The 57,671-nt window shown below is 71.8% G+C and carries 43 protein-coding genes (1 of these 43 only partly in view); 28 read left to right on the top strand and 15 right to left on the bottom strand.

Annotation, left to right across the window (positions count from 1 at the left end; translation table 11 throughout):
• Window positions 1-878 carry the 5' portion of an RICIN domain-containing protein gene (locus ACGFRB_RS02255; protein ID WP_393237865.1) on the bottom strand. Its footprint begins 310 nt before the window's first position, so 878 of the gene's 1,188 nt are visible here — the first part of the coding sequence; its start codon is at window positions 876-878; its stop codon lies beyond the left edge, outside the window.
• Window positions 879-1,640: 762 nt separating this feature from the next.
• Between ACGFRB_RS02255 and ACGFRB_RS02250 the strand changes: the two genes are divergently transcribed.
• The 14 genes from ACGFRB_RS02250 (at window position 1,641) to ACGFRB_RS02185 (ending at window position 25,692) form a co-directional block, all read left to right on the top strand.
• Window positions 1,641-2,354 (top strand): DUF5701 family protein, encoded by a 714-nt coding sequence (locus ACGFRB_RS02250; protein ID WP_393238221.1) that lies wholly within the window; start codon window positions 1,641-1,643, stop codon window positions 2,352-2,354.
• Window positions 2,355-2,416: 62 nt separating this feature from the next.
• Entirely contained in the window at window positions 2,417-3,037 is a 621-nt protein-coding gene (locus ACGFRB_RS02245) for a hypothetical protein (protein ID WP_393237862.1), read from the top strand.
• A 218-nt stretch (window positions 3,038-3,255) separates the two neighbouring features.
• Window positions 3,256-3,456, top strand: a complete 201-nt coding sequence (locus ACGFRB_RS02240; protein WP_393237859.1) for a hypothetical protein — start codon at window positions 3,256-3,258, stop codon at window positions 3,454-3,456.
• Window positions 3,457-3,497: 41 nt separating this feature from the next.
• Window positions 3,498-4,493, top strand: a complete 996-nt coding sequence (locus tag ACGFRB_RS02235; RefSeq protein ID WP_393237856.1) for a hypothetical protein — start codon at window positions 3,498-3,500, stop codon at window positions 4,491-4,493.
• A gap of 220 nt (window positions 4,494-4,713) precedes the next feature.
• Window positions 4,714-7,011: an Ig-like domain repeat protein gene (locus ACGFRB_RS02230; RefSeq protein WP_393237853.1), complete on the top strand. Its 2,298-nt coding sequence runs from the start codon at window positions 4,714-4,716 to the stop codon at window positions 7,009-7,011.
• Between the two features lie 378 nt (window positions 7,012-7,389).
• Window positions 7,390-8,199: an aminoglycoside phosphotransferase gene (locus tag ACGFRB_RS02225; protein ID WP_363009898.1), complete on the top strand. Its 810-nt coding sequence runs from the start codon at window positions 7,390-7,392 to the stop codon at window positions 8,197-8,199.
• Between the two features lie 419 nt (window positions 8,200-8,618).
• Window positions 8,619-8,927 carry a hypothetical protein gene (locus tag ACGFRB_RS02220; protein WP_363009900.1) on the top strand — a complete coding sequence of 103 codons (309 nt, stop codon included), beginning with the start codon at window positions 8,619-8,621 and terminating at the stop codon, window positions 8,925-8,927.
• Window positions 8,928-9,292: 365 nt separating this feature from the next.
• Entirely contained in the window at window positions 9,293-11,794 is a 2,502-nt protein-coding gene (locus tag ACGFRB_RS02215) for an Ig-like domain repeat protein (protein WP_393237848.1), read from the top strand.
• A 229-nt stretch (window positions 11,795-12,023) separates the two neighbouring features.
• Complete coding sequence (locus ACGFRB_RS02210) at window positions 12,024-14,102, top strand: Ig-like domain repeat protein (RefSeq protein ID WP_393237845.1); 2,079 nt, start codon at window positions 12,024-12,026, stop codon at window positions 14,100-14,102.
• 217 nt (window positions 14,103-14,319) lie between these two features.
• Window positions 14,320-16,335 carry an Ig-like domain repeat protein gene (locus ACGFRB_RS02205; RefSeq protein ID WP_393237843.1) on the top strand — a complete coding sequence of 672 codons (2,016 nt, stop codon included), beginning with the start codon at window positions 14,320-14,322 and terminating at the stop codon, window positions 16,333-16,335.
• Window positions 16,336-16,543: 208 nt separating this feature from the next.
• Entirely contained in the window at window positions 16,544-18,592 is a 2,049-nt protein-coding gene (locus ACGFRB_RS02200; protein WP_393237840.1) for an Ig-like domain repeat protein, read from the top strand.
• Between the two features lie 213 nt (window positions 18,593-18,805).
• On the top strand, window positions 18,806-20,830 hold the full coding sequence (locus ACGFRB_RS02195; RefSeq protein ID WP_393237837.1) for an Ig-like domain repeat protein: 2,025 nt from the start codon (window positions 18,806-18,808) through the stop codon (window positions 20,828-20,830).
• Window positions 20,831-21,132: 302 nt separating this feature from the next.
• Entirely contained in the window at window positions 21,133-23,433 is a 2,301-nt protein-coding gene (locus ACGFRB_RS02190) for an Ig-like domain repeat protein (protein WP_393237834.1), read from the top strand.
• Window positions 23,434-23,655: 222 nt separating this feature from the next.
• A complete protein-coding gene (locus ACGFRB_RS02185; protein WP_393237831.1) occupies window positions 23,656-25,692 on the top strand; it encodes an Ig-like domain repeat protein in 2,037 nt (678 codons plus the stop codon).
• 82 nt (window positions 25,693-25,774) lie between these two features.
• Here ACGFRB_RS02185 and ACGFRB_RS02180 read toward each other — a convergent pair whose 3' ends face one another.
• The gene (locus tag ACGFRB_RS02180) at window positions 25,775-27,118 is read right to left on the bottom strand and encodes an MFS transporter (protein WP_393237828.1); all 1,344 of its coding nucleotides are present in this window, start codon (window positions 27,116-27,118) and stop codon (window positions 25,775-25,777) included.
• 558 nt (window positions 27,119-27,676) lie between these two features.
• On the opposite strand from ACGFRB_RS02180, the gene ACGFRB_RS02175 reads away from it, so the two are divergent.
• Entirely contained in the window at window positions 27,677-27,889 is a 213-nt protein-coding gene (locus ACGFRB_RS02175; RefSeq protein WP_363002554.1) for a cold-shock protein, read from the top strand.
• A 188-nt stretch (window positions 27,890-28,077) separates the two neighbouring features.
• Here the strand turns inward: ACGFRB_RS02175 and ACGFRB_RS02170 are convergent, their stop codons facing one another.
• Window positions 28,078-28,374, bottom strand: coding sequence for a hypothetical protein (locus ACGFRB_RS02170; RefSeq protein WP_363002552.1), 297 nt, complete (start codon window positions 28,372-28,374; stop codon window positions 28,078-28,080).
• Window positions 28,375-28,609: 235 nt separating this feature from the next.
• Here ACGFRB_RS02170 and ACGFRB_RS02165 point away from each other — a divergent pair, with 235 nt between their 5' ends.
• From ACGFRB_RS02165 to ACGFRB_RS02155, 3 genes are all read left to right on the top strand, one after another.
• The gene (locus tag ACGFRB_RS02165) at window positions 28,610-29,017 is read left to right on the top strand and encodes a hypothetical protein (RefSeq protein ID WP_393237824.1); all 408 of its coding nucleotides are present in this window, start codon (window positions 28,610-28,612) and stop codon (window positions 29,015-29,017) included.
• A gap of 97 nt (window positions 29,018-29,114) precedes the next feature.
• A complete protein-coding gene (locus ACGFRB_RS02160; protein WP_363002548.1) occupies window positions 29,115-29,336 on the top strand; it encodes a hypothetical protein in 222 nt (73 codons plus the stop codon).
• A gap of 104 nt (window positions 29,337-29,440) precedes the next feature.
• Window positions 29,441-30,133: a GNAT family N-acetyltransferase gene (locus ACGFRB_RS02155; protein WP_393237821.1), complete on the top strand. Its 693-nt coding sequence runs from the start codon at window positions 29,441-29,443 to the stop codon at window positions 30,131-30,133.
• A gap of 176 nt (window positions 30,134-30,309) precedes the next feature.
• On the opposite strand, the gene ACGFRB_RS02150 is transcribed toward ACGFRB_RS02155, so the two are convergent.
• The 3 genes from ACGFRB_RS02150 to ACGFRB_RS02140 all read right to left on the bottom strand — a co-directional run bounded on the left by ACGFRB_RS02150 (window position 30,310) and on the right by ACGFRB_RS02140 (window position 31,553).
• Window positions 30,310-30,780 carry a MarR family transcriptional regulator gene (locus ACGFRB_RS02150; protein WP_393237818.1) on the bottom strand — a complete coding sequence of 157 codons (471 nt, stop codon included), beginning with the start codon at window positions 30,778-30,780 and terminating at the stop codon, window positions 30,310-30,312.
• 138 nt (window positions 30,781-30,918) lie between these two features.
• The gene (locus ACGFRB_RS02145; protein ID WP_393237815.1) at window positions 30,919-31,299 is read right to left on the bottom strand and encodes a hypothetical protein; all 381 of its coding nucleotides are present in this window, start codon (window positions 31,297-31,299) and stop codon (window positions 30,919-30,921) included.
• Window positions 31,296-31,553 (bottom strand): hypothetical protein, encoded by a 258-nt coding sequence (locus ACGFRB_RS02140; protein ID WP_393237812.1) that lies wholly within the window; start codon window positions 31,551-31,553, stop codon window positions 31,296-31,298. Before ACGFRB_RS02140 ends, ACGFRB_RS02145 begins: the two co-directional genes overlap by 4 nt.
• A 611-nt stretch (window positions 31,554-32,164) precedes the next feature.
• On the opposite strand from ACGFRB_RS02140, the gene ACGFRB_RS02135 reads away from it, so the two are divergent.
• Window positions 32,165-33,490 carry a M28 family peptidase gene (locus ACGFRB_RS02135; RefSeq protein WP_393237809.1) on the top strand — a complete coding sequence of 442 codons (1,326 nt, stop codon included), beginning with the start codon at window positions 32,165-32,167 and terminating at the stop codon, window positions 33,488-33,490.
• Window positions 33,491-33,657: 167 nt separating this feature from the next.
• Here ACGFRB_RS02135 and ACGFRB_RS02130 read toward each other — a convergent pair whose 3' ends face one another.
• Together ACGFRB_RS02130 and ACGFRB_RS02125 are read right to left on the bottom strand one after the other, a co-directional pair.
• Window positions 33,658-34,959 (bottom strand): outer membrane lipoprotein carrier protein LolA, encoded by a 1,302-nt coding sequence (locus ACGFRB_RS02130; protein ID WP_393237806.1) that lies wholly within the window; start codon window positions 34,957-34,959, stop codon window positions 33,658-33,660.
• A 349-nt stretch (window positions 34,960-35,308) separates the two neighbouring features.
• The gene (locus ACGFRB_RS02125; protein ID WP_363002536.1) at window positions 35,309-36,319 is read right to left on the bottom strand and encodes a polyprenyl synthetase family protein; all 1,011 of its coding nucleotides are present in this window, start codon (window positions 36,317-36,319) and stop codon (window positions 35,309-35,311) included.
• A 699-nt stretch (window positions 36,320-37,018) separates the two neighbouring features.
• On the opposite strand from ACGFRB_RS02125, the gene ACGFRB_RS02120 reads away from it, so the two are divergent.
• Window positions 37,019-39,094, top strand: a complete 2,076-nt coding sequence (locus ACGFRB_RS02120) for a CocE/NonD family hydrolase (RefSeq protein WP_393237803.1) — start codon at window positions 37,019-37,021, stop codon at window positions 39,092-39,094.
• A gap of 168 nt (window positions 39,095-39,262) precedes the next feature.
• On the opposite strand, the gene ACGFRB_RS02115 is transcribed toward ACGFRB_RS02120, so the two are convergent.
• From ACGFRB_RS02115 to ACGFRB_RS02105, 3 genes are all read right to left on the bottom strand, one after another.
• Window positions 39,263-40,564 (bottom strand): LPXTG cell wall anchor domain-containing protein, encoded by a 1,302-nt coding sequence (locus ACGFRB_RS02115; protein WP_393237801.1) that lies wholly within the window; start codon window positions 40,562-40,564, stop codon window positions 39,263-39,265.
• 681 nt (window positions 40,565-41,245) lie between these two features.
• The gene (locus ACGFRB_RS02110; RefSeq protein WP_393237798.1) at window positions 41,246-42,556 is read right to left on the bottom strand and encodes an LPXTG cell wall anchor domain-containing protein; all 1,311 of its coding nucleotides are present in this window, start codon (window positions 42,554-42,556) and stop codon (window positions 41,246-41,248) included.
• A gap of 310 nt (window positions 42,557-42,866) precedes the next feature.
• Window positions 42,867-44,156 (bottom strand): LPXTG cell wall anchor domain-containing protein, encoded by a 1,290-nt coding sequence (locus ACGFRB_RS02105; protein ID WP_393237795.1) that lies wholly within the window; start codon window positions 44,154-44,156, stop codon window positions 42,867-42,869.
• 319 nt (window positions 44,157-44,475) lie between these two features.
• Here ACGFRB_RS02105 and fahA point away from each other — a divergent pair, with 319 nt between their 5' ends.
• The 4 genes from fahA (at window position 44,476) to ACGFRB_RS02085 (ending at window position 49,770) form a co-directional block, all read left to right on the top strand.
• The gene (gene fahA / locus ACGFRB_RS02100) at window positions 44,476-45,711 is read left to right on the top strand and encodes a fumarylacetoacetase (protein ID WP_393237792.1); all 1,236 of its coding nucleotides are present in this window, start codon (window positions 44,476-44,478) and stop codon (window positions 45,709-45,711) included.
• 301 nt (window positions 45,712-46,012) lie between these two features.
• On the top strand, window positions 46,013-46,738 hold the full coding sequence (locus tag ACGFRB_RS02095; RefSeq protein ID WP_393237789.1) for a hypothetical protein: 726 nt from the start codon (window positions 46,013-46,015) through the stop codon (window positions 46,736-46,738).
• A gap of 291 nt (window positions 46,739-47,029) precedes the next feature.
• The gene (locus tag ACGFRB_RS02090; protein ID WP_393237785.1) at window positions 47,030-48,475 is read left to right on the top strand and encodes an ArnT family glycosyltransferase; all 1,446 of its coding nucleotides are present in this window, start codon (window positions 47,030-47,032) and stop codon (window positions 48,473-48,475) included.
• A gap of 128 nt (window positions 48,476-48,603) precedes the next feature.
• Window positions 48,604-49,770: an MFS transporter gene (locus ACGFRB_RS02085; RefSeq protein ID WP_393238218.1), complete on the top strand. Its 1,167-nt coding sequence runs from the start codon at window positions 48,604-48,606 to the stop codon at window positions 49,768-49,770.
• Between the two features lie 72 nt (window positions 49,771-49,842).
• Here the strand turns inward: ACGFRB_RS02085 and ACGFRB_RS02080 are convergent, their stop codons facing one another.
• Window positions 49,843-50,913: a hypothetical protein gene (locus tag ACGFRB_RS02080; protein ID WP_393237782.1), complete on the bottom strand. Its 1,071-nt coding sequence runs from the start codon at window positions 50,911-50,913 to the stop codon at window positions 49,843-49,845.
• A gap of 116 nt (window positions 50,914-51,029) precedes the next feature.
• On the opposite strand from ACGFRB_RS02080, the gene ACGFRB_RS02075 reads away from it, so the two are divergent.
• Complete coding sequence (locus ACGFRB_RS02075) at window positions 51,030-51,518, top strand: isochorismatase family protein (RefSeq protein ID WP_393237779.1); 489 nt, start codon at window positions 51,030-51,032, stop codon at window positions 51,516-51,518.
• Window positions 51,519-51,552: 34 nt separating this feature from the next.
• Here ACGFRB_RS02075 and ACGFRB_RS02070 read toward each other — a convergent pair whose 3' ends face one another.
• From ACGFRB_RS02070 to ACGFRB_RS02060, 3 genes are all read right to left on the bottom strand, one after another.
• Window positions 51,553-52,851: an acyltransferase family protein gene (locus tag ACGFRB_RS02070; protein ID WP_393237776.1), complete on the bottom strand. Its 1,299-nt coding sequence runs from the start codon at window positions 52,849-52,851 to the stop codon at window positions 51,553-51,555.
• Between the two features lie 67 nt (window positions 52,852-52,918).
• Window positions 52,919-53,713, bottom strand: coding sequence for an SGNH/GDSL hydrolase family protein (locus tag ACGFRB_RS02065; protein WP_393237773.1), 795 nt, complete (start codon window positions 53,711-53,713; stop codon window positions 52,919-52,921).
• 53 nt (window positions 53,714-53,766) lie between these two features.
• Window positions 53,767-54,606, bottom strand: a complete 840-nt coding sequence (locus ACGFRB_RS02060; protein ID WP_393237770.1) for a polysaccharide deacetylase family protein — start codon at window positions 54,604-54,606, stop codon at window positions 53,767-53,769.
• 143 nt (window positions 54,607-54,749) lie between these two features.
• Here ACGFRB_RS02060 and ACGFRB_RS02055 point away from each other — a divergent pair, with 143 nt between their 5' ends.
• From ACGFRB_RS02055 to ACGFRB_RS02045, 3 genes are read left to right on the top strand one after another with little or no spacing between them, the layout of a single operon-like run.
• Window positions 54,750-55,463, top strand: a complete 714-nt coding sequence (locus ACGFRB_RS02055; RefSeq protein WP_393237767.1) for a response regulator — start codon at window positions 54,750-54,752, stop codon at window positions 55,461-55,463.
• Window positions 55,460-56,950: a sensor histidine kinase gene (locus tag ACGFRB_RS02050; protein WP_393237765.1), complete on the top strand. Its 1,491-nt coding sequence runs from the start codon at window positions 55,460-55,462 to the stop codon at window positions 56,948-56,950. The genes ACGFRB_RS02055 and ACGFRB_RS02050 overlap by 4 nt, the downstream gene beginning before the upstream one ends.
• On the top strand, window positions 56,947-57,525 hold the full coding sequence (locus ACGFRB_RS02045) for a hypothetical protein (RefSeq protein ID WP_393237762.1): 579 nt from the start codon (window positions 56,947-56,949) through the stop codon (window positions 57,523-57,525). The genes ACGFRB_RS02050 and ACGFRB_RS02045 overlap by 4 nt, the downstream gene beginning before the upstream one ends.
• Window positions 57,526-57,671 lie beyond the last annotated feature (146 nt).

The following is a 57,671-nucleotide window of genomic DNA, read 5'->3' as shown; positions in this document are numbered from 1 at the left end:
CTTCCCCAGTAGCCCTGAATGGCCACGGAGAGCGAAGCCGCCACGGGCGACGTGCTCAGGGGGCCGGTGCCGACCGTTCCGGTGACCGTGACCGAACCGCCGTTGCTGAAGGTGTAGCCCGTGCTCTGCGACCAGCCGTACGAGTAGGTCGACCCGGTGGAGCCCGCGAACGCCGGGGGGCCCACGACCTGAGCCGGGCCGGATCGCGCCGGGGCCGGGGTGCCCACGTCGAAGGTGGCGGTCGGAATGACGCTGGACTTGTTGTTGAACTGGTTCAGCGCGTACATCGTGGCCCAGGACTTCAGCTGGTCGGTCAGCTCGGGCGCGACCTCCCGGCCGTTGTTGAAGTCCGAATACCTGAAGATCGTGATGTGGTCGTTCCAGCCGCTCGAGCCCTGGCAGCCATACAGGCCGACCGTGGTGCCCGGTGACGTACTTCCACCCCAGGCGTTCATGCATTTGTCGTCATTGACGTGCCGAATACGGAACTGAGGGTAGACCTGCCACGTCGACTGCAGCGGCTGGGCGTACCATTCCTGAGAACTCTGCCCCGCACAGGTCGCCATGAGCGTGGCCTCGCTGGAACCAGAGACATCGAGGCACAGCCCGCTGGAGGCATGGCGAATGGTGAAAGTGCCATTTCCCTTGTCACTGGGAACGAACATCCAGTGGTTTGCGCGGCCAAGATCGTATGACAGCTGCACGGCGCTGCCGACTCCGCCGGTCGCCGCGACATCGGCCCAATCCCTGCCGTCACCCCTGACGAGCTCCAGGGCTCCGCAGTAAATCCCGTCGGTGTTGCAGACCGGCGCCGCGGACGCCGAACCGGTGGCCAGAGGCGAGACGACCAGCCCCAGGGCGGCGACGGCGATACCCATGGCGGCGGCACCCAGGCGCCGCATCTTCGAGACGGGAGCTACGCCACCCGGCTTGGGATTCTTTCTCCGGAACATCGCGACTATCGACCTTCTTCCTTGGTTGACTTCAGGGAACGCGGGAGAGAGCGGCAGACCTTGCTCCTCCCGCACTGCCCGACCAGAGAATTTTCTGGCGCGAACATGTCAAACATTGAACCTTTATCCCGCACGCGCACTCCGCATGGGCATCCCGAGGGGAGGCCGGGTGGAGGGAGTGTGAAGACGAGCTAAAAAGTATTCCCGGGGCGGGGACACGTACAGACCGGAACGAGACTTTCCAGTAACCACGTTCCGGTCAATCACGGGCTGATTCCGGAAACGTCCCCCACTCTTGGCCGTTGTGTGCTGCACACACCGCCTCCGCCGCCACCCCCGCCCGACCCGCTCGCCCCGCCCGGCCATGTCCGCCGACGCCTCACGGCCTCCCCGACCCGGCGTGCGCCGGGACGTGGAAGAAGGAGGTCAGTCCAGGGCCAGGAAGCTGCCGGCGCCTCGTCGCTCCCACCGTTTCGAGATACCCCGGGCCGAGAGCGGCCCCCGCCGTGCACCCGCTGGTTCACCCGAACGCGCGGACCCCCACGGACTCCCGGCAGCGAGGACGGCCCCGGCGGGAACCACCGGGCGGGCCGCTTCGTTGGCCGGGGGCCCGTCCACGCCGCAACCTCCGGGAGCAACGTGTCCGACGCCACCCCCGCCACCCACTCCGCCCCCGCTTCCCCCGCCCTGCCCGCCCTTCCGGCCCTTCCGGCCCTTCCGGCCCTTCCGGCCCTGCCCGCGCTGAGCGCGCAGGCCGAGCGCCTGATCGAGCTGGGGGTGCACGAGTCGGCGGGGCTGTCCGCCGCCGCACTCCGCGCCTTCGCCGCAGCCGCATCCACAGCCGCCGACGGCCTCGGCCTCGGCGACACCGATGACGCCCTGCTCGCCGTCCACCCCGACCGCGCCCCCGCCTCCCTCCTGGCGCCGCTGCTCCGCCGGGACGACAAGCCCGGGTTCGTCGTCACCGACATGGCCGATGTCGACCTCTTCTCCCCGCTCGACTCGATCGCCCTGCCCGACACCCCGCTCTACCTCCTCACCGGCCTCGACCGGGGCGACCACCTGGCCAACTGGAGCCCGGACGAGGCGCTGCCCGCACTCACCAAGGACGACCGCACCCCGCTGCTGCTCACCGAGGGCATCCACTGGCTCCTGCATCAGCCCGCCGCCCTGGAGCGCAACCACTGCTTCATGACCATCGGCTCCCGGCTCCGCAAACCCAACGGCGCCCTGGACGCCCGCACCCCGGCCCTCTGGATCAGTAACGGCACCGGCCGCGACGGCCGCGAACGCCGTAACACCCCGAAGGTCGGCTGGTGTTGGGCGGGCAACCGGCACACCTGGCTCGGCTTCGCCTCCGCGACGGGGCGCCGGTCCCTCGTGGAGCACCCCTCCGCGTGAGGACGTGAGCGGGCAGCCCCAGGGCCGGGCCCCTTGATCACCCCTGGAGCAGCCAAAGGGGAGTGGGCAATCAAGTGGGCCGCGTGCGGCGACAGTTGCGCCGCCGTCCGGTTTTCGCCGAAACGGAGCCGGGAATCTCGATTCCGTACGGACAAATCACCGTACGTCGGGAATTCAGGAAAGGCGAAACCGTGCGAATTTCACGGCATTTGGGCCGCTTGGCCCTGGCCGGAGCGATGGCGTTCGCGGCGTCCGCGACAACCGTTCCGGCGCAGGCCGCACAGCCTCTCGTCATCTGCACCAGCAGCACCAACTTCGGCATCCGTGTCGGGCCCACCGGCCGCGCCCTCGTGGTCGGCGGACTGCTCAACTGCACCGCGCCCAGCCGGCCCGGCCTCAATGCCGGCAGCGTCAACGGCGTGGGCACGGCGACCGTGAACACGGCCGGTGAGCTGGTGCTGAAGACGCGGGAGACCGTCACGTGGAACGACGGCCCGCCCACCTCGATGGCCGTGACGCGCACCATCACCGGGACGAGCTCCGTCGTGGAGATCGGCCGCGGCACCGCCACCAGCGGGATGTTCCTGCGGGCGGTCGAGGCCGACACGGCACGCGGCACCCGCACCAACACGTTCGACGGCCCCTTCGTGCAGCTGAACTTCACCAGCTTCACCCTGACCTGAACCGAACCTCGGCAGCGGCCAGGGGAGCGATCAGGGTGCGCCCCCTGATCGCTCCCCTGGCCGCGCCGGAGGACGAAGAAGGTTGATTTTCCCACTAAACCCGCGCAGTTGCCGCGCGGAGGGTACGGGACGATCCTGAAGGTAGCCAGTGCGGGCATTCAGGGGACTCAAGGATCTGGCTGCCTCGCACTCGCGCTCGTGTACGGAGGGTCATCATCATGACCGAGCAGCCGAGGCCCATCATTTTCCTGGACCAGCCAGGCCCCTCCAAGGAAAAGGCACCCGCCGAACTCCGCGAGTGGGAAGCAGCCGTCAGGCGTTACGCCAACGCGCGGATGGACGACGGCGAAGGCGGCACCTGCGCGTTCTCCACGTGCGGCGGCGAACCGTGCGACTCCAAGGTGGACTACGCCATGTGAAACACCGGAGTGAGAATCCGGTATGAACCCATGGAGGCCATGTGGCCGTGAGACATGTCGCCATCGTCTCCGAGCGGGACGACCTCCATGCGGCGGTCGTACGCGAGGGACTGCGTCGGTCCGGGGTCGGATGCGACCTGATCGAGGCCGACGGCATCTGCGGCCACGACGGCCTCACCTGGTCGGATGACACCTCCACGCTTCCCACGGCGGACGGCGGACGGATCGATGTCCGGGAGATCGGCGCCGTGTGGTGGCGGCGCCCTGTCATGCATCAGCTCGTGCCCCAAGGAACCGGGGAAGCCGAAGCGGATCTCGTCGACAACGACTGCCGGAACGCGCTCCTCGGTGTTCTGCTGAACGATTTCTCCGGCACCTGGATCAGCCACCCCCACGCCACCAGCACCGCCGAGAACAAACTGGTCCAACTCCGCGCGGCCAGGTCGGCGGGATTCCAGGTGCCCCTCACCCTGATCAGCCAAGACCCGGCCGAAATACGGAAATTCTGCGCCTCACTGAATGCGCGGGGCCGTGAGGTCATCGTCAAGACGGTTCGCGGATGCTCCACCCGGCCGCTCCTGACCCGCCGGGTCACGGACGCGCACCTCGCTGCCGACCAGTCCATGCGGATGACACCGGCCATCTACCAGGAATGCGTTCCCGGCACGCGCCACATCCGCGCGCTGTGTCTGGGCTCCGGCTCCGGCTCCGGGTCCGGGTCCGGGTCCGGGTCCGGGTTCGATGTTCACGCCGTCGAGATCGAGAGCGACGAACTGGACTGGCGGTGCAACCTGCGCGGGCTGGTCAGCGGCATCACCCGTCCCACCACGGTGGACGAGGCGACCGCCGCCCGGATGACCGACACGCTGGAGCGGCTTCACCTGGCCATGGGGGTCGTGGACCTCAAGCTCGACCCCAGTGGGTGTCCCGTCTGGCTGGAGGTGAACCCGCAGGGGCAGTTCCTCTTCATGGAGGCACTCAGCGGGAAGGACTTCACCGGCCCGTTCGTCGAATTCCTCAGCCGTCAGGTCCGCTGAAGCTCCCCTGCCCCTGACTCCTTACGGGCGTCCCCCCGGCTGTCGCCGACCGGGCCTGGCGCCGACCGGGCCTGGCGCCGACCGGGGGGTTTCGGGCAGTGGGCCGGGGTGTTGTCCGGCGACTTCCCCCGGCTGTCCGTAGACACGTGCCATGAGATCATCTCCGTTTTCACCGGCGGCACGCGCGGGCAGTCGTGCGCGCGCCGCTCTGACGGCAGTGGTGGCCACCCTTGCCGTCGCGGTCCTGTGTCTGACCGGGCTCGCCGCGCCACCCGCGTACGCGCAGCAGTCCCCGCCGACCGACATCGCCCTGGCCTGGGGCTTCAACGACTCCGGCCAGCTGGGGGACGGCAGCATCACCAACCGCCGCACGCCGGTCGGGGTGGACCTTCCCGCCGGCACCCAGCTCACCGCCATCGCCGCGGGCCAGTCACACAGCATCGCCCTGACGTCCGACGGCCGGGTGCTCACGTGGGGCGGGAACTTCGCCGGGCAGCTCGGCGACGGCACCACCACCCAGCACACCACACCGGTCGAAGCACTCCTCCCCGCCGGTACGCACGCCACCGCCGTCGACGCGGGCCGCGCCTACAGCATGGCGCTCACCTCCGACGGCCGCGTCTTCGCCTGGGGCCAGAACCTCTTCGGCCAGCTGGCGGACGGCACCACCACCGACCGTCACACGCCGGTCGAGATGACCCTGCCCACCGGTGCGCACATCGCCGCGATCGTCGCGGGCGACTACACCAGCGTGCTGCTGACCAGCGACGGCCGCGTCCTGTCGGCGGGATACAACATGACCGGCCAGCTCGGAAACGGCTCCGCCGTCAACCAGTCCACCAGCCTGGTCGAGGCGCTGCTTCCCCCTGACACCCAGGTCACCGGTGTCTTCGCCCAAGGTGAGTGCACCCTGGCTCTGACGTCCGACGGTCATCTCCTGGCCTGGGGGTACAACGCTTGGGGCCAGCTCGGCGACGGCACCACCACCAACCGCCGCACGCCGGTCGCGGTGCACCTGCCCGCCGGCACCACGGTCACCACCGTCGGCGCGGGCCACGCGCACAATCTGGCCCTGACGACCGACGGCGGCCTCTTCGCCTGGGGGAACAACTACTTCGGGCAGCTGGGCGACGGCACCACCACCGACCGTCACACGCCGGTCGAGATCCAGCTTCCCGCCGGCACCAAGGCCACCAAGCTCGCCGGCGGCAACGGCCACAGCATGGCGCTGACGTCCGACGGCCGCATCATCACCTGGGGCAGCAACACTTACGGCCAGCTGGGCGACGGCACCCTCACCAACCGCAGCACGCCGGGGGTCACAGTCCAGCTTCCCGCCGGCCAGCGCGCCACCGCCATCGCGGCCGGCGATTACTTCAGCCTGGCCCTGGCCGTACGGTCGACGAGCCACACCACCCTCACCGCCACCCCGACCACGGTCACCCAGGGCGACGAGGTCACCCTGACCGCGCACGTCACCTGTGACGCGGGGACGCCGACCGGGAACGTCGTCTTCTACGCCGGCAGCACGCCGATCGGCACCGGCACCCTGGACGCGAGCGGCAACGCGACGCTGACGACCACGACCCTGCCCGTGGGCCCGAACGAGATCACCGCGCACTACGAAGGCGACGCCGACTGCCCACCGTCGGAGTCCATCGGCGTCGTGGTGATCGTGGAAACGGTCCCGTCCCCGGTCCCGGGGATCAGCCTGACGAAGGAGGTGGCGTCGGCCGGGCCGTTCGAGGTCGGTGACACCGTCGACTACACGTACACCGTCACCAACACCGGCGACACCACGCTGCACCAGGTGACCGTCACCGACGACCGGGTCACGGGCGTCGCCTGCGCGGCGACCACTCTGTCGGCCGGGAACGGCACCACCTGCCAGGGCAGCCACACGATCACCGCCGCCGACATCACGCCGTGCGAGCCGGCGAACGGGGGCTGCGCGCTGACCAACCTCGCGCAGGCCACCGCGTTCGAGCCCGACGGTCACGAAGTCGCCAGCGAGCAGGCCACGGCGACCCTCACCGTCCAGCAGCAGGAGGTCTCCGGCCTGACGCTCGCCAAGCGGGCGGACGCGACCGGTCCGTTCCAGGTCGGCGACTCCGTCGACTACACGTACACGGTCACCAACTCCGGTGACTCCGCGCTGAGTTCGGTGGCGGTCACGGACGACCGGGTCGCGGACGTCGACTGCGGTACGACCACCCTCGCCGCCGGGGCGAGCACGACCTGCCACGGTACGTACACCGTCACCGAGGCCGACGCTTCGTGCGGGCCGCGCGGCAGCGGGGACGGCGGTTACGGCGACCACGGCACCACCTGCCCCGTCACCAACACCGCCCACGCCACCGCGACCGACGCCGAGGGCGCCACGGTCACCAGCAACACCGCCACCGCCACCATCCGGGTGAGCAGCGGGAACGGCGGGGGCCACGACGGTTACGGCTCCGGTAGCTACGGCAACGGCTCGGGCTACGGCCGGGGGAAGAAGGAGGCCAAGACCGCGTAACCCACCGTGTGCCCCGCTCCCGACACCTCGGGGCGGGGCACCCGTACGTCACGGGGGCCGAGTAGGAACGGACCAGGAAACCGGTGTTGTTGTCAGAAGTGGCGGACAACATGACCAGGACGGACAGTCGTGGCGCTTGAGCCACGGACGCGATCCGGCCACATGCCGGCAACGCCCGGCAGCCGCCAGGATGCGGCCGGTACCGTCCCTGCATGACGACGAGGTTCCCCGAACTCAGGCGCCCGTCTCCCGGGCCCGCGTCCAAGCCGCCGCCGGGCGGACCGTCCACCGGACCGCCGACCAGACCGGATAAAAACCCTCCATTCCCGCCGGCCAACCCCCAGCCGCCCAAGCCGGGGAGCTGACGCTTCCGTGTACGTGGACCGACTCCCGTTCGAGGAACTGCCCGCCGCAACGCGGGCAGTCCTCGCCGCCCGGGTCGGCGAGGACTGCCCGCGAGTCGAGGTGGAGAACGGCACCAGCTCGGCGCTCGCCTGCTGGGCCTGGCCGACGTCCGGCCCCGGGATGGTGTTCCTCAAGGGCCTGCCCCTGACACACGAGCGGATCGGAGAGCTGCGGACCGAGGTCGCGGTCGCCCCGTTCCTCCCGCCGACCGCGCCGAAGGTGCTGTGGCACGAGGAGGCCGGCGGCTGGCTCGTGGTGTGCTTCGAGGGCCTGGACGCATCGGCCTGGACCTGCTTCGGCGACGATGGCGAGCACCTGGACGCTGTCGCCGCCGTCTTGCGGGAACTGAGCCGGCGGGCCGCGCCGGAGGTGGTGCGACGGACGGCATGGGAGAAGTGGGGGGAGTACTGCGACCCGTCCGCCGAATCCCTCCTGACCGGTGATCGCCTCGCGCACTGCGACCCGGCGGCCTCCAACTTCATGACCGGACGCGACGGCCGGGTGTGGATGATCGACTGGGCGTGGGCGATGCGCGCGCCCGCCTGGTTGGATACGGCGCTGTGGGGCTTCCGGCTGGTCCTGGACGGTGGACAGACCCCTGAGCAGGCCGCGCGCTGGTGCGCGAAGGTGCCCGCGTTCACGGAGGCATCTCGGGAGGCGGTTGCCGTCCTCACCGAAGCCGAGGCCCGATGGTGGGAAGCGTGGCAGCAGTACGGGGCGGAAGACCTGGAGCGCACCGTCACCGCCGCACGGGCGTGGGCCTGGCACTGGGCATCCCCGTGAGCCCGTACGGAGTTCCACGTACGGGCTCGCGCCGCGCTCGACCACGGCGCCCTCGTACGGCGCGGCCATGTCACGGGCGTGGGGAGGAGGCGCAGTGGGGTTCCTCGCGAGCTCCTGGCAGCCCGCCGCGAGTACGAGAACCGGATCACCGCCCTCGCGGGCGACGCCGTAGCGAGCCCTCCACGCTCCAAGAGCATCCCGTGGCCGTCGTGGGTCACTCGCGCTGATGATCATGGGTTCGGTGCAGGTGGGAGCGGGTACCACCCGGATAAACGATGTGAAACATGCTGTAGAAGAAGATCACACGATAAGGTGTAAGTTTCCCCGAAAAATCTGATCAGTGGCCGTCGCGTCTTGAAGATGGTGTCTGCCATAGTCCGCGCACAGCGGACCGGTTTACAGATCAGGAGGGGTTTTTCATGGATGACAACGCGTTTGCTCCCTACGCCCAGGCCGCAGCCGTCGTGAAGAAGGACGGGACCGTGGTCCGCTCGAAGGGAGTCACGGGGGTGAAGAAGGTGGGCAACGGCGAATACCGGATCACCGTGGACGCGGACGTCCGCCTGGCGCGCGCCGTGCCGATCGCCACCCTCAACCGGTCGGCGAACTGGGGCGCCGAGATCTTCGTGTCCACCACGGACACGTCCGACACCGACCAGACCTTCCAGGTCCTGACCGGCCTCAATGGCAAGGCCGGCGACCAGCCGTTCCACGTGATCGTCCCCTGACGCAGATCGCGAGTGGCCGGAGCCGGGCGCGGTGCTCGCCCGGCTCCGGCTGTTCTCGTCACAACTCATGAGCTGAGCCGCAGATCAGCGGACGGATTCCAGTGCGCCCGGCGTCGTCGTGAGCCTGCTGCCCGCATTTCTGACAGCAACACCGGTTTCCTGGTCCGTTCCTACTCGGACCCCGTCACCGGCCTCCCCCTCTACACCGCCACCACCGCGACCGCACCCCCGCACCCGTCCGCGCACGGCCGACGGAGTGAAGCGCGGCCCGCCTAACCCGCCGACCGAGTGGAATCCTGCCCCGGCGCGGGGCGTGCGCGGCGGGGCGGGAAATGAGGGACGCCGTGACACTTCCCGTAGACGTGATGAGACCCCGCACCCGCGGCGAGGGTGGCGCGGGCGGCGAGGGCCGGGCGCGGACCCCGCTGCGTACCCTGATCGCCACCCTGGCCGCAGCCCTGACCGCCGCCCTCTGCCTGGCAGGGATCGCCGCACCGCCCGCGAGCGCGGCGGTCCCCTCACCGGTCCCGCCGACCGACATCGCCCTGTCCTGGGGGGACAACAACTACGGGCAGCTCGGCAACGGCACCACCGAACGGAGCTATCTGCCGGGCCCCGTGGACCTGCCCGCCGGCACCCGGCTCACCGACATCACCGCCGGCTACTTCCACGGCATGGGGGTGACCTCCAACGGCCGTCTCCTCACCTGGGGTTGGAACGTCCGGGGGCAGCTCGGGGTCGGCACCACCACCAACAGCAGCACCCCGGTCGAGGCGCACCTGCCCGCCGGCAGCAGGGTCACCGCCATCGCCGCCGGATTCGCGCACAGCCTGGCCCTGCTCGACGACGGCCGGCTCTTCGCCTGGGGGTTCAACTCCCAGGGAGAGATCGGGGACGGCACCACCACCCAGCGCAACTCGCCGGTCGAGGTGCACCTGCCCGCCGGCGTCGAGGTCACCGCCATCGCCGCCTCCGAGAACGGCTCGGACAGCATGGCGCTGGCCTCCGACGGCCGGGTCTTCGCCTGGGGCAGCAACAACTACGGGCAACTGGGCATCGGTACGGTCGACTTCACCCGCCACACCCTCCCGGAGCAGGTCCACATCCCCGCGGGCACCCGCGTCACCGCCATCTCCTACGGCGGCATCCACGGTCTGGCGCTAACCGATGACAACCGGCTGCTCGCCTGGGGCAGCAACGAGTACGGGCAGCTCGGCAACGGCACCACCGACAGCGACCCGACCCCGGCCTACGTGGACCTGCCGGCCGGCACCGACATCGCCGCCATCGCCGCCGGCGGCGAGCACAGCATGGCGCTGACCTCCGACGGCGGCGTCCTCGTCTGGGGCAACGGCGGCTTCGGCAACCTGGGCGTCGGCACCACCACCAACCGCCTCACCCCGGTCCCGATGCACCTTCCGCCCGGCACCAAGGCCACCGCCATCACCGCCTCCCGCTACCACAGCGTGGTGCTGATGTCCGACGGCAGCGTCTACTCCACGGGGTGGAACACGGCGGGGCAGTTGGGCATCGGCGCCACCCCCACCTTCACCCTCTCCCCGGTCCGGACGCATCTGCCCGCCCTCCGCCGGGCCACGGCGATCGCGGCCGGCGGCGAGTTCACCCTGGCCCTGGCCGAGGAGGTGGCGGCCGAGAGCCGGACCACCCTCACCGCCAACCCGACCACGTCGACCCCGGGGCGCCGGGTCGTCCTCAGCGCGCAGGTGACCTGCAACGCCGGCACGCCGACCGGGGATGTCGTCTTCTACGACGGCGACACCCCGATCGACACCGTCGCCGTCAACGACAGCGGCTACGCGTACACCTGGGTCTTCGACCTGGCCGTGGGCACGCACTCGATCACCGCCCACTACCTGGGCGACGGCACCTGTCCCGCCTCGGTCTCCGAGCCGGTCACGGTGACGATCGAGGAGGCGCCGATCCCGTCGATCGGGCTGAGCAAGCAGGTGGCGTCCACCGGTCCGTTCCATGTCGGGGACACCGTGAACTACACGTACACGGTCACCGACACCGGCAACACCGCGCTGCACGACGTGACCGTCACGGACAGCCTGATCCCGACCGTCACCTGTGACGCCACCAGTCTCCAGCCCGGTGAGAACACGACCTGCCGGGGCAGCTACACCGTGACCGAGGCGAGCATCGCGCCGTGCCCCGCGCCGGTGGCGGGCGGGTGCGAGGTGGTCAACCTGGCGCAGGCCCGGGCCCTGTCCCCGACCGGCCAGGAGACCTCCAGCCCGCACGCGATCGCCGCGATCGTCGTCCTGACCCAGCCGGAGGTGCCCGGGCTCTCGCTGTCGAAGCGGGCGGAGTCGACCGGTCCGTTCCAGGTCGGAGACACGGCGCACTACACGTACACCATCACCAACACGGGTGAGACCGCCCTGCACGGGCTGACGGTCACGGACAACCTGGTCCACTCCGTCACCTGCGACGAGACCTCCCTCGCGCGCGGGGAGAGCACCACCTGCCGGGGCAGTTACACGGTGACCGAGGCGGATGCCGTGTGCGGGCCGCGCGGGAGCAAGGGGAGCGGGCGCCGGGACCGGGGGGACGGGCGTGAGCACGGGCGCCGGGACGGGCACGGGGACGGCGGTTACGGCGGTGGCGGTGGCGGTGGCGGTGGCGGTGGCACGGTCTGCCTCGTCACGAACACCGCCCACGCGACGGCGACCGATCCGCTGGGCGAGCACGTCACCAGCAACACCGCCGGCGCCACGATCGGGGTGAGCTCGGGCGGGGACGACGGCCAGGACGGCTACGGCTCCGGCGGCTCCGGCTACGGCTCGGGTTCGGGCTACGGCTCGGGTTACGGCCGGGGGAAGAAGGCGGCGAAGAGCGCGTAACCCTTCGGGACCCCGCCCCTCCCCCTCGCGTGCCCCGCTTCCGATCCGTCGGGAGCGGGGCACGCGTCCGTCACCGGGTACGCCTCTACACCGCCACCGGGGCGACCGCATCCCCGAAGGCATCCGATGACGACCAACGGGGTGAAGTGCGGCCCACCTAACCCGCCGACCGAGTGGAATCCCGCCCCGGGGCGGGGCGCGAGCGCCCCTACGGGAAATGAGGGACGCCGTGACACTTCCCTCCTTCGCGACGAGATCCCGTACGGGTTCCGGGGAACGGGCGCGGACTCTGCCGCGTACCGCTCTGCGCACCCTGGCCGCATCCGTCTTCGCCGCCCTCTGTCTGACCGGACTCGCCGCCCCGCCCGCGAGCGCCCGGCAGGCCCCGCCGACCGACACCGCCCTGGCCTGGGGCAGCAACTACACCGGGGAGCTGGGCAACGGAACGGAGAGCGGCAACAACCCCAACCCCACGCCGGTCGACGTGGACCTCCCGGCGGGCGTCAAGCTGACGGACGTCTCCGGCGGCCACCAGTTCAGCCTCGGGCTGTCCTCCGACGGCCATGTCTACGCCTGGGGCTTCAACTCGTCCGGGCAGCTGGGCGACGGCACCACCACCACCCGCACCAGCCCGGTCGAGGTCCACCTGCCCGCCGGAACCAAGGCCACCGCCATCTCCGCCGGCACCAACCACAGCCTGGCGGTAGCCTCCAACGGCCATGTCTACGCCTGGGGGTGGAACGACTCCGGGCAACTGGGGATCGGCACCGCCGACAACGACCCCCACCCGACGCCGGCCGAGGTGCTCCTTCCGGCCGGTGTCCAGTCCACCGCCATCGCCGCGGGCCGGTACCACAGCCTGGCGGTGACCTCCGACGGCCGCGTCTTCGCCTGGGGCTACAACTACTGGGGGCAACTGGGCAACGGCACGACCGGCGTCGAGCCCAACCCCACCCCGGTCGAGACGGATCTGCCCGCCGGAATCGAGGCCACCGCCGTCGCCGCGGGCGACAGCCACAGTCTGGCGCTGACGTCGGGCGGCCGCGTCCTGGGCTGGGGCGCCGACTACAACGGCCAGCTGGGGGACGGCGCCATCAGGTTCTCCCCCACCCCCACGCCGGTCGAGACGGTCCTGCCCGCGGGCACCCGGGTCACCGCCATCGACGCGGCGACCAGCGGCAACCACAGTCTGGCGGTCACGTCCGACGGCCACGCCCTGGGCTGGGGCGCCGACTCGTCCGGACAGCTCGGCGTCGGCACCACCGCCGCCAGCCGCCCCACGCCGATCGAGCCGAACCTGCCCGCGGGCACCCGTGCCACCGGCATCGCCGCCGGCGCCCACCACAGCATGTGGCTGACGTCCACCGGCGCCGTCTACTCCTCGGGCGACAACTCCTCGGGACAGCTGGGCGACGGCACCACCACCAACCGCACCACCCCGGTCCCGGTGCACCTGCCCGCCGGCATCCGCGCCGGCGCCATCAGCGCGGGCGCCTGGCACAGCCTGGCCCTGGCGGCGGAGGCGAACAGCACGACCACGCTCACCGCTTCCCCCATGGTCTCCAGGCCCGGTGAGGAGGTCACGTTCACCGCGCACGTCACCTGCGACGCGGCGACCCCGACCGGGAACGTGGTCTTCTACGACGGCGCCGACCCGATCGGGACGGGGACGCTGGACGCGAGCGGCGACGCCACCCTGACCACCATCTCGCTGCCCTCGGGGACCCATACGATCACCGCGCACTACGAGGGCGACGGCACCTGCCCCGCCTCCGTCTCCGAGCCGGTCACCGTGACCGTCCTGACGCCGGAACCGGGCGCCTCCCTCGGCCTGACCAAGGAAGCGGTGTCGACCGGCCCGTTCGAGGCCGGGGACACGGTGGAGTACACGTACACCGTCACCAACACCGGTGACGCGCCGCTCAGTTCGGTGGCCGTCACCGACAACCTGGTGGCGGACGTCGACTGCGGCACCGCCACCCTCGCGCCCGGAGAGAGCACCACCTGCCGGGGCACGTACACCGTCACCGAGGCCGACACGGTGTGCGGCCCGCGCGACAGCGGAAGCAACGGGCGCGGCAACGGCGGGCGCGAGGACGGTGGTTACGGCGGCGGGCACGGCGGCACCTGCCCCGTCACCAACACCGCTCAGGCCGCCGCGACCGACACCCGGGGCGACACGATCACCAGCAACACCGCCACCGCCACCATCCAGGTGCGCGGCGAGAACGGCGGTGGCCACGACGGCTACGGCTCCGACAGCTCCGAGTACGGCAACGGCCGGAAGCAGGAAGCCAAGACCGCGTAACCAGCCCGGCCCTTCCCACCCCCGTGCCCCGCTCCGGACCCCTCGGAGCGGGGCACGCATCTGTCTACACCGCCCCTGGGGCAACCGCCCTGCCGCGGACGGCCGCGCGAGTGAAGCAAGCCCCCCATAACCTGCCGAATGGATGGAGATCAACCAAAAAGCGATGCACCGGCAAAAGTTCGGGAAAAAGGGCGCCGTGACACTTCCCTCATACGTGATGAAACCCCGAACGGGCAGCGGAGGCCGGACACGGACCCTGCTGCGTGCCCTGGTCGCCACCCTCGCCGGCGTCCTGTGCGTGGCCGGGTTCGCGGCACCGCACGCGAGCGCTCTCCAGGCCCCGCCGACCGATATCGCCCTGTCGTGGGGGCGGAACAACTACGGGCAGCTGGGGATCGGCACCGCAGCGGGCCCCTTCGACCACCGCACCACGCCGGTCAACGTGCACCTGCCCGCCGGCGTCGAACTCACCGCCGTCTCCGGAGGCGGCTACTACAGCCTGGGACTGGCGTCCGACGGCCGCGTCCTCGGATGGGGCACGAACGACTCCGGGCAGACAGGCGACGGCACCACCGTCGACCCGCGCACCACACCGGTCTTCACGCTCCTTCCCGACGGCGTCACGGCCACCGCGATCGCCGCCGGCTTCTCACACGCTCTGGCGCTGACGTCCGAGGGCCGGGTCCTGGCCTGGGGCTACAACGGCTCCGGGCAGCTCGGCGACGGCACCACCACCAGCAGCAGCACCCCGGTCGAAGTGCATCTGCCCACTGGTGTCACGGTCACCGCCATCGGCGCCGGTGCCACGGACAGCATGGCACTGACCTCGGACGGCCGCGTGTTCACCTGGGGCTCCAACAGCTACGGACAGCTGGGGATCGGCACCTCCACGGGCGCCGTCGACTACCGCAGCACGCCGGTCGAGGTACTGATTCCCGCCGGTACCGAGGTCACCGCGATCGCCGCCGGCGCCTCGTGGAATCTCGCGCTGACGTCCGAGGGCCGGGTCCTGGCCTGGGGCTTCAACTCCGTCGGGCAGCTGGGCGACGGCACTTTCACCAACCGCCACGCGCCGGTCGAGACGCTCCTGCCAGCCGGCACCGAGGTCACCCTCCTCGCCGCCGGCAGCCACCACACTCTGGCGCTGACGTCCGACGACCGCCTCCTGGCCTGGGGGTCCAACGGAAACGGACAGCTGGGCGACGGCACCACCACCAACCGCAACACCCCGGTCCCGGTGGACCTTCCGGCCGGTACCACGCTCACCGCCCTCGCCGGCGGCGGCGAGCACTCTCTGGCACTGACGTCCCAGGGCCGGATCCTGGCCTGGGGATCCAACAACTACGGGCAGCTCGGTGACGGCACCACCACCGACCGGCACACGCCCATCTCCACGCTCCTTCCGGCCGGTAACGGTGTCACCGCCATCGCCGCCGGCCTGGAGCACAGCCTCGCTCTGGTGGCGCGGGCGCAGAGCATGACCACGCTCACCGCCTTCCCGGGCGTGATCCAGCCCGGTCAGGACGTCACGTTGACCGCCGACATCATCTGCTCCGCCGGTACCCCCACCGGGGACGTGGTCTTCTACGACGGCACCGACCCGATCGGGACGGGGACGCTGGACGCGAGCGGCAGCGCCACCCTCACCGCCCTGTTCTCCTCCCCGGGGACCCATACGATCACCGCCCACTACGAGGGCGACGGCACCTGCCCCGCCTCCGTCTCCGAGCCGGTCACGGTGACCGTCCTGACACCGGAACCGGGCGCCTCCCTCGGCCTGACCAAGGAAGCGGTGTCGACCGGCCCGTTCGAGGCCGGGGACACGGTGGAGTACACGTACACCGTCACCAACACCGGTGAGGCGCCGCTCAGTTCGGTGGCCGTCACCGACAACCTGGTGGCGGACGTCGACTGCGGCACGACCACCCTCGCGCCCGGAGAGAGCACGACCTGCCGGGGTACGTACACCGTCACCGAGGCCGACACGGTGTGCGGCCCGCGCGACAGCGGAAGCAACGGGCGCGGGGACGGTGGTTACGGCGGGCACGGCACCACCTGCCCCGTCACCAACATCGCTCAGGCCGCCGCGACCGACACCCGGGGCGACACGATCACCAGCAACACCGCCACCGCCACCATCCAGGTGAGCAACGGCGACGGTGGCCACGACGGCTACGGCTCCGACAGCTCCGAGTACGGCAACGGCCGGAAGCAGGAAGCCAAGACCGCGTAACCAGCCCGGCCCTTCCCACCCCCGTGCCCCGCTCCGGACCCCTCGGAGCGGGGCACCCGTCTCTCTACACCGCCCCTCAAGCGACCGCATCCCCGAAGACACCCGAGCACCGCCACGGGAGTGAAGCCGGGCCCGCCTAACCCGCCGACCGGGTGGAATCCCGCCCCGACGCGGGGCGCGAGCACCCCTACGGGAAATGAGGGACGCCGTGACACTTCCCGCATACCTGATGAGACCCCGTACGGGCGGCAAGGGCGGCGCGAGCCGGGCGCGGACCCTGCTGCGCACCCTGGCCACGGCGCTCCTCACCGCCCTCTTCCTCGCCGGACTCGCCGGACTCGCCGGACTCGCCGCGCCGCCCGCGAGTGCGGCCTCCGCGACCGACCCCGCCCCCGTCGCCTGGGGTGACAACGACTTCGGGCGACTGGGCGACGGCACCACGACCAGCAGCAACATCCCGGTGCCGGTGGACCTGCCCGCAGGCGTCCAGCTCGTCGCCTTCTCCGGCGGCAACACCTTCACTCTCGGGCTGACGTCCGACAACCGCGTCCTTTCCTGGGGCGACAACGAGTACGGGCAGCTGGGCGACGGCACCACCACCAACCGCAGCGTCCCGGGCCCCGTCGACTTCCCCGCCGGTACGCGGATCAAGGCCATCGCGGCGGGCAACTTCCACAACCTGGCGCTGACGACCGACAACCACCTCTTCGCCTGGGGGTGGAACCGGGACGGTCAGGTCGGGGACGGCACCACCACCACCCAGCGCAACTCGCCGGTCCCGGTGGCCCTGCCCGCCGGCACCGAGATCGAGGCCATCGCGGCGCGCGGCAACCACAGTCTGGCCCTGACGACCGACGGCCGCGTCCTCGCCTGGGGGTTCAACGCGTCCGGTCAACTCGGCAACGGCACCGCCAACTCGGTCCCCAACCCCACGCCGGTCCAGACGCTCATTCCGGCCGGTACCGACATCGTCGCCATCGTCGCGGGCGGCTACTACAGCCTGGCTCTGACCTCCGACGGCCACGTCCTGGGCTGGGGGAGCAACGCCTGGGGTCAGGTCGGGGACGGCACCACCACCGACCGCCACACCCCGGTCCCGGTGGCCCTGCCCGCCGGCACCGCGATCGCCGCCCTCTCCGCGGGAATCGGACACAGCGTGGCGCTGACGACGGACGGTCACGTCCTCACCTGGGGAATCAATCTCTGGGGTCAGCTCGGTGACGGCACCACCGTCTTCAACCGCCCGACGCCGGGCGACACGGCCCTTCCGGCCGGCCTCCGGTTCACCGCCATCGCCGCGGGCGGCTATCACACCCTCGCGCTGACCTCCTCCGGTCGCGTCTACGCCTGGGGGCTCGACAGCAGCGGGCAGGTGGGCGACGGCAGCACCGAACTCACCCAGCGCAACACCCCGGTCCGGACGCTCCTCCCCGCCGGCACGCACGCCACCTTCATCGCCGCGGGCGGCTGGCACAGCCTGGCCCTGGTGACGGCGTCGCAGAGCACCACCACCCTGACGGCCTCCCCCACCACCGCCCTGTCCGGTGAGGACGTCACGCTCACCGCGCACGTCACCTGCGACACCGGCACCGCGACCGGGGACGTGGTCTTCTACGACGGCACCACTCCGATCGGTACGGCCCCGCTGAACGCGAACGGCGACGCCACCCTGACCACCACGTCGCTGCCCGCGGGGGACCGTACGATCACCGCCCGGTACGAGGGCGACGAGGACTGCCCCGCCTCCGTCTCCGAGCCGGTCACCGTGACGATCCAGGGGCCGCCGGTACCGGTCGGTGCGCTCCACCTGACCAAGCGCGCCGCGTCCGCCGGGCCGTTCGCAGTCGGGGACACCGTCGACTACACGTACACCGTCACCAACACCGGTGACTCCGCGCTCGGTTCGGTGGCCGTCACCGACAACCTGGTGGCGGACGTGGACTGCGACGCGACCAGTCTCGCCGCCGGAGCGAGCACCACCTGCCACGGTACGTACACCGTCACCGAGGCCGACGCCTCGTGCGGCTCGCGCGGCGGCGGGGACGGTGGTTACGGCGACCACGGCACCACCTGCCCCGTCACCAACACCGCGACCGCGACCGCGCTCGGCACCGAGGGCGAGACGATCACCAGCAACACCGCCACCGCCACCATTCGGGTGAGCGGCGAGAACGGCGACGGCGGCGATCACGACGGCTACGGCGACAGCTCCGGCTACAGCGCCGCACCCGGCTCCGGGAGGGCGAAGTCCGCCTAGGAAGGCCGTCGGTCAGGTCCTTCTCCTCATCGATCCGCGCCCCGCCCCGGGCCTGCCTCCGGGGCGGGGCGCGGTGGGTTACCGGCAGCGGCCACAGTGGAGGCGGCGGCCGAGCGGGTGGTTGCGGACGGCGGCCGGGTGAGACCGCAGAGTGGCGCGAGTAAGGCGCGTTCACAGGTGCGGGAGAAGGGAGGGGTGAAACTTCCCTCGTACGTGAAGCGATCCCGTCCGGGCAGGGGCCGCGCGCCGACCCCGCTGCGCACGCTGGTGGCGGCCTTGGTCACCGCCCTGTGCCTGACCGGACTCGCCGCCGCGCCCGCGCACGCGCAGTCCCCGCCGACCGACATCGCCCTGGGCTGGGGATGGAACGAGGTCGGGGCGCTGGGCGACGGCACCACCACCGACCGCCACACCCCGGCCCCGGTGGACCTGCCCGCCGGCGTCGAGCTCACCGCCCTCTCCGCCGGGCACGGGTTCAGCCTGGGCCTGACCGCCGACGGCGGCGTCTACGCCTGGGGCATCAACAACTACGGGCAGCTCGGCGACGGCACCACCACCAGCAGCACCACCCCGGTCGAGGTCGATCTGCCCACCGGCGTCACGATCACCGCCCTCGCGTCGGGCAGCAACCACACGCTGGCGCTGACGGCCGACGGCCGTATCTACGCCTGGGGATGGAACGCGTACGGGCAGCTCGGCGACGGCACCACCACCGACCGCATCATCCCGGTCCCGGTGGACCTGCCCGCCGGTACCGCGATCACCGCCATCGCCGCCGGCGACAACGGCGAGTTCAGTCTGGCGGCGACCTCCGACGGTCGCGTCCTCGCCTGGGGCCTCAACCGGTTCGGGCAGCTGGGCGACGGCACCACCACCGACCGCCACACCCCGGTCGAGGTGCCCCTCCCCGCCGGAACCGAGGTCACCGCCCTCGCCGCCGGCGCCGGTCACAGTCTGGCGCTGACCTCCGTCGGCCGCGTCTTCGCCTGGGGGCTGAACAGCTCCGGGCAGGTGGGCGACGGCACCACCACCGACCGCCATTCCCCGGTCCAGATCCTCCCCGCCGGTCCCGGGATCGCCGCCATCACCGCCGGGGCGATCCACAGTCTGCTGATGACCACCGACGGCCGCGTCTACGCCTGGGGCGACAACACGTTCGGAGGCCTGGGAGACGGCACCACCACCCAGCGCAACGAGCTGGTCCGGACGCACCTGCCCGCCGGCGCCGATGCCGTCGCCATCGCCGCGGGGAACTTCCACAGTCTGGCGCTGACCTCCGACGGCCGTGTCTTCGCCTGGGGGCTGAACAACCACGGACAGGTGGGCGACGGCACCACCACCGACCGCCTCACACCGGTCACCGTGGACCTGCCCGCCGGCCTCCGCGCCACGGCCATCGCCGCCGGCACCCTCCACAGCCTGGCACTGGCCGTGCGGGCGCAGAGCATGACCACGCTGACGGCCTCCCCGGGCGTGGTCGTGCTTGGTCAGGACGTCACTTTGACCGCCGACGTCGTCTGCACCGCCGGTACCCCCACCGGGGACGTGGTCTTCTACGAGGGCACCACCCCGATCGGTACGGGAACGCTGGACGCGAGCGGCAGCGCCACCCTGACCACCAACTCGCTGCCCCCCGGGACCCATACGATCACCGCGCACTACGAGGGCGACGGCACCTGCGCCGCCTCGGTCTCCGAGCCGGTCACGGTGACCGTCCTGACACCGGAACCGGTCCCGTCGCTCCACCTCGGCAAGCAGGCCACGTCCACCGGACCGTTCGCAGTCGGGGACACCGTCGACTACACGTACACCGTCACCAACACCGGTGACTCCGCGCTCGGTTCGGTGGCCGTCACCGACAACCTGGTGGCGGACGTGGACTGCGACGCGACCAGTCTCGCCGCCGGAGCGAGCACCACCTGCCACGGTACGTACACCGTCACCGAGGCCGACGCCTCGTGCGGCCCGCGCGACAGCGGGAACGACGGGCGCGGGGACGGCGGTTACGGCGGCGGGCACGGCGGCACCTGCCCGGTCACCAACACCGCCACGGCCACGGCGACCGACACCCAGGGCGACACGGTCACCAGCAACACCGCCACCGCCACCATCCAGGTGAACGGTGGGAACGACGACGGCGGCGGCCACGACGGCTACGGCTCCGGCGGCTACGGCAGCGGCTCCGGCTCCGGCTCCGACCGCGACAACGGCCGGAAGCAGGAAGCCAAGACCGCGTAACCCGCCTCCCCCTTTCCCCCACCCCGTGCCCCGCCTGGACACCCTCCCGGGCGGGGCACGCGTCTCTCTACACCGCCCCTCAAGCGACCGCATCCCCGAAGGCGCCCGAGTACCGCCACGGGAGTGAAGCAGATCCCCTCCCATAGCCCACTAAATGGATGGAAAACGACTCAATGGGGGGGTATCGGAAAAAGTTCGGGAAAGAGGGCGTCGTGACACTTCCCGCATACGTGATGAGACCCCGCCCGGACGAGGGACGGGCGCGGCCCCTCCCGCGCGCCGTATCGCGCGCCCTTCCGCGCGTGGTTCTGCGCACCCTGGTCGCCGCCCTGGCCTCCGTACTCTGCGTGGCCGGGTTCGCGACACCGCCCGCGAGCGCGCAACAGGCCCCGCCCACCGACCTCGCCCTGTCCTGGGGCTACAACAGCCGAGGACAGCTGGGGACCGGCACCACCAACACCCGTTATCTGCCGGGCAATGTGGCCCTTCCCGAGGGCGTCGAGCTCACCGCCCTCTCCGCCAGCGGGTACTTCAGCATGGCGCTGACCTCGGACGGCCGCGTCCTCGCCTGGGGCGAGAACGAGTTCGGGCAGCTCGGCGACGGCACCACCACCGACCACCTCACCCCGGTGTACGCGGACATCCCGGCGGGCACCAAGATCACCGCCATCGACACCGGCCAGTTCTTCAGCCTGGCGCTGACTTCCGACGGCCGCGTCCTCGCCTGGGGGCTGAACGCCGTCGGACAGCTCGGCGACGGCACCTCCGACAACAGCAGTACGCCCGTCGAGGTGCTGATCCCCGCCGGCGTCCAGATCACCGACATCTCCGCCGGCGGCGGGACCGGGGTGGCGCTGACGTCCGACGGCCGCGTCCTGAGCTGGGGTGACGGCGTCAACGGCCAGATGGGCAACGGCACCGCCGGCTACAACCGCACGCCGGTCTACGCGTCCCTGCCGCCCGGGACCGAGGTCACCGACGTCTCGGAGGGCCTGGCCCACGTTCTGGCGCTGACGTCCGACGGCCACGCCCTCGCCTGGGGATACAACGGCTCCGGGGAGCTTGGCGACGGCACCACCACCCAGCGTTCCACCCCGGTCCCGGTGAACCTGCCCACCGGAGTCCGGCTCACCGCCGTGGAGGCGGGCGCCTACTACAGCCTGGCGCTGACCGCCGACGGCCGCGTCCTGGCCTGGGGAGCCAACAACTTCGCGCAGCTGGGCGACGGCACCACCACCCGCCGTTTGACTCCGGTGTACACGGCCCTCCCGGACGGCGTCAGGATCACCGCCCTCTCCGCCGGCGTCTACACCGAACTGGCACTGACAGCCAACGGCCGCGTCTACGCCTGGGGTTACAACAACTGGGGACAGGTCGGCGACGGCACCAGCATCCAGCGCAGCACCCCGGTCCTGACGCACCTGCCCGAGAACACCGCCGTCACCGCCATCGCCGCGGGCTGGTGGCACAGCCTGGCCCTGGCCGAGCCGGTCTCGAGCAGGACCACGCTGACCGCCGTCCCGACCACGGTCGCCCCCGGCGCCCCGGTCACCCTCACCGCGCACGTCACCTGCAACATCGACACCCCCACCGGCAACGTCACCTTCTACGACGGCGGGACCGCGCTCGGCACCGGGGCCCTCGACGCGAGCGGCGACGCGACCTTCACCACCACGGGCCTGGGCCTGGGCACGCACACCATCACCGCGCGGTACGAGGGGGACGGCGTCTGCCCCGCCTCGGTCTCCACGCCGGTCGTGGTGGTCGTCGAGGAGCCGCCGAACCCGTCGCTCACCCTGACCAAGCAGGCGACGTCCACCGGTCCGTTCCAGGTCGGGGACACCGTCGCGTACACGTACACGGCGACGAACACCGGCAACACCCCGCTGCACGGCCTGACCGTCACGGACAACCTGGCGACGGGCGTGACCTGCGGCGAGACCACCATCCCGGTCGGGCTGAGCGCCTCCTGCCGGGGCAGCCACACGATCACCACCGCCGACATCACCCCGTGCCGGCCGGCGGCGGGCGGCGGCTGCGAGGTGACCAACCTGGCCCAGGCCACCGCGTACCAGCCGAACGGCCAGGAAGTCGCCAGCGAGCAGGCCACGGCGACCATCACCGTCCAGCAGCAGGGGGTCTCCGGTCTGACGCTGGCCAAGCGGGCGGACACGGCCGGGCCGTTCCAGCCCGGCGACACCGTCGACTACACGTACACCGTCACCAACACCGGTGACTCCGCCGTGCACGGGCTGACCGTGACGGACGACCGGGTCGCGGACGTCGACTGCGGTACGACCACCCTCGCCGCCGGGCAGAGCACGACCTGCCACGGCACGTACACCGTCACCGAGGCGGATGCCGTGTGTGGCCCGCGCGGGAACGACGGACGCGGGAACGGTGACGGATACGGCGGCCACGGTACGACCTGCCGGGTCACCAACACCGCCCACGCCACGGCGGCCGACACCGCCGGCGACACGGTCACCAGCAACACCGCCACCGCCACCATCCAGGTCACCACGGGCGGCCACGACGGCTACGGCGACAGCCATGGGGACAGTTACGGCCGCGGAAAGAAGAAGGAGACGAAGACCGCGTAGCTCCTCCCCTCACCACCCCCGTGCCCCGCCCGGCCACCCTCCCGGGCGGGGCACGGGACTGTCCGGACGGGAGCCGAGCCGGAGCCGGACGGGAGCCGGACGCAAGCCTGACGGGAGCCGGGCGGGTGGTTCCGGACGGCGCGCGAGTGACGCCGGGGAGTGGCGCGGGACGTCGTGTACGCCCGTACGAGAGAAGGGATCGTGACACTTCCCTCGTATGTGATGAGATCCCGTCCGGGTGACGGGCGGGCGCGGGTCCTGCTGCGCACTCTGGTCGCGATGCTGGCCGCCGCCCTCTATCTGGCGGGGTTCGCCGCACCGCCCGCGAGCGCCGCCGCACCGCCCGCGAGCCCACGCGTCCCCTCGCCGGTCGCCCCCACCGACATCGCCCTGGCCTGGGGGTGGAACGAGTCCGGGCAGCTCGGCGACGGCACCACGACCGACCGCGACCTGCCCGTCCGGGTCGAGCTGCCCGCCGGTATCCGGCTCACCTCCCTCAAGGGCGGCGGCCGCTTCACGCTGGGGCTGACCTCCGACGGCCGCGTCCTGGCCTGGGGCAACAACGATTACGGGCAGCTCGGCGACGGCACCACCACCCGCCGGCCCCTCCCGATCGAGGTGGACCTGCCCGCCGGCGTCCGGATCACCGCCATCTCGGCCGGCACCAACTTCGGCCTGGCGCTGACCTCCGACGGCCGCGTCCTCGGCTGGGGCGACAACCCGTACGGGCAGCTCGGCGACGGCACCACGACCAGCCGCCTCACCCCGGTGTACGCGGACATCCCGGCGGGCACCGAGATCACCGCCCTCACCACGGGAGCGAATCACACGCTGGCGACGACGGCCGACGGCCGGTTCCTCTCCTGGGGGTCGAACTCCGCCGGTCAGTTGGGCGACGGCACCCACACCAACCGCACCACCCCGGTCGAGGTGAACCTGCCCGCCGGAACCCGGGTCACCGACTTCACCGCGGGGTACTCGCACAGCGTGGTGCTGACCTCCGACGGCCGGGTCCTGGCCTGGGGCAGCAACAACGCGGGACAGCTGGGCGACGGCACCTTCGTCTTCAACTCGACCACCCCGGTCGAAACCCTCATTCCCGCCGGCACCGAGGTCACCGCCCTCTCCGCGGGGAACGGGCACACGCTGGCCCTGACGGCCGAGGGCGGAGTGCTCGCCTGGGGATGGAACGCCTGGGGGCAGCTGGGCGACGGCACCACCACCGATCGCCGCACACCGGTCGAACCCCTCATCCCCGCCGGAACCCGGGTCGCGTCCGTCGTCGCGGGCTACTACCACAGCATGGTGCTGACGTCCGGCAACCACGTCCTCGCCTTCGGGTACGGCTTCAACGGGCAACTGGGGAACGGCGCCATGGACGTCACCGACACCCCGGTCGAGACACTCATCCCCGCCGGACTCCATGTGACCGCCCTCGCGGCGGGCGAGCTGCACAGCCTGGCCCTGGCCGACGCGGCGGCCAGCACCACCACCCTCACCGCGTCCCCGACCACGGCCGCGCCGGGCGCACCGGTAACCCTCACCGCGCACGTCACCTGCAACGTCGACACCCCCACCGGAGACGTCGCCTTCTTCAGTGACGGCACCCCGATCGGCACGGCCCCGCTGGACGCGAGCGGCGAGGCGATCCTGACGACCTCGGCCCTGCCGCTGGGCACGCACCCGATCACGGCTCACTACGAGGGCGACGACACCTGCCCCGCTTCCACCTCCGAGCCGGTCACGGTGACCATCGAGCAGGCGCCGGCCGGTGCGCTCCACCTGACCAAGCAGGCCACGTCCAGCGGCCCGTTCGAGGTCGGGGACACGGTGGAGTACGCGTACACGGTCACCAACTCCGGTGAATCCGCGCTTGGTTCGGTGGCCGTCACGGACGACCGGGTGACGGACGTCGACTGCGGTACGACCACCCTCGCGCCCGGGGAGAGCACGAGCTGCCGGGGTACGTACGTCGTCACCGAAGCCGACGCGGTGTGCGGCCCGCGCGGGGACAACGGGCGCGGGGACGGTGGTTACGGCGACCACGGCACCACCTGCCCCGTCACCAACACCGCTCAGGCCACGGCGACCGACGCGCAGGGCGACACGATCACCAGCGACACCGCCACCGCCACCATCCAGGTCACCACCGGCAACGGCGACGGTGGCCACGACGGTTACGACGCCGGTTACGACTCCGGCGCCGGCTCCGACGGCTACGCGCACGGCCGGGGGAAGAAGGCGGCGAAGTCCGCGTAATCCAGGCGCCGTTGTCGTTCTGATCACCGTGCCCCGCTCCCGACACCTCGGTCGGAGCGGGGCACGGTCACGTCCGCTGCGGCTACAGCTTGGCCTTCGCGGTCTCCGGCGCGCCGTGCCGGGGCAGCGGGGCGCGGCGGGCCAGCAGACAGCCGCCCAGCGCGGCGCCGAGACCGGCGAGCCCGGCCGCCGCGAAGCCGCCCGCCGGGACCGAGGCGTCGATCGCCACCCCGATGACCGCCGAGCCGAGCGCGAAGCCCACGCTCTGCGCCGAGGAGTGCAGCCCCATCGCCTCCCCCCGTACGCCGGGCGGTGCCAGCCGGGCCAGCGCGTCGGCGAGCGCGGAGAGCGTCGGCGCGGTGAGGAAGCCGGTGGGGACGACGGCCAGGCACAGCCACGGCCAGTCCCGCGCCAGCCCGGCGGGCACCGTCACGAGCCCGAGCAGACCGAGCAGCAGCCATATCGGCAGCGGCCGGGCCCGCACCCCGTACAGCAGTCCGCCGGTGACCGAGGCGACGGCGAGCACCGCCACGACCGCCGACGCCCACGCCACCTGGCCCGACGCCTGGAGGGTGGCGACGATGGCGAGGTCGACGCCGCCGAGCAGCATCGTCGTACCGAGCACCATCGCCAGGACGGCGATCATGCCGGTGCCGAGCCACTCCCGCCGCCGGGGCCGTCCCGTACCGGTGACGGCGCCCGTGCCCGCGCCTGTGGCCTTCCCGGTGCGAGGGTCCGCCGCTTCCGCCGCCGCGCCGGTGTCCACCTGGGTTCGGTCCTGATCCTGTCCCTGGTCCTGTCCCTGATCCTGTCCCTGGTCCTGATCCGCCGTCTCGGACGCGGCGCGCAGGGGCGGGTCCAGGAGCGCGATCCCGAGGCCGCCGACGACGATGGCCGCGCCCACACCCCACACCACCTTCCCCGGGGACGTCTGTGCGGCGCAGAGGATCACGACGGCCGGACCGACCATGTACGAGAGTTCGCCCTGCACCGACTCCAGCGCGAACGCGGCCCGGCGCTGGCCGGCCGCCGTCATCGCGGCGATCCCCTGCCGGGTCACCGACGACGCGGGCACCATCAGCGCGCCCGCCACGAAGGCGGCGGCGAGGAGCGCCCCGTACGGCAGGACCGGTACGGCCAGCCAGAACACGGCCTGCACGACGACCGTCACCAGGACCACGGGACGCAGCCCCCGGCGGTCGATCACCCGGCCGAGCAGCGGTCCGCCGAGCGCCAGACCGGCGGTCAGCGAGGCCACGACGGCGCCGGCCGCCCCGTAACTCAGCCGCAGACCGAGGACGACGTACATCGTCAGCGCCATGGCGTCGGCGGTGATCGCGGTGCGGGCCAGGAAGGAGACGCCCAGCAGGGACGCCATGCCCGGCACGCCGAGGATCTGTCGGTATCCGATTGCGGTTCCGGTCACCCGGCCGACGCTAGGTCCCCGGGGACGGGCAGGGGAAACGCTTTGTTCACGGGGTCGTGATCCGCACCCGTTCGGCGGCCTGGTGAGACGTGCGCGGGCGGGCCCGGCGCGGAAACAGAACGGCCCGCCGACCAGTGATGGCCGACGGGCCGTCCCGCCAAAAAAGTCCCGGGCGATACGTCGTATCGCCTCCTTTCCCTCACCCGGTGTGTGTCACATCCCTGAGAGACGCACGTGCCGATGACGTCGACGGCATCGACGACATCGACGGACGACGGCGGCGACCCCGTGCCCCGCCACGAACCACAAACCACAAACCACATGCAGAGCAGCAACCAGGCAACACGTATGCGGGGAAAGGGGTCGTTCCGTCCCGTACATCCTGAGTCTTGACCCGCCGTGCTCCCGGCTACTCCACCCGCTCTTCTGGTTCACCCCACCGAGTGAAAGCCCTTCGTTCAGCCGCCGTCTCTCCCCGATAGCGCTTAGAACTGGCAGGCGCCCCTCGCGTCGAGCGGGGGGCGCTTTGACGACGAATTCCATCCAGGAGCAGCAGACATGGCGGAGCGCCAGAACGGCATCGTGAAGTGGTTCAACGACGAGAAGGGCTACGGCTTCATCACCCCGGACAACGGGGCTGATCTGTTCGTCCATTTCCGTGCGATCGAAGGCAACGGCTTCAAGTCCCTGAAGGAGGGCCAGGCGGTCACCTTCGAGGCCGTCCAGGGCCAGAAGGGCATGCAGGCCGACAAGGTCCAGGTGGCCGGCTGACCCGTCGGCACCGATAACGGCACCGCCTTCCGGGCCCGGACCCCGGGCTCCTGGGCTCCGGCCTCCGTATCCGACGGTCATAGGCCTGGCGGGGGCCCTCGCTGTCGCGGGGGACCCCATCAGGGCCCGGGGCCGGCCACGGGTGGCCGGGACCGACGGACGGAGACCCGCCGGACAGGAACCGGCCGTCAGACCGTGGAGGCGATCCAGCCCACCGTCTCCTCCGTGTGCCGGCCGTCGCTGTTTCCGCCGCCGGTCGTCCGGACCTCGTTGAAACGGATCAGAAAGCTCGTGGGGGTGACGTCCGCGATACGGATGCCCGGCGTGTCCGGACCGTTGAACGTCTGGGTCGACGGAATCACGATGACCTCCGAGCCGGCCGGGAACGGCGTCGGGAACGTCACCTTGGTGAACGTCGACGTGTTCCCGCCCTGCGTCGCCTGAGGCTGGTTCGAACTCAGATTCAGCTTTCCGGTCTGGATCATGCTCATTGCTCCACCCCTTCTGTTCAGCCGTCGCGGAGGCCGCGGAGACTTCCGCTGGATCCGCGAACCGCCCATAGCGGTCTCTACGGACTCTGATCAGATGAAAGATCGTCTATGCGACCTTCCGCCCATCGAGTGATCACGTTGGCGACACCACGCCAGGACCGGTGCGCGGGCGGGCGGGCGCTCGTTGTCCCCCACGGCCCCGGTTGAGGCCACGCACCGAGGAGGGCATATGACAGACATCGACACGGAGACCCAGGCGGGCGCACCGGTACGGAGCGGCAGCCCGGATTCGGCGGTCGACCGGGTGGCCGACTTCTACGGCGCGTACATCGACGCCGTCGACGACGGCACCGACGACCTCGGCGAGAACCTCCGCGCGCACTACCTCACCGAGGACCTCCGGCAGCGGCTGGCGGCCTGGGAAGAGGCCAACCACGCCGACGGCGTGCTGCGCGCCCAGGACGTGCCCACGCACTGGGAGGTGCGCTACCACGACTCCGGCGCCGGGCACCTGTTCACGACGGTCACCCTGACCTGGGGCACCGGCCCCGACGCCGGACACACCCGGCTCGCCGTGCAGAGCGACCTCTCCACCAAGCTCATCTCGGACATCGAGGACGCGCCGACCGGGGCCTGACCTCCCGAGCCGCCCCGGAAGAAGAGAGACCGTCATGCGTTCGACGCCGATCCAGACATTGATCAGAACGTCGATCAGAACGTCGATCAAGGTTTCCGTGACCGTCGCCGCCGGCGTCGGCCTGATGTTCGCCGCCGTCCCCGCCGCGCACGCCGCCGAGAGGTGGGAGCGGGTGGCGTGGGCGATCGGAACCTGGGAATGCGAGGCCAGAGGCCAGTCCATGCAGGCGAACGACCCCAACATCGACAAGTACTTCTGCGACCTCGCGTACCCCGGCGATCCGAACATGCGCGATCTCTACGTCCACTACGCGAGCTGACCCTCGCCCTCCCCCGGGCTGGGGAGAAGGGGCCGCGAGGGAACAGGTCCGGCGGGGTGGGTTATTCGCTCGCCCGCCGGTCGCGGCCGTGCTCTGATCGCCGGATGGCCATCACCTTCGAACCAGAGCTGGTACAACGCTGGACGCGCGGCTGGACCCTGGCCCGCTCCCTGCCCGAGGCGGAACCGGTCGAGCCCGCCGGGGACGGGCTGCGGTCCGAGTGCCGCCAACCCGGCCGCGACGTCGCGCTGTTCGCGCTGCGGGCGGACGAGGCACCCGAGTCCGTCGAGCGCCTCGCGGCGGCCGTCGCCGCGGCACGGCGGACCACCTGGCTGCATGTGGCGACCCGGCGCCCCGACGCCGTGGAGGCCGTCATGGACGCCGCCGGGCTCGAACTCCTCTTCCGTTCCGAGTGGTTGATGACGACCGACCTGACCGCGCACCCCCGCCACGCGCCCGCGGCGCCGTACGAGCGCGAGGTGCGCACCGAGGGGCCGGTCACGGTCGTGTCCCTGTACGACCCCTCCGGGACGGTGGCCGCGCGCGGCACGATCGCGGTCTCCGGTACCGCCGCGGTCCCCGACCGCATCGAGACGAACCCGGCACACCGCCGGCGCGGCCTGGGCCGCGCGCTGATGAGCGCGCTCGCGGAGACCGCCGTATCCCAGGGCGCCCGCACCGGCCTTCTCGTCGCCAGCGAGGAAGGGCAGCTCCTCTACTCCTCCCTCGGCTGGCACCGCGCGGCCGACGTCCTGATCGCCCAGGGGCCGGCGGTCACCGCCGCCACGGTCGAGTAGGGCGGGGCCGCCAGGGGCAGGCGCGGCCATCACGGGGGCGCGGTCGTCCACGGCCCGGTGGCCGCCACGCCGTCCGACAAGGACCGCCGAGGCCCGGACCCCCGTACCCGGCCTCGGCCCCGCCTCGCCGCGCCCCCTGCGGAGCGACTGCCGCCGCCGACAAGACCCGCCGGACCTCACGCGGGCAGATCGCCGTCGCCGCCGAGGTTGGCGACCATACGGCGCAGCACGTTGACGGTCGTCACGAAGTCGGCCGGGTCCACCCCCTCGTGGGTCCGCTGGAGCACGGGTGTGAGCCGTTCCCTGGCCCGGGTCCGGCCGGCCTCCCCCGCCTCGGTCAGCGTCATGGCCCCGGTGGCGGCGTCTTCCGTGAGCCAGCCGCGCGCGACGAGGTCGTCGTAGACCCCGTCGAAGCCGATGCCGAGATCGTCGTACTTCTCCAGCCGGGCGGTCAGCGTCGCGCGGTTCCACTTCCCCGGCCCGCCGGCCGCGTGGTTCAGCGTCCACCAGTGCGGCTGCGTCAGCTCCTCCACCGCCAACCGCTCCCGGATCGCCCCGGTCACCCGCCGCGCCACCTCGGCGGTCCAGGCCCCGATGGGCTGCCCGGCCAGCTCCTCGTGCGTGTACTCCTTGAGCCGCACGCTCATGTCATGCCTCCAGAGATCGTCAGGATGCGACGACCGTAAGACCTCAACCCAAGTTGAGATCAAGGAGGTTGAAGGCGGCGGGCGCGACATCGACCGTCTTCGCGCACGCGTCCGCCGAGAACTCCGTCAGCAGCTCCGTCAGGGACTGAGATCCAGCACTCGGACCGCTTCACCCTTCCAGCGTTCGGGGACGACGGTGGCCACGATCGCCCCGTCAGGGCGGTCGGGGGTGGGCTGAGCCGCATACTGAGCGTGCGCCTGAGCCCAGCTGTCCTGCCGCGCGACGGCGAGGACAGCGGGCAGATCGAGGTCGAGAACCGTAATCCCCGGCAGCGCGACCAGATGCTCGGCAGTGCCGGGCCGGACGCGGTCGACCTCGACAAGCGCGCAGGCGGGCACATAGAGGTACCAGCCGGGCTCGATATGCGCACGATGGATGAGGCGAGAGGCCAGGACATTGCCACTTCCGGCGGCAGCCATCGCCGTCTCGTCCAGGACGATGTGCAAGATCTCGGTCATGGGCGCTGCACCTGCGCGAGGCGACGGTCGAGCTCGTCGTCGAGGGCGGCCACTTCGGCGGCCGTGGGGTTGTACCCAGCCCATGCCGCGAGGGCGATCCTGGCCTTGGCCGCCCGTTCGGCGCGCTCGGTCGACGTCAGGACGGTGTCGGCAAGCCGGGCGAGATAGGCGCGCAGCGACAGGCCCTCGTCGGCGGCCACGGCGGCCAGACGGTCCCGCGCTTCCTCGGGGATGCGGATATTGGCATCGGACATCGCCGTTCTCCTTTCCACGCAATCCACCCTACAGGGTACGGGTACGTACCCGTACCCATGCCGAGCCCTAACCGCCCGGTGAGGAGAGGCGGGGTGCGCGAGGCGGTCGGTGACGCGCGCGAGGAGCGGGAAGAGCGGTACGGGGCAGCACGCAAGGGTGCATAGGTGTCATTCGGGACATGCCGGGCGGCTCTCACGGTCGGGTCGTGTCTGCTGAACGCTGGGAAGCCCGTCGCGCCCCCTCTCCGTCGCTGCCGGAAGGATCCTCCGCATGCACGTCGGGCGTGCCGGGATCGTTCTCCGGCGGGGGTGCCGGCTGGAACGATCAGTGACATGAGCGCGAGGATGCGGCCGACCGAGCCGAAAGGCGCCGACCGTCCGAACAGGAGGTGTCCGTTGAGCGAACGCCCGTGACCGGATTGCGTCTTGACGATCGCTTGTACTGGGGTCGAACATTCGTCACACGCTGCACCGCGCGTCAAGGCGCGGCCCGGCGCACCCGTACGACATCGCACAGCTCCGCACAGCAACAACGCCTCGCGCACCACCCGTGTCGCGAGGCGCTCGCACGTTCCGTCCCATCCCCAGTTCGGAATCCGGAGCCCCCACACATGAAGATCTCCGCGAGACTTTCCGCAGTCCTCGCCGCGTCCGCGCTCGCCGTGGGCGCCTTCGCCGCCGCGCCCGCCGGTGCGCAGCCGGCCGGCGCCACCGGCGCCCTCGCCGTCACCCCGCCCGACATATCCGTGGCCAACGTCAAGCAGCACCTCACCGACCTCCAGTCGATCGCCACCGCCAACGGCGGCAACCGGGCGCACGGCCGTACCGGCTACAAGGCGTCGGTCGACTTCGTGAAGGCGAAGCTCGACGCGGCCGGATTCACCACCACGCTCCAGCAGTTCACCTCCAGCGGCGCCACCGGCTACAACCTGATCGCCGACTGGCCGGGCGGCGACACGAACCAGGTCGTCATGTCCGGCGCGCACCTCGACTCGGTGACCGCGGGACCCGGGATCAACGACAACGGGTCCGGCTCGGCGGCGATCCTCGAAACGGCGCTGACCGTCTCCCGTACGCAGTACCAGCCCACGAAGCACCTGCGGTTCGCCTGGTGGGGCGCCGAGGAGCTGGGCATGGTCGGCTCGAAGTACTACCTCAACAACCTGCCCACGGCCGACCGTTCAAAGATCAGCGGCTATCTCAACTTCGACATGATCGGCTCGCCGAACCCGGGCTACTTCGTCTACGACGACGACCCCACCATCGAGCAGACCTTCAAGACCTACTTCGCGGGCATCGGCGTCCCCACGGAGATCGAGACCGAGGGCGACGGCCGCTCGGACCACGCCCCTTTCAAGAACGCGGGCATCCCCGTCGGCGGGCTCTTCTCGGGCGCCGACTACATCAAGACGGCCGCGCAGGCGCAGAAGTGGGGCGGCACGTCGGGCCTCGCCTTCGACCGCTGCTACCACGCGTCCTGCGACACCCTCGCGAACATCAACGACACCGGTCTCGACCGGCACTCCGACGCCATCGCGTACGCCGTGTGGACCCTGTCGGGCGGAAGCAGCACCCCGCCGTCGACCGGCAAGGTCTTCGAGAACTCCACCGACGTGCCGATCCCGGACGGCGGCCCTGGGGTAACGAGCTCGGTCACCGTCACCGGAATGACCGGCAACGGGCCGACCAACCTCCAGGTTGGCGTGGACATCGTCCACCCCTGGCGCGGCGACCTCAAGATCGACCTCATCGCCCCCAACGGAACGGTCTACGGCCTGAAGACGGCGAACGTCAGCGACTCGGCCGCCAACGTGCAGGAGTCGTACTCGGTCAACGCGACCGCGATGGCCGCGAACGGTACCTGGACACTGCGGGTGCAGGACATGTTCACGGGCGACAGCGGCTACATCAACAACTTCAAGCTGACGTTCCCGTAAGGGACTTCGGCCCCGGAGGTGTCTTCACCTCCGGGGCTCGTCCGCCGGCTCGTTCGCCGGCACCTCCGCCGACGCCTTCGCGTCGCGGCACCTCATGAACTCCCGGGTGGGCCGGTGACCATGGACCCGACCCACCCGGGCCCCAACTTCCCAGAAGCCGCCGGGTGTTACTTGGCGGCGTTCCCGGCGTTCGCGGTGTCCACGAGCTTCTTCGGGGTCACCGCGCCGACGTAGACCCGGCCGTCGTCGGTCATGAGGACGTTGACGATCTTCGTCTTGAAGACGGTGCCGTGCCCGAACGTGCCGCTGACCTTGTCGCCGAAGCCGTCCAGGAAGCCCTGGACCTCCTTCGGAACGTCCTTGGTCTTCGGCACCGAGGCACCGGTGTCGAGCTTCGCGATGGTGGTCCAGCCCTCGCCGACGATCTCCGGGTGGTTCAGACCGTCCTTCCCGGCCTTCCCGCCCTTGCCGTCCAGACCGGGGACGCCCAGGAGCGAGCCAAGGGGGCCGCCAAAGCCCTTGTGCATGCCGTCCGGCAGCTCGTGCTTGCCGTCCTTGCCGGCCTTACCGTCCTTGCCGAACGGGCCGAAGCCGTCCGCCTTCTCCCCGGCGCCCTCCGTCACCTTGGCGCCCTTCGGGGCCTTGAAGTCGAAGGCCGACGCCTCCGGCTTGCCGAAGTCCACCTTCGTGAAGCCCGCGTCGACGACCGGCTTGCCGCCGTCCACCGAGGACAGCGTGAACTTCAGCGGGGTGCCGGTCGAGGAGTCCACCGCGATCTTCACCGAGTCGACCATCGAGCCGCTCTGCTTCGGCTTGATCACCAGCTGGTACGCGTCCCGGCCGGCCACCTTCGCCGTACCGCCGACCTCGATCGAGGTGGTGTCGCCCGCGGCCTTCAGGACCTGGTCCGCCAGCTCCTTGGGGGTGGCGGGCATGCCCTCGGGGGCGTGCTCCCTCTTGGGAGCCCCGTTCTCGCCCCTGTTCTTGCCCTTGCCCTTGCCCTCGGCGAACGCCGCGCCCTTCTGGTGGAAGGCCTCGTGGGACTTGCTGTCGTACGCCCAGACCTCGTCGCCGTTGTGGACCAGGGTGTACTCGTCCGAGCCATCGAGGACCGTCAGACGCTGCCGGTCCGGGCCGTCCGCCGCGACGCGCAGCGTGTGCGAGCCGGACACCAGCTCGGTCAGCTTCGCCGACGGGTCGGCACCCGCGCCGCCGCCACCGGTCAGGGCACCGGACGGGAGCATCCCGGCGAAGGACGGCAGGCCGAGGTCCGTGCTGATGGTGAAGGTGCCGGAGAGGGTCTGCGTGTCCGACGCCGCGATCTTCTCTATGAGCTGCTGTGCCGTGACGTCGGGCAGATCCGGGTCACCGGACGCCGCGAGTGCCGGGACGAGACCGATGGTCGCCGCGGCCACTCCGGCCACCGCTACTGGAACGATGTAACGGCTCGCCTTGCGCTGCGTTGCCATGATGTGCGCCACCTCCATGTCCTGCGTGGTCGATGTCTCCATCCCACCAGGGCACGGACGCGGAATCGTCAGCCGCGGGGCCCAACCCCGCATACCTCTCCAGGATGACCTCACCCGGAGATCACCCCGCCGTTCGGCTAGCGAGGGAACCGGTAAGCCAGGGACAGGACTTGTGGCACCGGGGCGGCCGCCCACGTGGCCGGTTCACCCATGGTCGGTCCGCACATGGACCATCCGCATGCGGGTGATACGTACACGGGCGGTGCGCACATGGACCGTCCGTACATGGGTGGTACGCACATGGCCGGGCCCCACAGAGGCGATGCGCCCATGGGCGCCCCACGCACGGTCAGCCCGCGCGGTGCACCACCGCGTCGCACATCTCCGCCAGGGCCGCCTTCGCGTACCCCTCGGGCAGCGGCGCCAGCATCGCGCGCGCCTCCTCGGCGTACCGCAGCGTGTCCTGCCGGGCCCGCTCCAGGGCCGGGTGGACCCGCAGCCGGGCGAGGGCCTCGGCGTGCCGGGCGTCGTCGGTCAGGTCGCCGTCGATGAGGGCGAGCAGGTCGAGGTCCTCGGGCCGCTGCTCGGCGGCGGCCGCGGCACGCAGGTAGAGCACCGGCAGGGTGGGCACGCCCTCCCGGAGGTCGGTGCCCGGGGTCTTGCCGGACTCGTGGGAGTCGGAGGCGATGTCGAGGACGTCGTCGGCGAGCTGGAAGGCGACGCCGAGCCGCTCCCCGTACTGGGTGAGGATCTCGACGGCGGACTCGTCGGCCCCGGCCATCATGGCGCCGAAGCGGCAGGAGACGGCGACGAGCGAACCGGTCTTGCCACTGAGGACGTCGAGGTAGTGCGCGACCGGGTCGCGGCCCTCCTGCGGGCCGGCGGTCTCCAGGATCTGGCCGGTCACGAGCCGCTCGAACGCCTCGGCCTGGATCCGGACGGCCTCGGGGCCGAGGTCCGCGAGGGTGTGGCTGGCGCGGGCGAAGAGGAAGTCGCCGGTGAGGACGGCCAGCGAGTTGCCCCAGCGGCTGTTGGCGCTGTCGACACCGCGCCGTACGGCCGCCTCGTCCATGACGTCGTCGTGGTAGAGCGTCGCGAGGTGGGTCAGTTCGACGACGACGGCCGAGGGCACGACGCCCGGGGCGTAGGGGTCGCCGAACTGGGCCGCGAGCATCACGAGGAGCGGACGGAACCGCTTGCCGCCCGCCAGCACCAGGTGCTGGGCGGCCTCGGTGATGAACGGCACCTCGCTCTTGGTGGCCTCCAGGAGGCCGGCCTCCACGGCGGCCAGACCGGTCTGGACATCGGCTTCGAGAGCCTGGTCCCGCACGCTAAGACCGAACGGCCCGACGACGGTCACGAGGGGATCTCCTGTCTGCTGAAGCCTGGCTACTGCGCTGTCCGTACGGGCGCCGACACTCGCACGTCACCCGGATGGTCACTCGGATTGTCGATGTGTCGGTCGATTCACTCAAGCCAGCGTATCCGGTCATGTTTCGATCACTGTGGGCACCCGCCCGTCGCCCCACATGTCTTTGATCACATAATCTGCCAATAAATGAGCGTTTTATTCTCACTGCTGCACGGTCGCCGCGCACACCTGGCGGAGCCGGTACGACAGCCTCCGTTTCCGGCCCCCGACCCAGGGCGGGACAAGGGCGGGACGGCGGCGCGACCGGGGTCGGGCAGGCGCGGGACGGAGCCGCGCCAGAGGCCGGACGCCCGGACCGACTCCCCGTCCACGCGGACAAGCCACCCGCGACCCGGCCGAGATCCGTCCACTCTCCTGCGGTACCGGTGTTGACGTACGCGTCCACGGAGCGGCCCACCCGGAGACCGGACACCCCCCTTCCACTCCCCCCTCTCGTCCCACCGCCGCACGTCGCGAGCGGTGCGGGCGCCGCGCGCTCGGCACGAACACTGTTCGAATTGCGGCGCCTTGCCCGTCACCCACGGTATGTTCCTGATCATCTGATACGACCAAGAGCACGTATTTTGTCCCGACTGTCGGTCGACCCGAGCCCGAGTTCCGAGTCCCGAGTCCCGAGGTGACCCGCCGATGACGAAGATCCGCACCGACTTCCCCTACGACACCCGCCACGAGGACCTCCGGATCCCGCTGCCGGACGGGACCGGGCTGTACGCGCGCGTATGGCGGCCGCTCACCGACACCCCCGTACCGGCGCTGCTCGAATACCTGCCGTACCGCCTCACCGACCGGACCGCGGCGCGCGACTGGCAGCGCCACCCCTGGTACGCGGGCCACGGCTACGCCTCCGTACGCGTCGACGTACGCGGCCACGGCAACAGCGAGGGGCTGCCCGGCGACGCCTACGACGCCGTCGAACTCGCCGATGGTGTGGCCGTCGTCGAATGGCTCGCCGCGCAGCCCTGGTGCGACGGAAACGTCGGCATGCTGGGCATCGGGTGGGGCGGCTCCAACTCGCTCCGGATCGCCGCCCTCGCGCCCGCGCCGCTGAAGGCGGTCGTCACCGTCTGCTCGACCGACGACCGCTACGACGACGGCACGTACTACCTGGGCGGCTCCGTCCTCGCCGCCGGCATGCCCGCCTGGGCCGCGACGCTGCTCGCCTTCGCCGCCCGCCCGCCGGACCCCCGGTACGTGGGCGAGAAGTGGCGCGCGATGTGGCTCGAACGCCTGGCGGCCCTGCGGCCCTTCCTCCCCACCTGGCTCGCCCACCAGACCCGCGACGACTACTGGCGGCGCGGCAACGTCCGCGAGAGCCACTCCGCGATCCGGGCCGCCGTGCTCGCCGTCGGCGGCCGGCGCGACCCGTACCGCGACACCGTCCTCCGGCTCGTCGAGCACCTGCCTCAGGACCGGGTGCGCGGCATCATCGGGCCCTGGTCGCACCAGTACCCGGACCGCGGGCTGACGTCCGGCCCTGCGATCGGCTTCCTTCAAGAGACGCTGCGCTGGTGGGACCACCACCTCAAGGGCGTGGACAACGACGTGATGGCCGAGCCGCTGCTGCGCTCGTGGATCAGCGCGTCGCACCCGCCCGCCACGGTGGGCGAAGAGTCGGCGGGTCGCTGGGTCACCGATCCGGCCTGGCCGTCGCCGCACGTCACGCCCGTCGCGTACGCCCTCCGGGGCGTGCCGGTCGTCGTGGACTCGCCGCAGCACACCGGGCTCGACGCGGGCCGCTTCCTCCCCTGCGGCGACGACGGCGACCTGCCGCCCGACCAGCGCGCCGAGGACGCCTACTCGGCCTGCTTCGACTTCCCCGTACCGGAAGCGGGAGCGGAAGCGGGAGGGGAAGCGGGAGGGGAAGAGGGCTGGGGCGGGGGCGAGGTCAGGGACGGGGACGGGCGCGGGGCGGCGATCGAGATCCTGGGGCGGCCGGCGGTACGGCTCTCGCTGCGCGCGCACGCGCCGACCGGGCAGGTCGTGGCCCGGCTGTGCGACGTCGCGCCCGACGGCACGTCCACCCTCGTCACCCGCGGCGCGCTCAATCTCTCGGCCCGCTACGGCCGGGACCGGGCCGTCGAGGCGGACGTCGGCGCGTGGGAGGACTACGTCTTCGAACTGAACGGCACCGGCCACGCCTTCCCGCCCGGTCACCGCATCCGGCTGGCCGTCTCCTCCGCGTACTGGCCCTGGCTGTGGCCCCAGCCCGACACGGGTGGTTTCACCCTCGACCCGGCCGGTTCGTCGCTCACGCTGCCCCTGCGCGCGCGTACGGAGGACGCGGTCGAGTTCGGCGAGCCCGAGCAGTCCGCGCCGCTGGGCGTGAGCCGGCCCGCCACCCTGGAGGAGCCCCGGCCGGAGCGGCTGGTGGTGCGGGACGTCGCGAGGGGCGAGTGGCGGCTGGAGGACGGCCCGCGCCGCGGAGGAACCCGGGTCCACCCGGACGGCCTGGAGTTCACGGAGGACGCCGTCGAGACGTACACGATCGGCGAGAAGGACCCGCTGTCCGCCCGTACCCGGTCGCGGTGGTCGATCCGGCTGCACCGGCCCGAGGCGGCCTGGGACGTACGGATCGAGACCCGGTCGGAGATCGCGTGCGACGCGGACGCGTTCCTGACGTCGGACGAGGTGGTCTGCCGGGAGGGCGGGGAGGTCGTGTTCCACCGGACATGGGAGGAACGGATTCCGCGGACAGCGGGGTGAGCCGCCGCCGCCCGGCCGAGGGCCCGCCGGCGGGCATCGTCCGCCGCACGGGCCCAGCGCGAAGGGGCTGTTCCGGAAGTCCGGAACAGCCCCTTCGCGCACTGCTTCAGCTCACCGGTTCTTCACGAGCGCGGGTACGAGCACGAGCCGTTCGCCTCGGTTCGGCGATCAGGCACCCATGCCGGCCTTGCGACGACGGACCATCACCATCGCGCCCGCGCCCAGGACCACGGCCGCGCCGCCCGCGAGGGCGAACGGAAGCGTGGACGAGCCCGCGCCGGTGTTGGCGAGGCTGCCGCTGGAGGTGGTGTTCACCGGGGTGGTGGAGGTGCCGCCCTGCGGGGTGCTGTTGCCGTTCCCGCTGTTGCTCGAACCACCGGTGGAACCGTTGTTGCTGTGACCGCCGTTGGTGCCGTTGTTGTTACCGGAACCGGGCTTGGCGGGCTTGACGATGCTGAACGTCGCGGAGTTGACGTCGGCCGCGGAACCGCAGTCCACGTCCTTGTTGACACGCAGGCCGAGCGCCATGACCGCGCCGTCACCGACCTTGGTCTTGGCCGGAACGGAGACCTTCAGCTTGAAGTCGACGGACTTGCCGCCGGCCAGGGGGGCACCGCTGTGGAAGCCCTCCTCGTCGTCCAGCGCCTTCCACGACGTGCCGGCGGTGGACCACGTGATGCCGAGGTCCTGCCAGTCGTAGCTGTTCGTCATGGCGAAGGCGGCGGCGTAGCCGCCGACCTCGTCGTACGACGTCGTGCCCTTGTTGGTCACCCGGAAGGTGAAGACGCCGCTGGAGCCGACCGCGATCTTGCTCGGGCCGGTGAGGGAGGTGCCGAGGTTCTTGTCCGTCGGGCAGTCGTCCGGCAGGCTCCCCTCGGCCTCGTCCAGCGCCTTCTCGGCGTCCTCGACCGCCTTCTCGGCGGTCTTCTCTGCCTTGCGGGCCTCGCTCAGAGCGGTGGCCGCGGCGACGCGCGCGTCGTCCAGGGCCTTCTGAGCGGAGACGACCTCGGCGGCCTTGGCGGTCGCGGTGGCCTGGGCGGCGGTGGCCGCGGTCTTCGCGTCGTCGACGAGCTTCTGGGCCGCGGCCTTCTGCTCGTCGGTGGCGTCCTCCGGCAGCGCGGCCAGGTCCTGCTCGGCCTTGGTGACGGCCGCGTCGGCGGCGGTCTTCGCGGCGGCGGCCTCGTCGGACGCCTTCTTCGCGTCCACGAGGGCGACGGCCAGCGGGTGGTCGGCCTTGGTCAGGGCCTCCAGGGCGGCGTCGGCCTTGGCGACGTTCTTCTTGGCCGTCTCGTAGGCGGCCTCGGCGGCGGCGAGCGCCAGCTCCAGGTCGTGGATGGAGGGCGCGTCGGCGGTCTGGCTCGCACCGGCGGCCGGCTTGGTGTCGGCGAACGCGGGCGCGGCGGAAAGGAACAGAGCCGGAGCGGTCACGGCGGCGGCCACGGCGGTCGCGGCAATACGACGAATCTTCACAAGGGACCTTTTCTGGTCGGACGAAGAAAATACGGCCAGTTGTATGTGGGTGGCCGCACCAGCGGGTCAACTCACGCGGCGCGGCGTCCCGGTAATCGTATGACTGGAATAAGGCCGTGGAATAGGGGTATTGGGGCGTGTGGCGCCGGCATATGTCGACACGGTGACTTCACTCGCGGCACATATGCCGAAAACCGGGACAGTTGCCCACGGAGGCCGCACTTTCTGTGTGACTCATGTCATCCGCACCCCGGCGTCGCATCGGTGTCCGGACGGGCCGTCCCGGCCCCGCCTCACGCCCTCGCGACTGGACGGAACCACTGGCGGCACTGGGCGAGCGGCGATTAGGGGGCACTCGTGCCGCAGCGACGGCCGGGGTCATCCGGACGGCTTGGACCTCATGTCGGGCGCGGTCGAGACGTACGCGACCCACGGGGCGGGCCCGGTGCCCGCTCGCGGCCACCGGCAGCGGAAGGGCCGCATTTCACTCGGCACGGGAAGAGTCAATTCCACATGCGGGGGGCCGCCGAGTCAAGCGCCTGACCGAAAGTCACCATCGCTCTACGGCAAGAGAATTACATGCACGTTCCAACGAGATGAGGGGCTGTTCCGGAATTCCGGAACAGCCCCTTCTGCGCCACTTCAGCTCAACGGCTCTTCACGAGCCGTCCCCATACGCGCTCAGGCGCTCACGCCGGCCTTTCGGCGACGGACCATCACCATCGCGCCCCCACCCAGGACCACGGCCGCACCGCCCGCGAGGGCGAACGGAAGCGTGGACGAGCCCGCGCCCGTGCTCGCGAGGTTGCCGCTGGAGGTGGTGTTCACCGGGGTGGTGCCGGAACCGCCCTGCGGGGAGCTGTTGCCGTTCCCGCCGCTGTTCGAGCCACCGGTGGAACCGTTGGTGCCGTGGCCGCCGTCAGAGCCGGTGCCGGACCCGGGCTTGCCCGCCTTGACGATGTCGAACGTGGGGTAACTGCCGTCGGACTCGCCGCAGGTCTTCTCGTCGTTCCTCCACTCGGCAAGGGCGACGATCCAGCCCCTGTGGAGGGTGGACTTGGCGTCGACCGAGACCTTCAGTTTGAGGTCGACGGACTTACCCGAGGCCAGGGCGCCAATGGAGAACCTGTTCCCCAGAGCCGGAACCTGCCTCCACGAAGAGCTGTTGGCGAAGGCCCACTCCACGGGGAAGACCTCCCGGTGCTTGCCCTCGCGTCCGTAGGCGTCGAATTCGACGGAGACCTTCTTGAAGTTGGTGCTGCTCGCGTTGGTCAGGCGGTAGGTGAACACCGCGCTCGAACCGCGCGCGATCCGCTCCGGCCCGGTGAGAGTGGCGGGGAATTCCCCGCTCCTCCAGCGGCACTCCGGCTGGGGCTCACCCGGCGTCGGCTCGCCGCCCGGTGCGCTGTTGAGCGCCTTCTCGGCCTTGGCCAGCGCCTCCTCGGCCGCGATCCGGTCCTGCTGGGCCAGATGCAGGGCCCGGGTAGCCGCGACGCGCGCGTCATCGAGGGCCTTGCCCGCGGCGGCGGCCTCGGCCGCCTTGGCGCCGGCGGTGGCCTCGGCGGTGGCGGCAGCGCTCTTCGCCGTGTCGACGGCCTGCCGCGCCCCGGCCTTCTCCTCCTCCGAGGCCCCCTCGGGCAGCTCGGCCAGCGCCTTCTCGGCAGCGGCCAGCGCCGCGTCGGCGGCGCTCTTCGCGGCAGCCGCGTCCTTGGACGCCTTCTCGGCCGCCTCGGCGGCGACCGCCAGCGGGTGATCCGCCTTGACGAGCGCCTCCACGGCGCCCGTGGCCGCCTCTTCGGCCTTCACGGCCTTGTCGAGTGCGGCCTTGGCGGCGGCCACCGCCTGCTTCAGCTCCTCATAGACCTCATCGACGGACTTGCTCGCGCTGGGGGCCGGCTCGGGGTCGGCGAACGCGGGCGCGGCGGAAAGGAACAGCGCCGGAGCGGTCACGGCGGCGGCCACGGCGATCGCCGCGATACCTCGAATCTTCACAAGGGACCTTTTCTGGTCGAATCGAAGAAGCAAAAACAACCTGTTGTCTGAGGGGGGGTGGCCGCGCCAGCGGGCCAACTCACGCGGCGCGCCATCCCGTTCATCGTAAGACGGCGAAATGTTCACAGAAGGGGGATGTGGACGCACCCGGCTCCGGCATATGCCAAGAATCCGGTCAGTTGCCCACGGAGGCCGCACTTTCTGTGTGACACATGCCATTCACTCGCTACGGCTCGCCCCCACGCCAAGGGGCCGCCCCGGTTTCCCGGAACGACCCCATGGTCACTGCTTCAGCACTTCACGCGCACGCTCAGGCGCCCGCGCCGGCCTTGCGGCGGCGGACCATCACCATCGCGCCCCCACCCAGGACCACGGCCGCACCGCCCGCCAGAGCGAACGAAAGCGTGGACGAACCGGCACCCGTGCTCGCGAGGTTGCCGCTGGAGGTGGTGTCCACCGGGGTGGTGCCGGAACCGCCCTGCGGGGCGCTGCCGTTCCCGTGGCTGCCCGAACCACCGGTGGAGCCGTTGTCGTCGTGACCACCGTTGGTGCCGTTTCCGTTGCCGGAGCCGGGCTTGGCGGCTTTGACGACCTTGAAGGTGGGCCAGAGGTCATCGTAGGGCCCGGCGCAGGACCTGTCGTCGTTCCATCTCTTGATATCGGCGTAGATCCAGCCCCCGGTGGCCGTGGACGTGGCGACGACCGAGACCTTGAGCTTGAACTCGAACGACTTGCCCGGGGCCAGCCGGGCACCGCTGCGAATGGGGCTCTTGGACGTGGTCTTCCACGACGGGCTGGTGGAGGAGGACCACTGCAGAGAGGCCCCCCTCATGGAGTGATCCAGGAATGCGTCGAAAAAGCCGCCGACTTCCCTGTAGGAGGTACTGCCCCCGTTGGTCAGGCGGAGCGTGAAGACCTCGCTGGAACCGGCGGCGATCTCCTTCGGCCCGGTGAGGGAGGCAAGGAAGTGCTCGTCCCTGTGGCACCCATCGCCCTCCTCCCCCGTCGTGCCCTCGGCGACCTTGAGCTCCCGCCTGGCCTCGTCGCGCACCGCCTCGGCGGCGTCCCGGTCCCGTTCCGCCAGGCGGTAGACCCGCTCTGCCTCGGCGCGCGCGTCGACCAGCGTCTTCTGCGCGGTGGCTGCCTCGGCGGCCTTGGCGGTCGCGGTGGCCTGGGCGGTCTCGGCGGCGGCCTTCGCGTCGTCGACGAGCCTCTGTGCCTCGGCCTTCTGCTCCTCGGTGGCGTCCTCGGGCAGCGCGGCCAGGTCCTGCTCGGCCTTGGTGACGGCCGCGTCCGCGGCGGTCTTCGCGGCGGCGGCCTCGTCGGACGCCTTCTTCGCCGCGCCGGCGGCGACCGCCAGCGGGTGGTCGGCCTTGTCGAGGGCCCGGGCGGCATCCCCGGCCGTTTCGAGGACCGCCTCGGCCTTGTCGTACGCGGCCTGGGCGGCGGCGAGCTCCTTCTTCAGCTCCGCGATGGGCTTCCGGGCGGTCTGGCTCGCACCGGCGGCCGGCTTGGCGTCGGCGAACGCTGGCGCGGCGGAAAGGAACAGGGCCGGAGCGGTCACGGCGGCGGCCACGGCGGTCGCTGCGATACGTCGCATCTTCACTGGGGACCTTTTCTGGTCGGACGAAGAGATTCAGCCTGCGGCGTGGGGGCCCGCGCCGGCGGAGGGACTCACGCGGCGCGACGCTGCGGCAATCGTATGACCGTAATCGGGGCATGGGGTAAGGGCGTTGCCGCGCGGGAGCGGCATATGTCGATACGGCGACCTTGCCGACGAGGCATATGCCAAGAATCCTGACAGTTGCCCATAGAGGCCGCACTTTCCGTGTGACACATGTCATCCGCGTCTCGGCGCCGGACCCGTAACGTGTCCCCCAACACACCAGGAAAGCGAGGTCAGCACGATGTCCACGCCGATGCCGAAGCCTGAGCGGAGCCCGCTCGACCTGCCCGAGGGCGACCCCTTCGGCCCGCACAACCTGCCCTACGGCGTGTTCTCCACGGCCGACGAACCCGAGCGACGCCGGCTCGGCGTCCGGATCGGCGGATACGTCCTCGACGCCGGCGCCGCCGCCCACGCCCTCGGCTCCCCGTACTCCACGCTGCTCGACCAGCCGAGCCTCAACCCGCTGCTCTCGGCGGGCCGCACCGTCTGGCGCGATGTACGGCGCGCGCTCACCGGCTGGGTGACCGTCCCCGCGCACCGGCCCGTCGTGGAGCCGCTGCTGCACCCGCTGGACACGGTCACGCTGCACCTGCCGTACGAGGTCGCCGACTACGTCGACTTCTACGCGAGCGAGCACCACGCCACCAACGTCGGACACATCTTCCGACCCGACGGCGACGCGCTCACCCCCAACTGGAAGCACCTGCCGATCGGTTACCACGGCCGGGCGGGCACCGTCGTGGTCTCCGGCACCGATGTCGTACGGCCCGCAGGCCAGCGCAAGACGCCCGCCGACCCGGCGCCGGTCTTCGGCCCGTCCGTCAAGCTGGACATCGAGGCGGAGGTCGGCTTCCTCGTCGGCACCCCGTCCCCGATGGGCCGCCCGGTCGGCCTCGGCGACTTCCGTGAGCACGTCTTCGGTCTGACGCTGCTCAACGACTGGTCGGCGCGCGACATCCAGGCGTGGGAGTACGTGCCGCTCGGCCCGTTCCTCGGCAAGTCCTTCCAGACCTCCGTCTCCGCGTGGGTGACCCCGCTGGAGGCCCTGGACGCGGCCCGGGTCGCGCCCCCCGCGCGGGACTTCGCGCTCCAGCCGTACCTCGACGACTCCGGCGAGGACGAGCCCGGCGGCTTCGACCTGCGGATCTCCGTCGCGATCAACGGGGAGGTGGTGGCCGAGCCGCCGTTCTCCACCATGTACTGGACGGCCGCCCAGCAGCTCGCCCACATGACCGTCAACGGCGCCTCGCTGCGCACCGGCGACCTCTACGGCTCCGGTACGGTCTCCGGCCCCGAGGTCGGCCAGCGCGGCTCGCTGCTCGAACTGACCTGGAACGGGCGCGACCCGATCGACCTGGAGGGCGGCAAGCGCACCTTCCTGGAGGACGGGGACGAGGTCACTCTGACCGCCTGGGCCCCGGGCCCGGACGGCACGCGGGTGGCGCTCGGCGAGGTCACGGGACGGATCGCCCCGAACGCCGGCTGACGGCCGCCCCGGGCCGAGAGGTCTACAGGCCGCCAGGCCGCAGGACGTACGCGAACGGCCGAGGGCCCGCTCCCGGAAGGGGGCGGGCCCTCGGCCGTTCTTCCGCGCGCCCCTTTCCGTAAGCCACCTCCGTAAGCCACCTCCGTACGCCCCTCCGCACTCCCCCCGAACGGGGGAAGCCTGGTAGAGGCACCCCGGCCGCGCGGTACATACCCGCGTGTGGCACCCATCCGTGCCGGCCGCGCGGCCACCCGTCCGGATGTGCCCGCGGCACCGAAGACCTCACCAGGAGAACCGATTCATGTTGAGGACCAGCCGTGCCCGGCGCGGGCTCGTTTCCTCCCTCGCCGGCCTCGCCCTGGCCGCCGGCACCGTCACGGGCCTCGGCACGCTGGGGACCGCCGCCGCGCACGCGACCACCCCGCCGCCGGCGGTCGGGGCGTCCGAGGTACCGCCGTCGGACGCCGTCCCCATTCCCCACCGGACCGCCGAGACCGCCCTCTACGCCGCGATGCGCCAGCTGTGGGCCCAGCACGTGCACTGGACGTACTCCACCTTCGAGGCCTTCTTCCACAACCCGGCCGCCCTCCAGCCGACGGCCAACCGGCTGCTGCAAAACCAGCGCGACATCGGCGACGCGCTCGCCCCGTACTACGGCCGCGCCACCGCCGACAAACTGACCGATCTGCTGCTCACCCACGTCAACGACGCCGTCCCGGTCCTCCAGGCCCTGAAGGACGGCGACGCCGCCGCCCTGAAGAAGGCGTCGGACGCCTGGTACGCCAACGCCAAGCAGATCGCGGACGCCCTCTCCGCCGCGAACCCCCATCACTGGCCCCGGCCGGTGATGGAGGCGGCGCTCAAGACGCACATCACGCAGACCGGCGTCTACGCCACGGACCTCTCCCGCGCCGACTACACGAAGGCGATCACCGACTTCGACGCGGCGGAGGAGCACATGGAGACGGTCGCCGACCTGCTCAGCAAGGGGATCGTCGCCCAGTTCCCGGGCCGCTTCACCCACTGAGTCCGTCCCTTCCCGGCCGCCTCCTGCCCCACCCCTCGCGGGCGTGGGACAGGAGGCGTCGCACGGCTGGTCGGCGCCCCCACCCCGCCGTATGGTGCGCACGGCGGGCCCGGTCCGAACAGGTCCGGAACCGGGGGACGTCCGATGACCGATCCGACAGGCATACCGCCCCGCGCACCACGCACGCCGAGAGCGCCGCTCGCGCCGCCCGTACCACCCGCACCACCCGCGCCTCTCGCGCCTCTCGCGCCTCTCGCGCCTCTCGCGCCTCTCGCGCCTCTCGACCGACGAGTGTTCGCCGTCGCCGCCGCCGTCTTCGCCGTCCTGATGGCGCTCTCCACGCGCTACGGATTCCACCGCGACGAGCTGTACTTCCTCGACTGCGCCCGCCACCTCCAGGCGAGTTACGTGGACCAGCCGGTCCTCGGCCCGCTGCTCGCCAGGGTCTCGCTCACCCTCTTCGGCGTCTCAGCGCCCGGTCTGCGGCTGTGGGCGGCGCTCGCCGCTGCGGGCACGGTCGCCGTAGGAGCCCTGACCGCACGGGAGTTCGGCGGCGAGCGGCGGGCCCAACTGCTCGCGGCGCTCGCGACCGCGACCATGCCGGTGCTGCTCGGCGCCGGGCACATCGCCAACACCACCCCGTACGAGACGCTCGCGTGGGCGGCGATCGCGCTGGTCGTCGTACGGCTCGGCCGGACCGGCGACACACGGTGGTGGCTCGCCGTGGGCGCGCTGGCCGGTGTCGGGGCGGAGTTCAACCATCTCGCCGCGATCCTCGGGGCCGTCCTGCTCGCCACGACACTGCTCGTCCCGGCCGCCCGGCGGACGGTCGCGGACCGCCGGCTGGTCGCGGGCGTGGCGATCGCCGTCCTGATCGTCCTGCCCGACCTGTGGTGGCAGGCGCGGCACGGCTGGGCCATGACGGAGATGACCCGCGCGCTGAACGCGGAGCACGGCGGCCCGGCGAACATCGTCGTATGGGTCGTGGGACAGCTCGGTGTGGCGTGCGTGGCGCTGATCCCGCTGTGGGTGGCGGGGCTGCGGCTGCTGTGGCGCGCGGACCGTCCGCTGTGGCGGTGCCTGGCGATCGCGTACGCCGTGCTGTCCGTCCTCTTCGCCGTGACGACCGGCGCTCAGATCTACTACCTGGCCGGGCTGTACGTGTGCCTGCTCGCGGCGGGCGCGACCGTCTTCGCGGGGAGTCTGCCGAGGCTGCTGACCGGGACGGCCGTCGCCACAGCGGTGTTCGCGCTGATCGTGCTGCCGGTGCTGCCGCCGTCGACGGCGGGCCTGACGTCCCGGGTCAGCAGCAACTCGGCGGAGAGCGTCGGCTGGCCCGAACTCGTCGGCACGGTACGGGAGGTGTGGGACGGGCTGCCGGCCGGGCAGCGCGCGCACGCGGTGCTCTTCGCCGCGAACTACGGCGAGGCGGGCGCGCTCAACGAGCTGGGGCGCGGCAGCGGGCTGCCCACCGCCGTCAGCCCGCACGACTCGGAGTGGTGGTGGGGGCCCGGCGATCCGCGCGCGACGACGGTGGTGGCCGTGGCGCCCGGGCCCGAGCACGCCCCGGAGTACGCCGCCTACCTGCGCCGCTTCTTCCGGCACGTCACGGTCGCCGCCACTCTCTCCAACACCGCCGGCGTCCACAACATCGAGTGGGGCGGGCACGTCTACCTCTGTGCCGGGCCACGCCGCCCCTGGGGTGACATCTGGCCCGGGCTGCGGCATTACGCGTAGCTCCACGCGCGCGTGCGGCCAGACTCGTCGCCATGAGCGGACGAGCGGCCTTTGGAAGCGCCGGGGGACCCACGGCGGGGGGACCCACGGCCGCGGCCCCCGTATCCCCCGTGCCGGACCGGCGGCGGATGTGGCCGTTGTACGCGGCCGGGTTCACCACCGCCTTCGGCGCGCACGGCATCGCGGCCAATCTGGGCGCGGACCTGGGTGCGGGCGGCTCCGGCTCGGGCGGCGCGGAGCTGGCCCGGTCGGTGCTGTACCTGGGGGTGCTGCTCGCGCTGTACGACGCGGCGGAGGTCGTCCTCAAGCCGGTGTTCGGCACGCTCGCCGACCGGATCGGGGCCCGGCCGGTGCTGCTGGGCGGGCTCGCCGCGTTCGCCGCCGCGTCCGCGCTGTACGTGGCGGTGCGCCAGCCGGGCTGGCTGTGGGCGGCGCGGCTGGGGCAGGGGGCGGCGGCGTCGGCGTTCTCACCGGCCGCGTCGGCGCTGCTGGTACGGCTGAACCCGGCGGCCCGGCACGGGCGGGCGTTCGGCTCGTACGGCTTCTGGAAGAGCGCCGGGTTCACGGCGGGGCCGCTGCTCGGCGGTGTGCTGGTGTGGGCGGGCGGGCTGACGCCGCTGTTCGGCGTGATGACGGGGCTGGCCGCGGCGGTCGCGCTGTGGGCCGCGCTCGCCGTACCGGCCGTACCGCCGCTGCCGAGGGCCCGGCAGACGCTCGCGGACCTGGCCCGCCGGCTGACCGACGGGGCGTTCGTCCGGCCGGTGCTGGCCCTGGCGGCGGCCACCGCCGCGCTGTCGGTCGGCGTCGGGTTCCTGCCGCTGTCCGGGCGGGCGGACGGGCTGTCGCCGGTCGCGACCGGGGCGGCGGTGTCCGCGCTGGCCGCGTGCGCGGCCTTCGTACAGCCATGGGCCGGACGGGCCCTGGACGCGGGGCGGCTGACGCTGCGGACCGGGCTGTCCGCCGGGCTCGCCGTGACCGCGTGCGGCATGGCCGCCGCGGTCCTGCCCGGGGTGGCCGGACTGCTCGTCGCGGCCCTCCTGACCGGCGCGGGCACCGGCCTCATCACCCCGCTCGGCTTCGCCGCGCTCGCCGCCACGACCCCGGAAGCGCGGATCGGGCAGACCATGGGGACGGCCGAGATCGGGCGCGAACTGGGCGACTCCGGCGGCCCGTTGTTCGTCGCCGCGATCGCCACCGGGGCGGGCCTCGCGTGGGGCTTCACGGCGCTCGCACTGCTCACGGCGCTCCTGATCCCGCTGGCCCTGACGACCCCGCGCGCGACCGTGCCGGCCTGAGCCCGGCCCGCTCACCGGCTGCGGGAAGGGTACGGGCGCGGGTGCGGGTGCGGGTGCGGCAGGACCGGCGGGTCACTGGATCAGATCGATGTGCGGATGCGCGGGAGAGGCCGGGCACACGTAGATCTGCATGTTGTCGGTGCTGCCCACCTCGACCGCTGTCGGCTGATCGGGCCTCCGGGCGGCGTAGTAGTCGCCGTAGGCGGCGGCCCGGTCCTCGTACGGCGCCCAGCCGCGCCCCTCGTCACCGTCCCACTCGAAGGAGGCGATGGTCAGCAGCGGCACCATCCTCGTCTCGCAGACGGCACAGTCCCAGGGGGACGCGTCGGTGCGGCCCCACGGCGGCCAACCCCCGGCCTTCCAGCCCGGAGCGTGGGCGAGACGCGCGTCGTAGAACTCCACCGGATAGTCCGCGTAGGAGCTGTCCACCCCGGCGCCGGCCGCCTGCCATCTGCCCCAGTCCGCCACCAACCCCCGCATCTCCGGGGCGAGATCGAGACTGTCGGGGTACTCGGTGATCGCTTCCGGTGCCAGCAGGCACGGCTCCGGCAGATAGCCCGACCAGTTCACCTCGTACGGCTCCGGCGGGGCGTCGAGGATGTCGACGACCTCGGCGGCCGAGCGCCAGAACAGCGCGGTCGCGGGCTTGTGGTCGGGATCGTGGTCGTAGGGGCACCAGAGGACCTGGAGCACATCGGCGCCGCCGGGCGGCCGCAGCAGGGGCACGTCCCGCACGTACAGCTGGGCCACGGGCAGCAGGGGGACCGGGCACTCCGCAGGCGGCGGGGCGAGGGCGTGGCGCGCCGCGAGTCGCGCGGCGGCGCGTTCCCTGAGCGCCACCTCCTCGGATGTCGGCTCGACGCCACCGGAATCGGGGTGCCACCGGTCCCGCAGGCGTCTCTCCAGCCGCACCTCCTCGGGCGACTGGCGGAACCCGCTGTCGATGTGCAGGTGCGAGTCCTGGCAGAGCGGCCATGGCTCCCCGGCGGGCCACAGCAACGGCCCTCCGACCGAACTGTCCCCGACCGTGGGCGATCCCGGGCGGGGATGCAGCCGGATCGCTGGACGGGCCAGCGGAGCCAGCTCGGGAAAGACCTCGGTCACCTCGACGGGCCGAGGCGGAGTCGTACGTACGAATTCCATGCCGGTGATCCTGACACCGGCCACTGACAGACACCCCCGCCCGCCCCGTGCCACTTCAACTGGTGTCGGTGCGCCCCTGCTTGCTCGCCTCGACGGCGGACCTACGATCATCCCTCATGACCTCCGCACTGATTCTCGTCGACCTGATGCCGCGCATCATCGACCTCCCCCTCGCCCCGCACACCGGCGACGAAGTACTGGCCCGCTGCCGCGAGTTGGCCGCGTCCTTCCGGGCGAGCGGACGGCCGGTGATTCAGGTCCGGGTGGAGCGCCCGAACGTCGACGAGCAGCCGCCGGGCAGCGGCTTCGCCCCCGGCCTCGTCCACGGTGACGACATCATGGTGGTCAAGCGGACCATCGGCGCGTTCTACGGCACCGACCTGGACGAGCGGTTGCGCGAACGGAGCGTGGACACCGTGGTGATCGCCGGGCTGGTCACCACGATGGGCGTCGAGTCCACCGCGCGGGCCGCGGCGGACCACGGCTACCGGCTGGAGTTCGTGGCCGACGCGATGTCCGGACTCGCCGCGGACGAGCACGAGTTCGCTGTGGAGCGGGTCTTCCCGCGCTTCGGCGAGGTACGCAAGACCGCCGACTACAGCTGACGCGCCGGCCCGGCGGGCCGGTCCCGGCCTGCCGTCAGCGACTGTCCGCCGCGGTGAGCTGGGTGAGGTCGACGGATCCCGCGCCGAGTTCAGGCCAGGGCAGGAGGATCCACAGGGCGGTGAGGGCGAGGAGAGCCGCGAGGAAGGCAGCCGCGCCCGTGCGTCCGTGCGCCCAGCCGGCCCGGAAGCGGACCGGATCCTCCACCAGGACCTTGGAGAGCCAGGCCGCCGCGAGGGAGACGGCGAGGAGGACGGCCGTGCGACACCAGCCGGTCAACCCCAGCCGGTCCTCGGAGAGCAGGACGTACACCGGCCAGTGCCACAGATAGAGGCTGTACGAGAGCACACCGAGGCCGCGCAGTGGCGGTGCGGCGAGGGCCCGGCCCAGGGGGCCGCGCGGGGCGTGGGCGAGGCAGGCGATGAGCAGCGCCGCGGTCAGGGCGTGCAGGAAGAGGCCGCCCTGGAACAGGCCGGGGGTTTTCTGTCCGTCGGCGGTGAACCAGTACACGGCGAGCGCACATCCCAGGATCAGGGCGCACCGGCCCAGCATCCGGTCGCCGAGCCGGCCCAGCAGCCGCGCGACGGGAGTCGTGGCCGCCAGCGAGCCCAGGAGCAGGGAGAAGGCGCGGGTGTCGGTGCCCTCGTACACCCGGGTCGAGTCGACCGGATCGCGCAGCACCAGCATGAGGCCGAGGGAGAGGGCCGCCCCGGCCGCCGCTACCGCCGCGACCCGGCGCTCGGCTCTCTCACTGTTCCCGCCGCCTCGCACGAGGAGCACGAGGAACAGGGGCCACACCAGGTAGAACTGCTCCTCGACCGCGATGCTCCACAGATGGCTGAAGACCTGGGTCGCGGACGCCTGCCAGTAGCCGGCTTGATCGGCGATGAAGTGCCAGTTGGCGAGGTTGGCGACCACCCACGGGGCGTCCTTGAGGGCCTGCCGCCGCACGGGGCCGCCGCCACATGCCCAGGTCAGGAGCAGAGTGCCGGCCACCATCACGATCAGAGCGGGCGAGAGCCGTCTGGCCCTGCGTCCCCAGAAGGCGGCCAGCCGGATCCGGCCGGCGGTCTCTCGGGTGGCCCGGGCCTCCTTCAGGAGCAGGCCGGTGATGAGGAAGCCGGAGAGGACGAAGAAGAGGTCCACGCCCAGGAAGCCGCCGGCGAAGCACCCCGCGTGGAACAGCAGTACGCCCAGAACGGCCACTCCGCGCAGCCCGTCGAGCGCCGCGATGTGACGGGTGCGCGAGGTGGGGGACGAGCCGGCCGGCGACGCGGCGGGCGTTCGGCGGTGCGTGCCCCGTGGGGGCGATGGCGGGGACGGCGGCGCGGACACGGGTCTCCTTGGTCGGCGGGTGAAGCGGGATTTCGGGTAAGGGAGGCGGGGCCGTTTTCGGAGAGGCTCAGGCGCAGCCGAGTGAGCCGTACACCTTGGCGCCCGTCCACGAGCCGGTGGCCCACTGCTCCGGGGCGGCGGGAGTGAAGCCGTACCGCTGGTTCAGCTCCTTGCCGAACCAGGCGGCGAAGGCTGCCGAACCCTGCTGGCAGGAGTGGATGCCGTCCCCGCCGCGCCGCGCCTTGGCGGCGGTGCCGTCCGCGCCCCAGAGGGCGGAGGCGTCGAGGAAGCGCACGGTGTCCGGATGCCGCGCGGCCACCTCGCGGGCGGACTGGGGGGCCGTCTTGATGGCGGCCTCGTGCGGCTTGTAGAAGTCGTCGATCTTGAACGGCGGGGCGGAGACGATCAGGAGGTCGGCGCCCGCGTCGTTCACCGTCTTGACGAGGCGTTCGTATCCGGCACGCTGTTCCTTCGCGGTGCCCCAGTCGTAGGTGGTGATCTGGTACGCCACGAGGTCCGGTTTGAACGAAGCCAGCTTCTTGGGCAGTTCGTCCCAGGTCGGGGCGGCGATCTCGCCGATCACACCACCACCGCCCGCGGCGGCCATCGACGCGAACTCGGCCCCGCCCGCTTTGATCGCGGCGCCGAGGGCGGGCGCCTCGGCCTCGCCGATGGAGTCGCCCATCCAGAGCAGCCGGCGCGGTGTGGTGTCCTGCGCCGTCCCGGTCCGCGCGGTCGTGGCGGCGACGCCGCTCCTGGTTCCGGTGGCGGAGTCCTGGCAGGCGGTGAGGCCGAGTGCGGCGGAGGTGGCGACGAGGGTGAGACAAAGTGCCCGGGAACGCGTGCGGGTGCAGAGCTTCATGACGGGTGCGGGGCCTTTCACGGGGGTGAGTGGAAAAGAGGAAAGAGGGGGGTTCAGCCGGCTTGGGGGAAGGCGAACGCGTAGCCCCGTTCGGTGAACCAGGGCAGGAGTCGTTCCAGGGCCTCCATCGACTGCGCGCGGTTGCCGCCGCTGTCATGGAGGAGAACGGTCGGGCCCTTGGCGATCTGCCGCTGTACAGCGCGGACGATCTGGTCCGTGCCGGGCCGCTCGTAGTCGGCAGGGTCGACGTTCCAGCCCAGGTTGCGCATGCCGTGAGCGGCCGCGATCTGCCGGCTTTCGGGCGTGAAGGCGCCGCCAGGTGCCCGGTAGTACCAGACGCGGGCGCCGCCGGACGCCTGGTCGATCATGCGCTTGGCGTCCACGATCTCCTTCTGCTGGTACGCGACCGGCTTCCCGTCCATCGCGGTGTCGTGGCTGACCGCGTGGTCGCACAGACGGTGGCCCTCGGCCACGATCCGCCGGACCAGGTCGGGATGTGCGGCGGCGTTCGGGCCCGTCACACAGAACACGGCCTTCGCCTTGTGCTCGCGCAGCAGCTCCAGGGCCTTCGGGGTCCAGCGGGGATCCGGGCCGTCGTCCAGGGTGATGTTCACCGTCCGGCCGGGGACCTCGGACTCGCGGACGATCGCCATGTCCACGGTCGGTCGTGGCAGCGAGGCCGAGACCTCGTCCAGGCCGTGGCCCGCGGCAGCGGCGGCCAGGCCCGGGGAACCTCCTGCCGTGAAGAGCGTGACGACCGCGGCCCCGCCCAGAGCGAGGATCACCGCCGCCGCCGTCACCCCTCGGCGGACGGCGCCGGTACGGCGAGTCCTCGCCCGGTGGTGTGCCGTCGCCGGGAGGGCCGTCCCGCTGGTGTGCCGTGCGTCGCTCATGCCTTCGACGAAATCAGCGGGAACGGTCGATATGGGAGGCTGTCATCGTTTCATCACGAAAAGCGGAGCCGCCCGTCATACGCTTCGAGCACTCTGGTCGAAGTACCTCAGACAACAGCCCGCCGGAGAAGAGCACCCCCGCCATGCCCCGAGTCCTGCTGATCGAAGACGACCTCGCCGTACAGAAGGGCGTGTCCCTCGCGCTCAAGCGCCGCGGACACGAGGTGGAGATCGCGGCCAGCGGCGAGACCGGCCTGCTCGCGCTGGAGCGCTACCGGCCCGATCTGGTGCTCCTGGACCTGATGCTGCCGGGCATGAGCGGTCTGGAGGTCTGCCGCCGCATCCGGGAGAGCAAGCAGATCCCGATCATCATCCTGTCCGCCCGAGGCGACGACATCGACGTGGTCGTGGGCCTGGAGGCCGGAGCCGACGACTACATCGTCAAGCCGGCCGGCGGGGAGATCCTGGAAGCCCGCATCAAGGCGGTCCTGCGCCGGGTCGCCCCCTCCCCCGACGGGGCGGCGGCCGACCCCGCCGCCCAGGCGCCCTTTGGCCCGGAGCGTCACGGGAACCTCGTCATCGACCGTACGGCGCTGATCGTGACCCGGAACGGCGCGGAGCTGCCCCTCGCCCCGTCCGAACTCAAACTGCTGCTCTTCCTGTCCGCGGCCCCCGGACAGGTCTACAGCCGGCAGCAGCTCCTGGAACAGGTCTGGGAGCACTCCTTCTACGGCGACGACCGCCTCGTCGACGCCTGCGTGATGCGGCTGCGCGCCAAGATCGAGGACGACCCGCGCGCGCCGCTGTACGTGCGGACCGTACGTGGCTTCGGCTACCGCTTCGGACCTGTCGGATGACCTTCCGGCTCCGCCTCCCCCGCGGCCTGCGCGTGCGGCTCGTGGTCACCTTCCTGCTGGCCGTGGCCTTCGGCTCGCTGCTCACGGCCGGACTCACCTTCCAGCAGGCGCGCTCGGCGATCCTGGACCGCACTCGGGCCGGCGCCATCGCCGACCTGCGCGCCCAACTCGACTCGCTCGCCCCCGGCCTGCCCTTCCCACCCCGCGCCGAGGACCTGCGCGATCTGACCCGCCAGCTCGACCGGACGGGCGGCGCCCGCACCTGGCACACCTCTGCCACCTACCAAGACGGTCCGCTCGTCTCCGCGACCCGCGGAAACCCGCCCATCCCCGCCGGGCTGCGCGCGGAGGCGGCGGTACGGAACGGGTCCGGGGCCGCGTATCAGCGCGTCCAGCACGCGGGCCGTCCATGGCTGACGCTCGCGATGCCCGTCGTGTACGCCGACGAGCCGGGAGCGGCCGACGCCTCCCGCACCCCCTCCGGCCTGACCGTCTACGCCTCCCTCCCGCTCGACGCGGACGAGGCCGACATCGCGGCGCTGCTCACCGCAGCCGAGGTCGGAGCGGTGCCGGCCCTCGCCCTCGCCCTCGCGCCCGCCCTGCTCGCCGCCCGCCGCGTGCTGCGCCCCGTACGCCGCCTCCATGCCGGCGCCGAACGGATCGCCGCCGGCGAACTCGGCACCCGGCTCGATGTGCAAGGGCACGACGAACTCGCCGACCTCACCCGCACGTTCAACACCATGGCCGAGACCCTCCAGCACGACGACGCCGAGCTGCGCCGGATGGAAGCGGGCGCCCGCCGCTTCGCCGCCGACGTCTCCCACGAACTGCGCACCCCGCTCGCCGCGATGAGCGCGGTCACCGAAGTGCTCGACGAGGACGCGGCCTCCGGCATCCTGCCGCCCGACACCGCCGACGCCGTACAGCTGGTCAGCGACGAGACCCGTACGCTCGCCCGGATGGTCGAGGACCTGATGGAGGTCTCCCGCTTCGACGCCGGAACCGCCCCGCTACGGGCCGAGAATGTCGACCTGCGCCTCCTCGTCGACAAGACCCTGCACGTGCGCGGCTGGCATGGCGACCAACGGATCACCGTCGAACCGGGCGATCCCGTCCCCGTCCACGTCGACCCGCGCCGCATCGATGTCGTCCTCGCCAACCTCGTCGGCAACGCCCTGCGCCACGGCCGCCCCCCGGTCACCATCCGCGTACGTGCCGAGGGCGGCCAGGCGGTCGTCACGGTGATCGACCACGGTCCCGGCATCCCCGAACACGCCCTGCCCCATGTCTTCGACCGCTTCTACAAGGCCGACACGGCCCGCACCCGCTCCGAAGGAAGCGGTCTCGGTCTCGCTCTCGCCCGCGAGAACGTCCTCCTGCACGGCGGCACCCTGACCGCCGCCAACGCCCCTGGTGGCGCCGGGGCCGTGTTCACCCTCACCCTGCCCCTCGCCACCGCCACTCCAGCCCCACCGGAACCCCGATGACCCGGCGCCTCCCCGCAACCGCCCCGCTCGCCCCGCTCGCCCCGCTCGCCCCGCTCGTCCTGTCGGTCCTTCTGGCCGTGACCGCCGCCGGCTGCGGCGTCACCTCCACCGCCCCGACCCCCGCCGGAGCACCCGCCTCCGGCATCCAGCGCCCCGGCACCACGGCCCGCACCGCGCAGCTCTACTTCGCCGGCCCGTACGGCGTCCGCGCCGTCAACCGTCCCGCCGACCGCCCCCTCAGCCCCCAACAGGCCCTCGACCTGCTCCTGGAAGGCCCCACCCCCGCCGAACGGGACCGCGGCCTGACCACCCATGTCCCCCCGATGGCCGGACGGCTCACCGCGACCGCCGGCCGCGGCGCCGTCGACATATACGTGCCCAGCACGGTCAGCAGCGGCGACCTCGATGTCACCGCCATCGCTCAGCTCGCCTGCACCGCGGCCCACGCCCACGTCCCCGGCGGCCGCCCCGCCACCCAGGTCGACATCCGCGTCCATGAGAACCTCACCCCCTCCCAGGCTCCCTGGACCATCCGCTGCGGCCCGAACGGCACCGTGACTCCGGTGACCGGCTGAGGAGGGCCGTCGACCAAGGGCGTGGGGGCGAGCCCGCCCATGAGAAAGCGTGGGGGGGGGGGGGGGGGGGGGGGGGGGGGGGGGGCGCGGGGGGGGGCGCGGGGGGGGGGGGGGGGGGGGGGGGGGGGGGGGGGGGGGGGGGGACG

This window comes from Streptomyces sp. NPDC048718, from assembly GCF_043198875.1.
Lineage (GTDB): Bacteria > Actinomycetota > Actinomycetes > Streptomycetales > Streptomycetaceae > Streptomyces.
This window is presented reverse-complemented; position numbering and strand designations above follow the sequence as displayed.

What these genes read in the sequence shown, in the direction of transcription:
- ACGFRB_RS02240 (WP_393237859.1), top strand. Translation starts at nt 3,256, where the DNA reads ATGACCGAGCAGCCGAGGCCCATCATTTTCCTGGACCAGCCAGGCCCC.
- ACGFRB_RS02220 (WP_363009900.1), top strand. Translation starts at nt 8,619, where the DNA reads ATGGATGACAACGCGTTTGCTCCCTACGCCCAGGCCGCAGCCGTCGTG.
- ACGFRB_RS02215 (WP_393237848.1), top strand. Translation starts at nt 9,293, where the DNA reads ATGAGACCCCGCACCCGCGGCGAGGGTGGCGCGGGCGGCGAGGGCCGG.
- ACGFRB_RS02205 (WP_393237843.1), top strand. Translation starts at nt 14,320, where the DNA reads ATGAAACCCCGAACGGGCAGCGGAGGCCGGACACGGACCCTGCTGCGT.
- ACGFRB_RS02185 (WP_393237831.1), top strand. Translation starts at nt 23,656, where the DNA reads ATGAGATCCCGTCCGGGTGACGGGCGGGCGCGGGTCCTGCTGCGCACT.
- ACGFRB_RS02175 (WP_363002554.1), top strand. Translation starts at nt 27,677, where the DNA reads ATGGCGGAGCGCCAGAACGGCATCGTGAAGTGGTTCAACGACGAGAAG.
- ACGFRB_RS02170 (WP_363002552.1), bottom strand. Translation starts at nt 28,374, where the DNA reads ATGATCCAGACCGGAAAGCTGAATCTGAGTTCGAACCAGCCTCAGGCG.
- ACGFRB_RS02165 (WP_393237824.1), top strand. Translation starts at nt 28,610, where the DNA reads ATGACAGACATCGACACGGAGACCCAGGCGGGCGCACCGGTACGGAGC.
- ACGFRB_RS02155 (WP_393237821.1), top strand. Translation starts at nt 29,441, where the DNA reads ATGGCCATCACCTTCGAACCAGAGCTGGTACAACGCTGGACGCGCGGC.
- ACGFRB_RS02150 (WP_393237818.1), bottom strand. Translation starts at nt 30,780, where the DNA reads ATGAGCGTGCGGCTCAAGGAGTACACGCACGAGGAGCTGGCCGGGCAG.
- ACGFRB_RS02145 (WP_393237815.1), bottom strand. Translation starts at nt 31,299, where the DNA reads ATGACCGAGATCTTGCACATCGTCCTGGACGAGACGGCGATGGCTGCC.
- ACGFRB_RS02140 (WP_393237812.1), bottom strand. Translation starts at nt 31,553, where the DNA reads ATGTCCGATGCCAATATCCGCATCCCCGAGGAAGCGCGGGACCGTCTG.
- ACGFRB_RS02135 (WP_393237809.1), top strand. Translation starts at nt 32,165, where the DNA reads ATGAAGATCTCCGCGAGACTTTCCGCAGTCCTCGCCGCGTCCGCGCTC.
- ACGFRB_RS02130 (WP_393237806.1), bottom strand. Translation starts at nt 34,959, where the DNA reads ATGGCAACGCAGCGCAAGGCGAGCCGTTACATCGTTCCAGTAGCGGTG.
- ACGFRB_RS02120 (WP_393237803.1), top strand. Translation starts at nt 37,019, where the DNA reads ATGACGAAGATCCGCACCGACTTCCCCTACGACACCCGCCACGAGGAC.
- ACGFRB_RS02105 (WP_393237795.1), bottom strand. Translation starts at nt 44,156, where the DNA reads ATGCGACGTATCGCAGCGACCGCCGTGGCCGCCGCCGTGACCGCTCCG.
- fahA (WP_393237792.1), top strand. Translation starts at nt 44,476, where the DNA reads ATGCCGAAGCCTGAGCGGAGCCCGCTCGACCTGCCCGAGGGCGACCCC.
- ACGFRB_RS02095 (WP_393237789.1), top strand. Translation starts at nt 46,013, where the DNA reads ATGTTGAGGACCAGCCGTGCCCGGCGCGGGCTCGTTTCCTCCCTCGCC.
- ACGFRB_RS02085 (WP_393238218.1), top strand. Translation starts at nt 48,604, where the DNA reads ATGTGGCCGTTGTACGCGGCCGGGTTCACCACCGCCTTCGGCGCGCAC.
- ACGFRB_RS02080 (WP_393237782.1), bottom strand. Translation starts at nt 50,913, where the DNA reads ATGGAATTCGTACGTACGACTCCGCCTCGGCCCGTCGAGGTGACCGAG.
- ACGFRB_RS02075 (WP_393237779.1), top strand. Translation starts at nt 51,030, where the DNA reads ATGACCTCCGCACTGATTCTCGTCGACCTGATGCCGCGCATCATCGAC.
- ACGFRB_RS02065 (WP_393237773.1), bottom strand. Translation starts at nt 53,713, where the DNA reads ATGAAGCTCTGCACCCGCACGCGTTCCCGGGCACTTTGTCTCACCCTC.
- ACGFRB_RS02060 (WP_393237770.1), bottom strand. Translation starts at nt 54,606, where the DNA reads ATGAGCGACGCACGGCACACCAGCGGGACGGCCCTCCCGGCGACGGCA.
- ACGFRB_RS02055 (WP_393237767.1), top strand. Translation starts at nt 54,750, where the DNA reads ATGCCCCGAGTCCTGCTGATCGAAGACGACCTCGCCGTACAGAAGGGC.
- ACGFRB_RS02050 (WP_393237765.1), top strand. Translation starts at nt 55,460, where the DNA reads ATGACCTTCCGGCTCCGCCTCCCCCGCGGCCTGCGCGTGCGGCTCGTG.
- ACGFRB_RS02045 (WP_393237762.1), top strand. Translation starts at nt 56,947, where the DNA reads ATGACCCGGCGCCTCCCCGCAACCGCCCCGCTCGCCCCGCTCGCCCCG.